Origin of the sequence: Bifidobacterium avesanii, assembly GCF_009299475.1 — a bacterium.
GTDB lineage: Bacteria > Actinomycetota > Actinomycetes > Actinomycetales > Bifidobacteriaceae > Bifidobacterium > Bifidobacterium avesanii.
On sequence record NZ_WBSN01000004.1, the window covers coordinates 57,112 to 113,710 of the forward strand.

Genomic DNA, 56,599 nt, shown 5'->3' on the forward strand with positions numbered 1-56,599 from the left:
ACATGTCCGCCCGCGCCCGCGTGATCGGCATCATGCAGGAGGGCAAGGGCTCCGTCCCGGCCGTCACCGGCCCGGCGTCCATCGAGGTGATCCTCGACCGCACCCCGTTCTACGCGGAGGCCGGCGGCCAGCTCGCCGACCAGGGCGAGATCCTGTCCGACGACGGCGCGGTGCTCGAGGTCGACGACGTGCAGAAGCCGATCAAGGACCTCATCGTCCACCAGTGCCGTCTGACCGAGGGCACGCTCGTCGTGGGCGCCGAGGTCAACGCGAACATCGACCTGGCCCGCCGCGGCGCCATCGCCCGCTCGCACACCGCCACCCACATGGTGCACAAGGCGCTGCGCGAGGAGCTCGGCCCGCAGGCCACCCAGCGCGGCTCCGAGGACGCCCCGAACCGCCTGCGCTTCGACTTCCAGTGGTCCAGCGCGCCGAGCAAGGACGCGATGAACGCCGTCGAGGCGCGCGTCAACGACCGCCTGCGCGACAACCTCGCCGTGACCACGAGGGAAATGAAGTTCGACGACGCCATCGCGCTCGGCGCCATGCACCTGTTCGGCGAGAAGTACGGCGACATCGTGCGCGTGGTCTCCATCGGCGAGGACGGCTGGAGCCGCGAGCTGTGCGGCGGCACCCACGTCGACCACGTCGGCAAGATCGGCGCGATCAACATCATGTCCGAGGCCTCCATCGGCTCCGGCGTGCGCCGCGTGGACGCCGTCGTGGGCCAGGGCGCCTACGAGTTCAACGCCCGCGAGCACGCGCTGGTCTCCCAGCTGTCCGACAAGCTCAACGCCCGCCCGGACGAGCTCGCCGAGCGCATCAGCACGCTGCTCGCCAAGCTCAAGGAGTCCGACCGCAAGCTCGCCGCCATGTACGAGGGCCAGCTCGCCGCGTCCGTCCCGCAGCTCGTGGCCGACGCCAAGGCCTCCGCGGCCCCGGTCAAGGTCGCCGCGAAGAACGTGGGCAACTTCGGCTCCTTCGACGCGCTCAAGAAGGCCGTCACCGACGTGCGCGCCCAGCTCGGGGACGAGTCCCCGGTCGTCGTGGCCCTCGCCGGCGTGAACGAGGACGGCAAGCCGATGGTCGTCGTGGCGACCAACGAGGCCGCCCGCAGGAACGGCGTCAAGGCGGGCGACCTCGTCCGCGGCGCGTCCAAGATCCTCGGCGGTGGCGGCGGCGGCAAGCCGGACTTCGCCCAGGGCGGCGGCCAGGACGCCGCGAAGATCGACCAGGCGCTCGACGCGCTGGCCAACGAGGCGCTGAAGGGCTGATCGCCGCGTGGGAGCGGTATGGCTCGGCGTAGACCTCGGTGACGCCCGGGTCGGACTCGCACTGTCCGACCCGGAGCTCACCTTGGCTCACCCCGCGGGCAACATTCAGGCCTGGGGGGATTCCTTTCACACGATCGACGAGGTGATCGACGTCATCGAGGACGAGGGCGTCTCGCACGTCGTGGTCGGACTGCCGCTGCAGCTCGACGGTACGGAGGGCAAAAGCGCGAAGAAGGCCCGCCGCTGGGCGGCCAATCTGGTCAGGCGCATGGCCTCGGACGACACGGAGAGGCGGTTCGTCGGCGCGACGCCGCCCACGGTATCATTGCAGGACGAACGATTGACGACCGTGGCCGCGCACCGGCAGCTCATGGAGGCCCGCATATCCTCCAGGTCTCATCGCCCGCGCGTGGACCAGCAGTCCGCGGTGAACATTCTGCAGTCGGCATTGGATCGACGCGCACCGAGTGAAGGAGTAGACGGTGTCTGATGATTTGCGCGATTTCTTTGCCGAAAACACGCAATGGGTGGATCAGGACGGCAATCCCGTGCCCGACGGGGATCCCGCAGCACCGTCGCAGGCCCGGCAGGCTCCGGCTCCGGCGTCCCACGCCCGCGGCGGGGCCCACGCCCATGCCGCGATGACGCCCCCCGCGCCGCCGAAGTCCCGCCGGGACATGCGCCGACGCCGGCAGGCCGCCAAGAGGCGCGGCACGGCGAAGATCGTCATCGTTGCGCTGGCCGTGGCCCTCGTGCTCGGCTGCACGTGGTCCGTGTTCTCGTTCGTGCGCTCCAGCGCCGGTCTGCTCGGCTCGGTCTCCTCGAGCCGCACCGTGATCGAGGACTACGCGGGCCCGGGCGAGGGCAGCGTGGAGTTCACCGTCACGCAGGGCGAGACGTCCGCGCAGATCGCGCAGAACCTCGTGGACGCCGGCGTGGTGAAGTCCGCCGCCGCGTTCACGCAGGCCGTCGCGAACGCCGGCACGCCCAACCTGTACCCCGGCACGTTCTCGCTGCAGTCGCGGATGAAGGCGGCCGACGTGGTGGCCATCCTGTCCGACAACTCCAAGGCCGGCGGCTTCCTCGAGGTCAAGGCGGGGGAGCGCGTCTCCGACGTGATCGCGAACGCGGCCACGCTCTCCGGCATCGACCAGGGCGAATTCCAGAAGATCGTCGATGCCAAGGGCGACGGCATCCTGCCCGCCGAGGCCGGCGGCAGCTTCGAGGGCTGGTTCGAGCCCGGCGCGTACAACGTGAAGAACCAGACCAGCGCCGCGGACATCCTCAAGGCCATGGTGGACAAGCGCATCGCCAAGCTCGACGCCCTGCAGGTGCCCACCGGCTCGGACCGCGAGCGCATCCTCATCATCGCGTCCATCGCCGAATCCGAGGTCAACAAGGCCGAATACTACGGCAAGGTGTCGCGCGTGATCCTCAACCGTCTGGACAAGGGCATGACCCTCGGCATGGACTCCACCGTGGCCTACGGCCTCGGCATCCAGTCCAGCCAGCTGACGAACGCGCAGCTCAACGACGCCTCGAACAAGTACAACACGCGCGTGAACCGCGGGCTCACGCCCACGCCGATCAGCAACCCCGGGGACAACGCCATCCAGGCGGCCATGAAGCCGGAGAACGGCGACTGGCTGTTCTTCGTGACCACGAACCTCACCACCGGCGAAACCAAGTTCACCACCGGTTCCGAGGCCGACCAGCGCGCGCAGTTCGAGCAGTACGTGCAGGAGTACAAGACGAGCAACCCCAACGCCAACTGACGTTTGCGGCCCGCGTCCCCGCCGGATGCGGGCCGCAAACGTCATCACACATACGCCAGCGCCACCGCGACGATCCCCGCGACCACGATGGCCGGGGCGAACGGCACGTCGCGGATCCCCATGCGACGGCCGACGGCGATCGTCGCCAATCCCAGCGCGCCCATGCCGAGCCACCAGTACAGCACGGCGAGCCATCCCACCGCGCCGACCGCGAGGCCGACCATGAACGTGGCCGTCACGTCCCCGAAGCCCAGCGAACCGGGCACGATGAGCCCCAGCAGCAGTTGGAGCAGCGCCGCCCCCACGGAGATCACGACGGCGATCATCACCGTGAACAGCTGGTTCGCGACCACGGCCCACACGACCAGCGCGAGGAGCTGCGCGAGCCATCCGGCGGCGATCCACGCGCGGGGCACGCGCCGCGACCTGACGTCGCTCACGCACACGGCGGCTCCACATAGCAGACTCGGCAGCAGCACCAGACAGGACATACGGGTATCATATGCCCAAGTTGTGTCAAGGAATCGGAGAGGAGTTCGCATGTTGCGCTGGCAGACGGCAGGAGAGTCCCATGGCGAGGCGCTCGTGGCCATGATCGAGGGGTTGCCCGCGGGCGTGAGCGTCACCACGCAGGAGATCGTGGACGCGCTGGCCCGCCGCCGACTGGGATACGGCCGCGGCGCGCGCATGAAGTTCGAGCAGGACAAGGTGCGCATGCTCACCGGCGTGCGCCACGGCAAGACGCTCGGTTCCCCGGTCGCCATCGAGATCGCGAACACCGAATGGCCCAAATGGACCGAGGTCATGTCCGCCGACCCGCTCGACCACGAGCTGCCCGCCGAGGGCCGCAACGCCCCGCTGAGCCGTCCGCGCCCGGGCCACGCCGACCTGACGGGCATGCGCAAGTACGGCTTCACCGACGCGCGCCCGGTCCTCGAGCGCTCGAGCGCCCGAGAGACCGCCTCCCGCGTGGCCCTGGGCGCCGTGGCGAAGAACTTCCTCGAGCAGGCGCTCGGCGTGCGCACGGTGGCCCATGTGGTCTCCATCGGCGGCGTCGGCGTGGACGAGGACGCCCCGCTGCCCACCCCGGACGATCTGGCCGCGCTGGACGCCTCCCCGGTGCGCACCCTCGACAAGCAGGCCGAGGCGCGCATGATGCAGCGCATCGACGAGGCCAAGGCCGCGGGCGACACGCTCGGCGGCGTCATCGAGGTCATCGCCTACAACGTGCCGGCGGGACTCGGCACCTACGTGGAGTCCGACCGCCGCCTCGACGCGGCGCTGGCCTCCGCGTTCATGGGCATTCAGGCCATCAAGGGCGTGGAGATCGGCGACGGCTTCCTCGAGGCCATGCGCCCCGGCTCGCAGGCGCAGGACGAGATCGTGGTGAACTCCGACGGGCGCATCAGCCGCCTGTCCAACCGCGCCGGCGGCCTCGAGGGCTCCATGTCCAACGGCCAGCCCATCCGCGTGCGCGCCGCCATGAAGCCCATCTCCTCGCTGCCGCGCGCGCTGAAGACCGTCGACGTGCTCACCGGCGAGGCCTCCACCGCCATCAACCAGCGCTCCGACGCCACCGCCGTTCCCGCGGCCGCCGTGGTGGGCGAGGCCATGATGCGTCTGGTGCTCGCGCAGTTCGCGCTCGAGAAGTTCGGCGGCGACTCCCTGGAGGAGACCCGCCGCAACGCCGCGGCCTACGTGGCCTCGTGGCCCGAGCACCTGCGCTGAGCGGAGCGGCATCCATGAACGTGAACCTGACAGCCACCGTCAACGGTGGCGTGCGCCCCCGGGCCGTGATCATCGGCATGCCGGGCGCCGGCAAGACGCGCATCGGCAAGGAGGCGTCGGGCATGCTCGACCTGCCGTTCGCCGATTCGGACATCGAAATCGAGCACGAGGCGGGCATGCGCATCCCGCAGTACTTCGAGGAGCACAGCGAGCGGGCGTTCCGCGAGCTGGAGTGCCGGGTGATCGGCGACCTCATCGACTCGTTCGGCGGCGTGCTGGCCCTCGGCGGCGGCGCGCCCATGTTCGAGGCGACCCACCGTCTGCTGGAGCGGTACATCGAGGACGGCGGCGAGGTGATCTACCTCGAGGCCGATCCGCGCGAGGCCATGGAGCGCGCCCGCCGCGCCGGGGGACGCCCCATGCTCGCCGGCGACTCCGACAGGCGCTGGATGGAGCTGTTCGAACAGCGCGACCCGGTGTTCGCCGCGTTGGCGACGAGCCGCGTGGCGACGCACGGATTCACCCCCGCCGGGGCGGCGAGAAAGCTGGTGGACATGATCAACGAACACAAGGTGCACGTGGACGGCAAGGGCATCGAACCGTACGACGTGACGATCGGCGAGGGCGCGATGAACCATCTCGCGGACGTGCTCGGCAGCAAGCCGGTGCGCGTGGCGCTCATCCACACCACGCCGGTGCAGCGCCATTCCGACCGCGCCCGCACGCTGCTGCGTCAGGCCGGCTACGAGGTGAGCGACATCGTCATCCCCGACGCCGAGCGCGGCAAGACCATCGAGGTCGCCAACGGCATCTGGCAGCGGCTCGGCGAGGAGGGCTTCACCCGCTCCGACGCGGTCGTGGGACTCGGCGGGGGAGCGGCGACCGACCTCGCCGGCTTCGTGGCCGCCACGTGGATGCGCGGCATCCGCTACGTCAACTGCCCCACGTCGCTGCTCGCCATGGTGGACGCCTCCACCGGCGGCAAGACCGGCATCAACACGCCGCAGGGCAAGAACCTCGTCGGCTCGTTCTACACGCCCGCCGGCGTGCTCGCGGACCTCAAGACCCTGGGCTCGCTGCCCAACGACATCTTCATCGAGGGCCTCGGCGAGGTGGCCAAGTCGGGCTTCATCAAGGATCAGGCCATCCTGAGCATCCTCGAGGCGCACGCGGACGAGCTGCGCGGCTTCGACGGCGCCTCCTTCGGCTCGGGTCCGTCCGATTCCGGCGCGGGCTCCTCCGGCGATCTGGAGGACATCGTCGCGCAGCTCATCGAGCGCACGGTCATGGTCAAGGCCTACCACGTCTCCGCCGACCTCAGGGAGGCCGGCCTGCGCGAGTTCCTCAACTACGGCCACACGCTGGGTCACGCGATCGAGAAGCTAGAGCACTTCCGCTGGCGCCACGGCAACGCGGTCGCGGTCGGCATGGTGTACGCGGCCGAGCTCGCGCACCTCGTGGGCTACATCGACCAGGATCTGGTCGACTACCACCGCGCGCTGCTGAGTTCGCTGGGCCTGCCCACCTCGTGGAACGGCGGCTCGTTCGAGGACGTGCTCGCGCTCATGCACCGCGACAAGAAGGCCCGCGGCAACACGCTGCGCTTCGTGGTCCTCAAGGGCATCGGGCAGCCGGTGCACCTCGACGACCCGCCCGCGGACGCCGTCGAGGAGGCGTTCCGCCGCATCAGCCGGTAGGACAGGGCGCCGGTGCCGGGCGCTGCCGTCCGCTGTCCGTTGTCCGTTGCGCTTTCGATCGTCGCACCGGTCGCCTGCGCAAGCGGTGCGTCACTTGGTGCGGAGGTGGGCGTGGCATACGTCTGACGCGCGGCACCTGCCGTCATGCGACCGGTGCGACGATGGCCGCGGAGCCGGTCGCCTCGGCGGCGACGGCGTGGCGCCCGTGCCGCCCGCCGTGCATCGATCGGTGGTCCATGACCGGCAATCGGCGCACGGTGGGCGCGGCCGTCCGACCGTCCCGTTTTCCCATCCCCCCATCCGTCATCTTCCTGTCCCATCCACTCCGATTCCGCCTTTCCCCATCCATCCAGCCAAGGAGCATCCATCATGACCAAAGTCATCGTCGTCAACGGTCCGAACCTCGGTCGCCTCGGCGTCCGCCAGCCCGACGTCTACGGCCGTCAGGACCTCGAAACCCTGCGTCGCCTGTGCGCCGAGTGGGGCGCCGCGCTCGGTCTGGACGTGGAGGTGCGCCAGACCGACGACGAGGCCGAGATGGTCCGCTGGATGCATCAGGCCGCCGACGAGAAAACGCCCGTCGTCATGAACCCCGCCGCGTTCACCCACTACTCGTACGCGCTGGCTGACGCCGCGCACATGGTCGGCGACGCGGGTCTGCCCCTCATCGAGGTGCACATCTCCAATCCGTCCGCGCGCGACGAGTTCCGCAAGCGCTCGGTCATCAGCCCCGTCGCCACCGGCACCATCACCGGCATGGGCTTCTACGGCTACAAGCTCGCCCTCGACGCCGTCGCCCACCTCATCGCGGCCTGATACGGCGCCGTTCCCGTCGTTCTCGCCGTCGGCCGACGGTAACCATGCCGACTGAATCGTCGACGCTGCCGGATGAAGTGCGTCGTCGGGCGACGTGCCCGATACCCGTCCCTCGATGGAATGCCTTTCGTATTCGGACTCCGCCTGCAACTTGAGAACGACGAACGGTCTCCGTATCCTTTCAACGTCCGCTGCGTATACGCGTATACGATGTAGACGCCGAAAATCGTCCCTCAAGGTATTTTTCGTATACGCGTATATGCGGAAGACCTCGAAAGACCGCGATAGGAGTCTGCCCCGTATACGCGTATACGGAAATGACGTATAGGCCGCTTCCGACATGCGCGGATGCGACACGGTATGCCGGGACGGGGATGACGGTATGCACGCTTTTTAAGCCGGCATGGAATCACAACCGTCGACAGTCATCTTATTGATCGGGGAATGCCGGCTTCGAGGAGCTTCTGGACGAGTCGTTCGGGATGCAGGATGTCCTCATATTCCAAACGGACGATGACGGTGACGCCTTGAGCACGCAGATGGTCCTCGCGTCTGCGCTCCGCGTGCACGGCGGCTTGGATGGTACGCCGGCTGGAACCCTGCTGCATGACGTATTTTTCCATGCCGTCGTATTCCGCGACGATCAGACCTTGCGACAAGTGCCATGAGAAGTCCGTTCGATATGGTCCCATGGGATTGTCCGGGTTGTTGAACGGTCGTTGCAGTTGCGGAATAAGAAAGCCGTTGGAGATGATGAGTGCGCGGATGGTTGATTCCCCGCCGTTTTCACTGAGCGGATCGGCGTAGTCGCATACGCGGGAGATTCGCCCCGAATCAAGACCGGATGCGGCGCCGTTCCTGCGTACGGCGTCAAGATCGACTCCCAGTCTGGCCGCGGCGTCGAAAATGGGCAGGGCGTCTTGGAATGAGTATCTGGCACCGCAGTCCATCAGCGTGCGCACGGGGTCGGTCACCCGCAAACCGTTGACTTGAACCGTAGGCACCTTGCGCATGGGAATGCGTATCAAATGACTGCAATCGCTGGATTGGGATGAACGCGGGCTGGCGATGTGGATGGCGCCGTCGGCGTGGAGGGCGTAGGAGTGGTCGTAGCCGTGGATGGCTGCGGCGGTCGGGCCGGCGAAGACCCAGCGGGGATGGAGGATCGCGAGGGCGCGGGCGGCGTGGAGCGTCCGTTCGATCGGGGTGAGCGCGTCCCAGCGGTCCCGGCGCGCGTATATGCCGCGATAGGGCATGACCAGCGCGTCGTTGCGGGCGCGCAGGGCGAGGCCGCGGCGGTCGGCGGGGTTGAGGCCGACCGCGCAATGCCCGTCGCGCTGGGATTCGTCCAGCAGCCGTTCGATTCGCGGATTGCTGCGCATGCGGCCCACGGTAGGCGCGGCGGCCGGGCCGGCGCCAGCGCGACGGCCCGGTGTGGTCGAACGTGGCCCCCGGTCGCGGGCGTTCGGGCGTGTCGGCGGGCGGTGAGTGGACAACGCCGTGGATGCAGGCATGCCGGTGGTCGAACGTGCGCCGCGGAACACGCCGCGTCATGTGCGGATGATAGGCTGAAGTTCCATGGCAAGACAACATGGAAATTCGCAAGAGCACGTCACCAAGCACATTTTCGTCACCGGCGGCGTGGTGTCGTCCCTTGGCAAGGGACTGACCGCCTCCTCCCTCGGACGACTCCTGCGCAGCCGCGGCATCCGCGTCCTGCAGCAGAAGCTCGACCCCTACATCAACGTCGATCCGGGCACGATGAACCCGTTCCAGCACGGTGAGGTCTACGTGACCGAGGACGGCGCGGAGACCGATCTGGACATCGGCCACTACGAGCGCTTCCTCGACGTCTTCCTCTCCCAGAAGGCCAACGTCACCACCGGCCAGATCTACCAGTCCGTGCTGCGCAAGGAGCGCGCCGGCGAGTACCTCGGCCAGTGCGTGCAGGTCATCCCGCACATCACCAACGAGATCAAGTCCCGCATGCGCGCGCAGGCGAGCGACGACGTGGACGTGATCATCACCGAGATCGGCGGCACGGTGGGCGACATCGAGTCCCAGCCGTTCCTGGAGGCCGCCCGCGAGGTGCGCCGCGACCTCGGCAGCGAGAACTGCATGTTCGTGCACGTCTCGCTGGTGCCGTACATCTCCGCCGCGCACGAGCTCAAGACCAAGCCGACCCAGCACTCCGTCATGATGCTGCGCCAGCTCGGCATCACCCCGGACGCGCTGGTGCTGCGCTCCGACCGTCCGCTCAACAAGGCCATCAAGGACAAGATCTCCCTGATGTGCGACGTGGACGAGGAGGGCGTGGTCAATTGCGTGGACGCCCCGAGCATCTACGACGTGCCGAAGATCCTGTTCAACGAGGGCCTCGACGCCTACGTGGTCCGCGAGCTGGGCCTGCCCTTCCACGACGTGGACTGGGACGAGTGGGCCGACCTGCTCGAGCGCGTGCACCACCCCAAGCACGAGGTGAACGTCGCGATCGTGGGCAAGTACATCGACCTGCCGGACGCCTACCTGTCCGTCACCGAGGCCATCAAGGCCGGCGGCTTCGCCAACTGGGCGAAGGTCAACGTCAAGTGGGTCGCGGCCGACCGCTGCGAGACCGAGGAGGGCGCGGCCGCCGCGCTCGACCAGGTCGACGGCATCGTGATCCCCGGCGGCTTCGGCATCCGCGGCATCGAGGGCAAGATCGGCGCCCTGAAGTTCGCCCGCGAGCACAAGCTGCCCGCCCTCGGCCTGTGCCTGGGCCTGCAGTCCATGGTCATCGAGTACTCCCGCCACGTGCTGGGCCTCGAGGACGCGAACTCCTCCGAGTTCGAGCCGGACTGCGCCAACCCGGTCATCGCCACCATGGAGGAGCAGAAGGACATCGTCGCCGGCAAGGGCGACATGGGCCACACCATGCGCCTCGGCTCCTACCCGGCCGAGCTCGAGGAGGGCTCGCTGGTCGCCGAGCTGTACGGCACCACGCACGTCACCGAGCGCCACCGCCACCGCTACGAGGTGAACGTGGCGTACAAGGACCGCCTGCGCGAGGCCGGCCTGCGCATCTCCGGCCAGAGCCCGGACGGCGAGCTCACCGAGTTCGTCGAGCTGCCGCAGGACGTGCACCCGTTCTACGTGGGCACCCAGGCGCACCCGGAGTTCAAGTCCCGCCCGACCAAGCCGCACCCGCTGTTCGCCGGGCTCGTCAAGGCCGCGCTGGACCATCAGGCCGCGCGCTGAACCGACGGGTGAACCGATAGAACGCACATGAAACTCCTTCCCCGAACGCATGCGCCCGGAGGCCATGTCAAGGGGAGGGAGTTTTTGCTATGCCCCGCCGGATCGCCGTCCCGCCGTTCGCGCGGTACCGTTACCTTGCTCACAGTTGCCCGCGGATTGGATTTGCCCACGGCAATATCGTGCGCGATCGGTGGCGCAGGGCCATGCGTTCTGTTAGGTTTGCGTAGGACCGTGAAAAGAAACTGGAGGCAAAACGCAGGTGAGTGACGAAACAACGCCAAACGCCGCGTCGGACGTGGAGATGAGCCAGTACGTGGCCGACCGCTCCCGCGTCAACGAGGAAAAGATCAAGAAGGATGACGAGATCATCCAGCAGTTCGGCGACTACAACTACGGCTGGCACGATTCCGACGCCGCCGGCGAGGCCGCCAAGAAGGGCATCGACGAGAACGTCGTGCGCGCCATCAGCGCCGACAAGCACGAGCCGCAGTGGATGCTTGACATGAGGCTGCGCGGCTACCGCGCCTTCCTCGACAAGCCCATGCCCAAGTGGGGCGTGGACCTGAGCGGCTTCAACGCCGACGACTTCAAGTACTACGTGAAGCCCGTGGACAAGCAGGCCAAGAGCTGGGACGAGCTGCCCGACGACATCCGCAAGACGTACGACAAGCTCGGCATCCCCGAGGCCGAGAAGAAGCGCCTCGTCTCCGGCGTGGCCGCGCAGTACGAGTCCGAGGTGATCTACAACTCCATCCAGGAGGATCTCGCCAAGCAGGGCGTGATCTTCGTGGACACCGACACCGCCGTGCGCGAGTACCCGGATCTGGTCCGCAAGTACTTCGGCACCGTGGTGAGCCCCGAGGACAACAAGTTCGGCGCCCTCAACACCGCCGCGTGGTCCGGCGGCTCGTTCGTGTACGTGCCGAAGGGCGTGCACGTGGACATCCCGCTGCAGGCGTACTTCCGCATCAACACGCCGAACATGGGCCAGTTCGAACGCACGCTGATCATCGCCGACGAGGGCTCCTACGTGCACTACGTGGAGGGCTGCACCGCCCCGATCTACTCCACCGACTCGCTGCACGCGGCCATCGTGGAGATCATCGTCGAGAAGCACGCCCGCGTGCGCTACACCACCGTGCAGAACTGGTCGAACAACGTGTACAACCTCGTCACCCAGCGCGCCTACGTGCGCGAGGGCGGCACCATGGAATGGGTGGACGGCAACATCGGCTCCAAGGCCACCATGAAGTACCCGGCCTGCATCCTCGCCGAGCCTTACGCCAAGGCCAGCACCATGTCCCTCGGCTTCGCCGGCAAGGGCCAGTACCAGGACACCGGCGCGAAGATGATCCACCTCGCCCCGCACACCAGCTCCACCATCGTCGCGAAGTCCATCTCCCGCGGCGGCGGCCGCTCCGCGTACCGCGGCCTCGTCAAGATCGTCAAGGGCGCGTACGGCTCCTCGAACTCCACGGTGTGCGACGCGCTGCTCGTGGACGACTACTCCCGCTCCGACACGTACCCGCATGTGGACGTGCGCGAGGACGACGTCTCCATGGCCCACGAGGCCACCGTCTCCAAGGTCTCCGAGGACCAGCTGTTCTACCTCATGAGCCGAGGGCTCACCGAGGAGGAGGCCATGGGCATGATCGTGCGCGGCTTCGTCGAGCCGATCTCGCGCGAGCTGCCGATGGAGTACGCGCTCGAATTGAACCGTTTGGTCGAATTGCAGATGGAAGGATCGGTGGGCTGATCCATGGCGGACAACAAGGAAATCAACATTCCGGTGGCGGATCCGAACGATCCGTACGCGGTGCCGGCGGCCATGCCGTCGAGCGCCGACCGCGCGCCGCGCTCCTTCGACGTGGCCGCGTTCCCCGAGCCGGCGAAGAACCAGGACGAGTGGCGCTACACGCCGCTTGAGCGCATCGACGAGTTCTTCGAGCCGTTCGCCCCGAGCGGCGAGACCGAGGTCTCCGTCGCCATGATCGACGGCTCCGCGCCGGCCGAGGGCGTCACCGTGCGCCGCGTCGCCAAGGGCGAGGCGCCCAGCGGTACCGTGTCCAAGCCGAACGACCGCGTCTCCGCCGTCGAATGGAACTCCGGCGAGGGCGCCACCGTCATCGAGCTGAACGGCGAGATCGCCGCCCCCGTGCTCGTCAAGGTGCACGGCAACGGCATGGACCTCGACTCCCTGCACCTCGTCGTCTCCGCCGCGGACAAGACGCACGCGGACGTGGTGATCGAGCACGACGGCTCCGCGCGCCTCGCCGAGGGCGTGGAGATCGTCACCGGCAGGGACAGCCACGTGTCCGTCACCTCCATCCAGGAATGGAACAAGGACGCCAAGCACGTGGGCAACCATCGCATCCACGTGGGCGAGGGCGCCTCGCTGCGCCACTCCGTCGTCACGCTCGGCGGCGACGTGGTGCGCATCCGCATGGACCAGGACTTCGGCGGCGAGCAGGGCGAGCTCAACATGCTCGGCATCTACTTCGTCGACCCCGGCGAGCACATCGAGCACCGCACGATGGTCGTCCACAACCACCCCGACTGCAAGTCCCGCGTGGTCTACAAGGGCGCGCTCGACGGCAAGGGCGCCCACTCCACGTGGGTGGGCAACGCGCTCATCGAGCCGACCGCCCCCGGCACCGACTCGTACGAGCTCAACCGCAACCTCGTGCTCACCCCGGGCGCCATCGCCGACTCCGAGCCGAACCTCGAGATCGAGAACGGCAACATCATCGGCGCCGGCCACGCCTCCTCCGTGGGCCGCTTCGACGACGAGGAGCTGTTCTACCTCGAATCCCGCGGCATCCCGGAGACCGAGGCCCGCAAGCTCGTGGTCCGCGGCTTCTTCGGCGAACTCGTCGAGGAGATCGGCATCCCCGCCATCTCCGAGCACCTCATGAACGTGATCGACCGCCGACTGGCCCGCGGTGAAAGCGACGCCATGGCGCAGGTCCTCGAAGACAAGTAAAAGGAGCATTCCACAATGGCAACACTCGAAATCAAGGACCTCCGCGCCCACGTCGAGACCAAGGAGGGCGTCAAGGAGATCCTCAAGGGCGTGAACCTCACCGTCCACTCCGGCGAGACCCACGCGATCATGGGTCCCAACGGCTCCGGCAAGTCCACGCTGGCCTACACGCTGGCCGGCCACCCCAAGTACATCGTCGACGGCGGCGAAGTGCTGCTCGACGGCGTGAACATCCTCAACCAGACGCCCGACGAGCGCGCCAAGGAGGGCCTGTTCCTCGCCATGCAGTACCCCGTCGAGGTGCCGGGCGTGTCCATGACCAACTTCCTGCGCACCGCCAAGACCGAGGTGGACGGCAAGGCCCCGTCCATCCGCACGTGGACCAAGGAGCTCACCGAGGCCATGAAGCGTCTCAAGATGGACCCGAAGTTCGCCACCCGCTCCGTGAACGAGGGCTTCTCCGGCGGCGAGAAGAAGCGCGCCGAGGTGCTCCAGCTCGAGCTGCTCAAGCCGAAGTTCGCCATCCTCGACGAAACCGACTCCGGCCTCGACGTGGACGCGCTGCGCATCGTCTCCGAGGGCGTCAACCGCGCCAAGGAGGCCAACCAGTTCGGCATCCTCATGGTCACGCACTACACGCGCATCCTCAAGTACATCAAGCCGGACATCGTGCACGTGTTCGCCGACGGCCACTTCGTCAAGACCGGCGGCCCGGAGCTGGCCGACGAGCTGGAGGAGAACGGGTACGACCAGTACCTGCCGGAAGGGTCCGATTCGGAGTCGGCGCTGGCGTAGCGCTGATCACTTCCGCGTCGGATCGGCATGCACGATGCCGGACACACTCGAGGCCGTTCGGTCAAGGCTACGGTCCGGCATCGTGCATGCCGATCCGACGCTCTGCGAAATACAAGCGGCGACGCGAAATGTCGGATGAAGCGATAGGGGATTGATGATGGTGGATTTTGATGCGATTCGGGCGCAGTTCCCGATTCTGGACCAGCAGGTGCACGGCCACCCGCTGGTGTACCTGGACTCGGCGGCCACGTCGCAGAAGCCGCAGTGCGTGATCGACGCGGAGTCGGAGTTCTACCGCACGATCAACGCCGGCGTGCACCGCGGCGCCCACGAGCTCGCCGCGCTGAGCACCGAGGCGTTCGAGGGCGCGCGCGCCAAGGTCGCGAGGCTCGTCGGCGCCAACGCCGAGGAGGGCAACGAGGAGATCGTCGTCACCGGCGGCGCCACCGCGGGCCTCAACCTGCTGGCCACCGCGTTCGGCAACGCGTCGCTGGGACGCGGGGGAGAGGCCGCCAGGCGCTTCGCCCTCAAGCCCGGCGACGAGATCGTCGTCTCCAAGGCCGAGCACCATTCCGTGCTGCTGCCGTTCCAGGAGCTCGCCTACCGCACCGGCGCCACGCTCAAGTGGTTCGACCTGACCGAGGACGGGCGCATCCGCTCCGACACCGCCGACGAGGTGATCACCGAGCGCACCAAGGTCGTCGCCGTCGCCCATGTGGCCAACGTGACCGGCGCGATCACCGATATCGCCCCGATCATCCGCCGCGCGCACGAGGTCGGCGCCGTGTTCGTGCTCGATGCCTGCCAGTCCGTGCCGCACTTGAAGATCGACTTCCACGCCCTCGACGTGGACTTTGCCGCGTGGAGCGCGCACAAGATGTACGGACCCACCGGCGTGGGCTTCCTGTACGGCAAGCGCGAGCTGCTCGAGGCGCTGCCGCCGGCCAACTTCGGCGGTTCCATGGTCGAGCTCGCGTGGATGGACCAGCCCGCCCAGTACATGGCCCCGCCCGCCCGCTTCGAGGCCGGCACGCAGCCGGTCGCGCAGGTGGTCGCCGCCGGGGTGGCCGCCGACTGGCTCATGAAGATCGGCATGGAGAACGTGGAGGCGCACGAGCGCACCATCGCCGCCGAACTGCTCAAGCTGGGCGACCTCGACGGCTTCCGCATCCTCGGGCCGCGCGAGAACGTGGACCGCATCGGCACCGTCGCGTTCGACGTAGCCGGCGTCCACCCGCACGACGTGGGCCAGTACATCGACGCGCAGGGCATCGCCATCCGCGTGGGCCACCACTGCGCGCAGCCGGTGCACCGCCACTTCGGCCTGTACGCCTCCAACCGAGCCTCCACCGGCGTGTACAACACCGTCGGGGACGCCCGTGCGCTCGTCGAAGCGGCCAAGGGCGTGCGCAAGTTCTTCGGCGTCGCGTGAGCCGGGACGGCGACGGCAGGACGCATCCAACGCAAGCATAACAGGAGCAACATGAGTGATTTTGGCATGAGCGGCGACGACCTCGAACAGATGTATCAGGAGGTCATCCTCGAAGCGGCCCGCGATCCGCACGGCAGGGAGCACTTCGCCCCCGACGCCGCCGTGGAGGGGTCCGCCGCGGCGGAGACCGCCGTCCGCGCGAGCCACGAGTACTGCACGCCGGGCGAGTCCCACCAGTTCAACCCCACCTGCGGCGATGAGGCGACCGTGCACGTCGAGGTCTCCGACGCCGAGCCGCACACCATCGAGCGGCTCGTGTGGGACGGCCACGGCTGCTCGATCTCGCAGGCCAGCCTGTCCGTCATGGTCGACCTCGTGGACGGCAAGACCGTGGACGAGGCCATGGAGCTGTTCCGCGACTTCCACGAACTCATGGAGTCGCGCGGCAACGGCCTGGACGACGACGCCAAGGAGGAGCGGCTCGGCGACGCCGTGGTGTTCCAGGGCGTCTCCAAGTACCCGATGCGCATCAAATGCGCGCTGCTCGGCTGGGAGGGCATGCGCGACTCGGTCGCCAAGGCCCTCGCGTCCAAGCGGTGACGCGGGTAATCTGATAGTGACGTTTGATCGACTGGAGCGAACATGAACGACAACCTCGTACCCGAACCCACCCCGTCCGTCTTCGACGCGGTCAACGGCGTCCTCAAGGATGAGGAGGCCGCCCGCCGCGTGATGGCCAACCCGAACCTCGCGGCCGGATTCCCCGGCGGCCACCCCGCGCCCGAAGCCAAGGCGGACGCGTCCGGCGACCACGCGTGCGGCTGCGGCGGCGACCACGGCAAGTGCGGATGCCAGGACGACGAATCCGATCCCGACATCCCGCTCAAGGCCGTGGACGACATCGGCCGCGCCACCGCGCAGGACGTCAAGGAGGCGCTGCATCAGGTCATCGATCCGGAGCTCGGCATCGACGTGATCGACCTCGGCCTCGTCTACGGCATCGAGATCGACGAGCTGGGCCGCGCCATCATCACCATGACGCTCACCACGCCCGCCTGCCCGCTCACCGACCTCATCGAGGACGAGTGCGCGAGCGTGCTGGCCGGTCTGGTCGAGGAGTTCTGCATCGACTGGACGTGGACGCCGCGCTGGACCATGGCGAAGATCACCCCGGAGGGCCGCGAGCAGCTCGCCGCGCTGGGCTTCAACTTCGACGCCATGCCGTACCAGCAGTGAGGCTTCGCCGCAGGATCTGAATGATCCGAACGGGCATGAAGAAGGCCGCCCCCGCAAATGTGCGGGAGCGGCCTTCTTCATGCCCTGACGGCTTCGGAGGACGTCAGTCCTCGACGATGGTGCCCTTCGGGACCACGGTGATGCCCTCGGGCGTGACCGTGAAGCCGCGCTCGATGTCGTGCTCGGTGTCGATGCCGACGGTCGAGTTCTCGGTGAGCACGACGTTCTTGTCCAGAATCGCCTTGTACACGCGGGCGCGGCGGTTGATCGTCACGTTGTCGAACAGGATCGAGTCGACGATCTGCGACCACGAGTGGATGCGCACGTTGGGGGAGAGCACCGAGTGGTGCACCTCGCCGCCGGAGACGATCACGCCGGGGGAGACGATCGAGTCGGTCGCGTGGCCCAGGCGGTCGCGGCCGGCGTGCACGAACTTGGCCGGCGGCAGGTTGCCGGACATGGTGTAGATCGGCCAGTCGAAGTTGTACAGGTTGAACTCCGGCACGTAGGCGATGAGGTCCATGTGCGCGTCGTAGAACTGCTTGATGGTGCCCACGTCGCGCCAGTAGGCGTGGTCGGTGGCGGTGGCGCCGGGAATCTCGTTGGTGGTGAAGTCGTAGACGCCGGCCTCGTGGCGGGCCGCGAAGTACGGGGCGATGTCGCCGCCCATGTCGTGCTTGGTGTCTTGCGCCTTCTCGTCCTTGGCGAGGGCGTCGAACAGGGCGTCCGTGTTGGCCACGTAGTTGCCCATGGAGGCGAGGATGGAGTTCGGGTCGTCCGGCAGGCCGACGGTGTGCTCCGGCTTCTCGTGGAAGTCCTTGATCATGTTCGGGTGGTCCGGGTCGACCTCGATCACGCCGAAGGACTTGGACGCCTCGATCGGCTGGCGGATGCCGGCCACGGTGAACTCGGCGCCGGAGTCGATGTGGGCCTGGACCATCTGCTGGAAGTCCATGCGGTAGACGTGGTCGGCGCCCACGATCACCACGATGTCCGGCTGCACGTCCTCGATGATGTTGATGGTCTGGTAGATGGCGTCGGCCGAGCCGAGGTACCAGTGCTTGCCGAGGCGCTGCTGCGCCGGCACGGGGGAGACGTAGTTGCCGAGCAGCGGGGAGAAGCGCCAGACCTGCGAGATGTGGCGGTCGAGCGAGTGGGACTTGTACTGCGTCAGCACGATGATGTGCTGGTAGCCCGAGTTCACGAGGTTGCTCAGCGGGAAGTCAACCAGACGGAACACGCCGCCGAACGGCACGGCCGGCTTTGCGCGGTCGCGGGTCAGCGGCATGAGGCGAGTGCCCTCGCCGCCGGCCAGAACGATGGATAGAACTTTCGGATTCTTAGCCATCAGATACCTTCCTTCGATTCAGTTGTGCATCGCATGCGCGACATGGTCACGGCCACCACCCCGTAGCATCCTTGCCTCGGGGTGCTGTTACCAACATCATTGCATGGATGATTGACCGAACCGCGGAACGTGTGTCTAATTTTTTCGGCGTGTCGCCCAGAAGGCCACGGCGCTGGAAGCGGCGACGTTCAGGCTGTCCACGTCGTGGCTCATGGGGATCTTGACCGTCAGATCGGCGTTCGCGATGGTGTGGCGGGATAAACCGTCGCCCTCGGTTCCGAAAATTAACGCAAGCTTTTCGATGTGGTCAGGCTCCGTTCGCCCGTTGTTCAGACGCCGCACGAGCTCGTCCATGGAGATCGAGTCGTCGGTGAGGGCCATGGCCACGGTCGTGAAGCCGAGCGCGCGCAGCTCCTCCAGCCCCCTCCACGGCCAGGCCCGCCGGTCCTCCCGGTCGCCGCCGCCGATGCGCGTCCACGGCACCTGGAACACCGTGCCCATCGACACGCGGGCCGCGCGGCGGTACAGCGGGTCGCCGCAGGAGGGGGTCACCAGCACGGCGTCCACGTCCAGCGCGGCGGCCGAGCGCATGAGCGCGCCCACGTTGGTGTGGTCCACGATGTTCTCCATGACCGCCACGCGCGAGGCCCCGCGGCACACCTCCTCCACGCTCGGCAGTGGCCAGCGGCGCATGGCGCTCAGCGCGCCGCGGTGCAGTCGGTACCCGGTCAGGCCCCGGAGCTGCTCGGGCGTGGCCACGTAGACCGGCACGTCCGGTCCCCAGTGCTCGTCGATGAAGGTGAACTCGTCGGCCATGCCGTGGATCCACGGCTCCTCGACGAGCAGCGAGATCGGCTCGCGCCCGGCGGCCAGCGCGCGGTCGATGACCTTGGGGGACTCGGCGATGAACAGGCCCTTGGCCGGTTCGAGCCGGTTGCGCAGCTGCATTTCCGTGAGGTTCGTGTAGGCGGCGACGCGTTCGTCGTCGATGGAGTCGATGGTGATGAAGCGCATGTTCCTGAAACTTTCGTGACCGGACTGTCGTGATAACTGTCGTGAATAACAAAAAAGACCCTTGGCGAACCAAGGGTCTTGTCTGTGCCCGAGACGGGACTTGAACCCGTACGGTCGTTAAAAAATAACCACTAGCACCTCAAGCTAGCGCGTCTACCATTCCGCCACCCGGGCAGGTGTCGTTTGGACAACGAGATGTAACTTTAACACGGGAGCCGTCTCGCGCAACCTCGGCGTGTCGTGGTGGCGACGCCGCCGCGCCGTGTAGCCTTGGGACCATGACGAATGCCCTGTTTCTCTTCGATCCGGCGGCCGAGGGCGTGCCGGTGAACGCCGACGAGCTCCACACCGGATGGACGCTCACCCTGCCCGCGGACGTGCGACGCCACGCCCTCAAGTCCATGCGCATCGGCGTGGGGGAGGAGCTCCAGCTCTCCGACGGCCGCGGCCTGCGCCTGGGCGCGGTGGTGGACGACGCGGAGGCCGGCGTGGTGCACGTCACCTCCGTGGGCCGCGAGCCGGAGCCGGTCACGCGGCTGGCGCTCGTGCAGGCGCTCGCCAAGCAGGGGCGCGACGAGGAGGCGGTCGACGCGTCCACGCAGATCGGCGTGGACGAGGTGGTCCCGTGGCAGGCCGACCGGTCGATCGTCAAGTGGAAGGACGGCAAGGCCGACCGCAAGTGGGCCGCGGTGATCGACGCCGCCACCGAGCAGTCCCGCCGCGCGTGGCGTCCCGTGCTCGCCGAGCGGGTGAACAGCAAGGGCGTCGTGGCGATCTGCCGCCGGGCCTGCGTGCACGGGGACGTGGTGGTGGTGCTCCACCAGGACGCCAACGAGACGTGGGACGGCGTGGAGGAGGCCGTGCGGGCGCTGTCCGACCGGTGCCTCGAAGACGGCCGGCCGCGCACGGTGTACGTGGTCGTGGGGCCGGAGGGCGGCATCAGCGAGGACGAGGTGGCCGCGTTCAAGGCGGCGGGCGCGCTGGTGTGCGTGCTCGGGCGCAACATCCTCAGGGCCGCGACGGCCGGTCCGGTCGCCCTGTCCCTGCTCTCCCGCGCGCTGGGGCGGTTCTAGCCCTCGGCCTAGCATGGGAGGCGAGAACGTCATGCCAATCATCGAAGGAGCGTCATGAGCGAAGCCAACGACTGCCTGTTCTGCAAGATCATCGCCGGGGACATCCCGAGCGCCAAGGTGTACGAGGACGAGACCACCTACGCCTTCAAGGACATCAACCCCAAGGCGAAGGTCCACGTGCTCGTCGTCCCCAAGACGCACTACGCGAACGTGGCGGAGCTCGCCAAGGCGGATCCGGCCGAGCTGGCGCACATCGCCGAGGTGGCCCAGTCCATCGCGTCCGACCAGTACAACGGCTCGTTCCGCCTGGTGTTCAACACCGGCCTCGACGCGGGGCAGACCGTGTTCCACGTGCACGCCCACGTGCTCACCGGCGAGACGCTCGACGAGTAGGGCGCTTCGTGGCCACGACGACACGCACCATCACCCTGCCGCCGGAGCTTGACCCGGTGGCCGTGCTCGGCCCGGTGGATCAGGTGATCCGCGAGGTCGAGCGGGCGTTCCCGGACCTGACGATCATCGTGCGCGGCAACCGCATCGCGATCATGAGCCACTCCAAGGCCACCGAGGCGCAGGCCTCGCAGGCCGAGGACGTGGTCGAGACGATCATCCAGGCCGCCTACGACGCGCCCATGGACGCCGACACCGTCCGCCGCATGATCGACAAGAACGCGCTGCGCAACGGCCAGCACGCCCGCGCCGCGCAGTCCCGCGGCCCGCGGTTCCACACCGTGGGGGACGGGCGGGCCCCCGACGCTGCCCATGCGTCCGACGCCGCGCGGATCTCGCAGAAGGAGCCGGACGGACGCCGCCGCCCGCAGGTGCCCGGCGTGATCACCTACGCGCTCGGCGTGCCCGTGCGCGCCAAGACCGCCGGCCAGATCGCCTACCTCAACGCCATCGAACGGCACACCATCACGTTCGCGATCGGCCCCGCCGGCACCGGCAAGACGTACCTCGCCGTCGCCAAGGCCGTCGCCGCGTTCCAGGACCGCCGCATCCGCCGCATCATCCTGACGCGCCCCGCCGTGGAGGCCGGCGAGAACCTCGGCTTCCTGCCCGGCACGCTCAACGAGAAGGTGGACCCGTACCTGCGCCCGCTGTACGACGCGCTGTCCGACATGCTCGGCGCCGACCAGCTGCGCCGCTTCATGGACGACGGGACCATCGAGGTCGCCCCGCTCGCGTACATGCGCGGCCGCACCCTCAACGACGCCTTCGTCATCCTCGACGAGGCGCAGAACACCACCGAGCAGCAGATGAAGATGTTCCTCACCCGCCTCGGGTTCAACACCAAGATGGTCATCACCGGCGACGTCTCGCAGGTCGACCTCACCGTCACGCGCTCCGGGCTGGCCACCATCGAGGGCATCCTCGGCGGCATCGACGACATCGCGTTCGCCCACCTCGGCGCGGACGACGTGGTGCGCCACCGTCTCGTCGGCGAGATCGTCGAGGCGTACGACCGGCACGTCGCGATCGCGGGGGACCACAGCCGCGAGGCCGCGCGCGGGCGCCGCCGGACGGGCCGCGAGGGCCGTGGCGGCGACGGGCAAGAATGACGGACAAGACAGCCAAGACAGCAGACAGCCAAGACACACCTGACACCTATGACACACGGGAGGACGAACGCCGATGAGCGTTGACGTGACCAACGAGACCGCCTGGAGCATCGATCCCAAGACGTTCTCCGATCTGGGCATCTGGGTCATGGACCAGATGCGCGTGAGCACCCAGTCGGACCTGACGATCATCTTCAGCGACCCCGAGCCGATCGCCGAGCTGCACATGCGCTGGATGAGCCTCGAGGGGCCCACCGACGTGATGAGCTTCCCCATGGACGAGCTGCGCCCCGGCGACGGCAAGACCGTCATGGAGGGTGTGCTCGGCGACATCGTCATCTGCCCGTACGTGGCGGCGCAGCAGGCCGCGGCGGCCGGGCACTCCACCATGGAGGAGATGATGCTCCTGACCATCCACGGCATCCTGCACCTGCTCGGCTATGACCACGTCACCCCGGAGCAGGAGCGCCAGATGTTCGGCCTGCAGCGCCAGCTGCTGCTCACCTTCCTCGCCCTGCGCTCCGGCCCGCTGCCGCAGGCCCTCCTGCCCGCCGGCAACCCGGACCTCATGGCGCAATATGACAAGAGCGGCCGGTAGTCTGGTGCCCAGCCGGACTTCGATCCGGCCGACGAATCACGCATTTTGGAGTTGACGAACCACTTGATAGACATAGACCCCTCGTTTCTGGTCCTGATCGCCGCGCTGGCGGTCGTCGCCGCGCTGCTGGTGTGGCTGTCCCTGTCCATGGCGTCGGCGGAGGGCGCCGTCTCGCGCGTCACGCGGGCGAGCCTCAACAACCTCACGCTCGAGCTGCAGACCGACTCCGAGCTCTCGCAGTTCAACCGCATGAAGAAGATCGACGCGATCCACCACGTGCAGCGCTACATCGTGGACCGTTCCGCCACGGCCGGCTCGTGCGCGTTCTTCCGCATCGTGTGCAACGTGATGGACGGCGTGCTCGTCGCCTGCATCGCCGCGCTGCTGGACGCGCCGCTGTGGGCGCAGGTGCTCGCCGGATTCGTGTTCGCGCTCGTCGTGGGCGTGCTGTCCGTGCTGCTGCGGCCGCGCATGAGCGGGTCGTTCAAGCCGCTGGACGCCATGCTGCGCCACCACCGCATCGTGGGCGTGGCCGTGGCCCTGACGCCGTTCGCCCGCATCGGCTCGGACGCCGTGAACAAGCGCGTGGCCCGCGAAGCCGAGCTGTCCGACGACGAGGAGCTCGAGAAGCTCCAGCGTGAGCAGGGGCGCGCGACCATCGACCGCCTGGCCGAAAGCGGCGAGGTGGACCCCGAGGTCTCCGAGATGCTGCGCAACGTGCTCACCCTGTCCGAGACGCTCACGCGCGAGATCATGGTGCCGCGCACGGACATGATCTGCATCGAGAAGGGCCAGTCCCTCGGCGCCATGCTCAAGCTGTGCTCGCGCTCCGGGTTCTCCCGCGTGCCGGTCATCGGCGACGACGTGGACGACCTCATCGGCATCGCCTACCTCAAGGACGCGGTGCGCGCCACGGCGTTCAACACCTCCGCCCTGACCCGCCCGGTCGACTCGATCGTGCGCGAGCCGCTGCTCGTGCCCGAGTCCAAGCCGGTGGACGACCTGTTCCACCAGATGCAGAAGCAGCGCCAGCACGTCGCCGTCGTCGTGGACGAATACGGCGGCATCGCGGGCCTCGTCACCATCGAGGACACCATCGAGCAGATCGTGGGCGAACTCGAGGACGAGCATGACCGCACCCAGCACGCCGAGCCCGTGAAGGTCGGCGACCGCAAGTGGAAGCTGCCCGCGCGCACGCCCATCGCGGACCTCGAGGAGATGTTCGAGATCGACATGGACGAGGACGACGTGGACACCGTCTACGGCCTGCTCACCAAGGCGCTCGGCCGCGTGCCGATCGTCGGCGCCTCGGCCGTCACCCGCGGGCTCAAGCTCACCGCCGTGGACTCGGCCGGCCGCCGCAAGAAGGTCTCGACCATCCTCGTCGAGCCCGCCGGGTTGAATGATGAATCCGAAACCGAGCGAGACGCCCGCCATGACTCCCATCACGACGCGGACGACGACGAGACGCCAAAGGAGAACCATGACCGCTGAGACCGCCGACGAGACCCCGTACCGTTCCGGATTCGTGGCCGTGGTGGGCCGCCCGAACGTGGGCAAGTCCACGCTCATCAACGCGCTGATCGGCACGCAGATCGCCATCGCGTCGTCCCGTCCGGAGACCACGCGCAAGGCCATCCGCGGCATCCTCACCACCGAGCACGCCCAGCTCGTGCTCGTGGACACCCCCGGCATCCACCGCCCGCGCACCCTGCTCGGCCAGCGCCTCAACGACGTGGTCGACGAGTCCCTCGCGGACGTGGACGAGGTGGCGTTCCTACTGCCCGGCGACCAGAAGATCGGCCCCGGCGACAAGCGCATCCTGTCCCGCCTGCGCTCCGACTTCGCCACCAAGAACGAGGACGGCACGTGGAAGTGGAAGGTCCCGCTGGTCGCCATCGTCACCAAGATCGACACGCTGGGCCGCGACGAGCTGGTCGCCAAGCTCATCGAGGTCAACGAGTTCGCCGACTTCGCGGACATCGTGCCCGTCAGCGCCCTCAAGGACGACAACCTCGCCGAGGTGCGCAACGTGCTCATCGAGCACACGCCGGAGGGCCCGCAGATGTACCCCGACGACCAGGTCAGCGAGGAGCGCCCGGAGGACACCATCGCCGAGCTCATCCGCGGCGCGTTCCTCGAGACGCTGGACGACGAGCTGCCGCACTCCCTCGCCGTGGTGGTGGACTCCATCGACTACCCGTCCGACAACGAGACCGGTGCGGCGTACGACGGCAAGGCGCTGGTGAGCGTGTCCATCTACGTGGAGCGCGACTCGCAGAAGCCCATCATCATCGGCAAGGGCGCCTCGAACCTCGTGGCCGTCAAGAAGAAGCTGCGCACGCCGGTCAACCGCATCGTCGGCTGCAAGGCCAAGCTCGACCTGCACGTCAAGGTCGCCAAGGGCTGGCAGTCCGACCCCAAGCAGCTCGAAAAGCTCGGGTTCTAGCACCGCTTCGGCTGTCTGCCCGGTCGGAACGGACGTTTTCGACGCGGAAATCGTCCGTTTCAACCGGGCCAAACGCCGAGGCGCCGCCTGATGCCCTCATCCATCGGCACCCGGTACTCGTCCAGCAGACGCAGCAGCTCGCCCGTTTCGTTGAGGTTGCCGTAAAACAGGCGGAACACGTCGATGCCCTGCGATCCGAGGCATTCGGCGCGTCGGCGTTCCTCCGCGACCACTTGGCGCACGTCCCGGTTTCCGATCATCGCCGGGTCGACGTATTTGCGCGTGCCGTCGAACTCGCAGGCCACATATGATCCATCGTCGCGGGTCCACAGCATGTCCGGCCGGTGCGTCCGTCCCGGAACGTCGACGCACGGCACGGGGACCTGCAACCGCGGTCTGGCGCAGCCGCACTCGTACAGGGCGCCGCGGCATTGCGACTCGCCGCCGTTCTCGCTCGCCCCGTCCGCCAGCAGCAGCACCTGTTCCGCCTTGTCCCACCGTGCTTCGCGGCGCTGACCGCGGCAGAATCGCAGCAGCCGCGGGGCGTCGGTCCTGCCCAGACGGATCGCCGAATCCGCGAATCCCAGCGAGTAGCTGGGCAGGAACCGGATGACGCAGTCGAACACGGTGCTTTCCACGCTGGTGACGTTGATGCCGTCGACGCGCACGACGTCGGGGCGCGTGCGGCACAGGTCAACGAGGCCGCTTCGTTTGGGCGGATTCCACGCGTCGGGGGATATCACCCGGCAGATGGCGCGGGAAAGCGGATAGGGGCAGTCGAGCCCGTGCACCAGTGCCGCGGAGGGCCCGCCGAAGATCCAATGGGGATGCAGCGACGACAGCGTGCGGATGATGTGCAGGGCGCGTTCGTTGGGATTGAGCGAACGCCAGTGTGAGGCCTCGGCGTACATGCCGCGAAACGGTCTGACGACGGTTCCAGCGGACAGACGGCGGCCGAAAGCCTTGCGCGTCGCCTCATCGGCGGGAACGGCGCACCGGCCGCATGACCGTGCCTCGGCGAGCAGGGATTGAGCCTCATGATGAACGGGCATGACGGGACCTTTCAAACAGCATCCCTCGAACACCCATCGTAGCAAACGAAATTACCCGGTCGAAACGGACGAATTCGACACCGAAAACGTCCGTTCCGACCGAGCAAACCGGGGAACGCGCAGGCGCGCTACTTGCGCTTGGTGTACATCTGCGTGTTGAGCAGCTGCGTGTAGCGGGCGATCACCTTGGGGCGGATCACCTTCATGGACGCGGTCATGAGCCCGTTCTCCTGCGTGAACTCCTCGGGCAGGATGATGAACTTGCGCACGGACTCGGCGCGGGAGACGCCCTCGTTCGCCATGTCCACGAACTTCTGCACCTCGGCGCGCACGGCGGCGTTGGTGGCGGCCTCCTCCATGGACATGTTGCGGTCGAGCCCCTTGGCCTCGAGCCACGGGCGCAGTGTCTCCTCGTCCAGCGTGATGAGCGCGGAGATGAACGGGCGCTTGTCGCCGAGCACCAGCGCCTGGGAGACGAACTCGCAGCGCTGGATGACCTCCTCGATGGGGCCGGGGGAGACGTTCTTGCCGCCGGCGGTGATGATGAGGTCCTTCTTGCGGCCGGTGATGAACAGGAATCCGTCGTCGTCCAGGCGGCCCAGATCGCCGGTGGCGTACCAGCCGTCAGGGGTGAAGGAGCCCTCGGTGGCCTCCTCGTTCTTGTGGTAGCGCGGGAAGACGGCGGTGCCCTTGACCTGGATCTCGCCGTCCTCGGCCACGCGCAGCTTGAAGCCGGGGAACGCGATGCCCACGGAGCCCTGATGGTACGGCACGCCGAGCGGGTTGAACGCGCACGGGGCGGTGGTCTCCGTGAGTCCGTAGCCCTCGTAGACGGGGATGTTCGCGCCGCGGAAGAACGCCATGAGCTCCGGGTCGAGCGGGGCGCCGCCGCACACGATCCACTTGGCGCGGCCGCCGAGCGCCTGACGCAGCGACTGGTAGACGATCGGGTCGAAGGCGGCGCGGCGGGCCTTGAGCGCGAGGCTGGCCCTGCCCCTCTCGCTGATCTCCGCCATGTAGTCCTGCGCGGTGACCGCGGCCGCCGCGAACGCGAGGCCCTTGGCGCCGTGGCCGGCTTTCTGCGAGGCGGCGTTGTACACCTTCTCGAGCACGCGGGGCACCACGATCATGACCGTGGGCTTGGCCACCTGCATGTCCGCGATGAGCGTCTTGATGCCCGAGGCGATGAACACGTGCAGCTCGGAGGCGACCACGATGTAGTTGATCGCACGGGCGAACGAATGCGCCTGCGGCAGGAAGAGCAGCACCGAATGGTCCTTGTTGTGCAGGAGCTCGGGCATGTACTCGGGCAGGTTGAGCGCGGTGGTGCAATAGTGCTCGTGGGTCATCTCCACGCCCTTGGGGGTGGAGGTGGAGCCGGAGGTGTAGACGATCGAGCACAGGTCGGTCTTCCTGACCGAGTCGATGCGCTCGTCCAGCTCGGCGTCGCCCACGGACCTGCCGTAGGCCGCGAGCTCCTCGAGGCCGCCGGTCTCCAGGCAGATGATGTGCTCGAGCGAGACGCAGTCCTCGATGGCGCCGTCGGCCTTGTCGCGCATGTCGGTGGTCTGCACGATCAGCAGGCGGGCGTCCGAGTTGTTCACGATGTTGCGGATCTGCTCGGCGGAGTCGGTGTCGTAGATGGTGGCGAGCACGCCGCCGCACGCCATGACCGCCGCATCCGTCACGTCCCACTCGTAGGAGGTGCGGCACATGAACGCCACGCCGTCGCCCTTCTTGAGCCCGTAGTGCAGCAGGCCCTTGGCGACCGCGCGGATGTCCGCGAGCGTCTCGTTGCCGGTCTTGGTGACCCAGCGCTCGCCCTCCTTGTAGGTGTAGAGCGGGTCGTCGCCCATGCGCGCGGCGCGGTCGGCGTAGATGTCGTAGATGGACATGCCGTCGTCGATCGGGGGGATGCCGACCGTCTCGGTGGTGAGCAGGCCGGTTTCCGGGTCGATGAACGTGTTGGTCGGGTGACCGGGGCCCCAGTCGTCGCTGTGGGGGAGGGTGACGCCCTCCTCGCGGGCGCTTTCCTCGGCCTGCGCCGCATAGTCGTCGCGCTCGGAGGAGTCGTCGCCCCCGGGAACGTAGTTGCCCCCCAGATCGCGGGCCCTGCGGGCGAGCTCGGCGGCCTGTTCCCTGAGCGAATTCATGAATGACACGACTGAATCTCCTTCATCTGGCGATGCCTCTTCGTGGCGTGCGCGCGGCACGCGTCTGGTACGGAGTGTAGTCGTTCGGCCCCGGCTCGTCACCTTACGGTTGCGTAAGGTCGGCGCCGCGCCGCCCCGCTTGTCCCGGGTAGGGCTATAATGAATTGCTGTTGCTTTGGCGAGGGCATCGCGCGGCGAGAGCCGCACGGTTCCGTAATCGACTCGGCGCATGTTGTCCCCTCCTTGGGGTGCGTTCTGCGGCGCGTCGTGGCGTCAAATGACAGAACGACAAGTAACACTCAAGGAGAGTCAATCATGGCACACACCATCGTGCTCGAGGGCGAAGTCCGCAACGAGTTCGGCAAGGGCGCTGCCCGCCGCATGCGCGTCGCCAACCAGATCCCGGCCACCATCTACGCCGGCGGCGCCGAGCCCGCCTTCATCAAGCTGCCGCTCAAGGAGACCACCTACCAGCTGCGCAACCGCAACGCCCTGTTCAACATCAAGTTCGCCGACCAGAGCAAGATGGCCATCGTCAAGGACGTGCAGATCCACCCGGTCAAGCGCATCATCGAGCACATCGACTTCTACGAGGTCCGCGCCGGCGAGAAGGTCAACGTGACCGTGCCGGTGTTCGTCGAGGGCCTGCCGAAGGGCGCCGCCGTCGCGTTCGTGGACATGCAGCACCTCGAGGTCAACGCCGACGTGGCCAACCTGCCGGAGAAGATCGTCATCGACGTCAACGGCCTGGCCGACGGCGACAAGGTTCTCGCCAAGGACGTCAAGCTGCCCGAGGGCGCCGAGCTCGTCATCGACGACCCGGAGACCTCCGTCGTGTCCGTCGAGGTTCCGGAGGACGCCGCCCCGGAGACCCCGGCCGCCGCTCCGGCCGCCGACGCCGCCGCTGCCGCTCCGGCCGCGGACGCCAAGGCCTGATCGGCCCGTTCCGACGCCTTTCACGGGGAGTCCCGCCGCTGCGCGGGCTCCCCGTTTTCGTATGCGCGCCGTGGCCGCGTCCGATGGCCGGCCATGGGTTTTCATAATGTGAACCGCGTCACGCCGGCGTCGTCCGGATGTGCCATAGTGCGACCTAGGCCACGCGCCACAAGCGCAAGGCATTCAGACCATTCCGGCGCCGGAGTCGCGGGATCTCCCCGGTCGGCGCCCGTACAAGAAGTAAAGAAACCATGACTGAAGCATCTCATCACGATCCGGCGGCGCTCGACAAGCTCACCGAAGCGTTCACCGTTCTGCCCAACGACAACCCGGCCTCCGACGCCAAGCGCCAGGAGCTCATCGACAAGCCGGCGTTCGGACAGGTCTTCTCCGACAACATGACCCACATGACCTGGACCAAGGGCGAGGGCTGGTCCGACCGCCGCATCGAGCCGTACGCGCCGCTCAAGCTCGACCCGGGCGCCTCCGTGCTGCACTACGCGCAGGAGGTCTTCGAGGGCCTCAAGGCCTACCGTCACGCCGACGGCTCCACGTGGCTGTTCCGCCCGGACGCGAACGCCGAGCGCTTCCAGAACTCCGCCAAGCGCCTGTACCTGCCCGAGCTGTCCGTGGACGACTTCCTCGGCTCCGTGGCCGCGCTGGTCAAGCGCGACGCCGCCTGGGTGCCGTCCCGCCGCGAGTACACGCTGTACATGCGCCCGTTCATGTTCGCCTCCGAGCCGTTCCTCGGCGTGCGCGCCCCGCAGGAGGTCGACTACTGCGTGATCGCCTCCCCGTCCGGCCCGTACTTCCCCGGCGGCGTCAAGCCGGTGAGCATCTGGGTTGAGGACAAGTGGTTCCGCACCGGCCCCGGCGGCACCGGCTTCGCCAAGTGCGGCGGCAACTACGCCGCCTCCCTGCTCGGCGAGTACACGGGCATCGACAACGGCTGCCAGCAGGTGTGCTTCGTGGACGCCGCCACCAAGACCTACCTCGAGGAGCTCGGCGGCATGAACATGATGGTCGTGCACAAGGACGGCCACGTGGAGACCCCGTCCCTGACCGGCAACATCCTGCCGGGCGTCACCCGCCGCTCCCTGATCCAGCTCATGCAGGACCGCGGCATCGACGTGGTCGAGACCATGATCCCGCTCAAGCAGCTGCTCGAGGACATCAAGTCCGGCGAAGTCACCGAGGTGTTCGCCTGCGGCACCGCCGCCATCATCACCCCGATCGGCCGCTTCAAGTCCAAGGACTTCGACGTGACCGTGGCCGACGGCGAATCCGGCAAGCTCACCGTGGATCTGCGCAACGAGCTGCTGGGCATCCAGCTCGGCGAGCGCGAGGATCCGCATAACTGGATGTGGAAGGTCTGCTGACAAATTGCCAGCAGTCGTTGGCTGACGATTCAGCCTCCGAAGTCCCTTGCAATCATTGGAATTGCAGGGGACTTCGCTGTTTTGCGAGATGTTTCGCCGTTGGGGCAGGAGCATCTGCGCACTATGCGGATGCTTGTTTGTGATGGACGCCGATGCGAACGCGCGTTGGGGCGTGGCGCGGACGGAACGTGCGACGGCCAGGGGAGCGGCTATGCTGGCACCCGGCGGCGGGGCGGTTCGACCGTTCCGCCGCGGCAACGGCATCGCAACGGGAACGAGATCGCAAAGGGGATCGCCGGCATGGAAGTGGCCTTGGAGACGAACGCCGTGTTCGTGGGCATCGAATACCTCGCCATCTTCGTGTGGGGGCTGTCCGGCGGGCTGTCCGCCGTGCGCAAGCGCTACGACCTGTTCTCCATCCTCACCTGCGCGTGGATGACCGCCCTCGGCGGCGGTCTGGTGCGCGACACCCTGCTCGGAGACCTGCCGCCGGTGGGCATCACGGACAAGGGCTACATCCTCACCTGCCTCGCCTCCGGACTCGTGGTGGCCGTGGCGCATCCGGAGATCATGCGCCTCAAGTGGACGATGGTGGCGATCGACGCGCTGGGCCTCGGCCTGTTCGCCGTCAACGGCACCGCGAAGGCGCTCGCGTTCGGCAGCTCGGGCATGACGGCCGTGTTCCTCGGCATGGCCACGGCGCTCGCCGGCGGTTTGTTCCGCGACCTCATGGTGGGGGAGGTGCCGATGATCATCCGGGACAAGCACCTGTACGCCGTGCCGTCGCTCATCGGGTGCATCCTCACGGTGATCGTCTACAAGATCGTGCGCGCGGGCACGGTGGGCATGCAGTGGGAGATGGCGCTCGACGTGGTGATCGTGGCCGTGGTGTTCGTGCTGCGCATGGTGTCCGTGGCGTGCAACCTCACGTTCCCCGGGGCGGTGGATCGCGGGGGCGGGGCGTCATCCGGCGAGCGGTCGGACGGCGAGCGGTCGAACGGCGCCGGGGACAAATAAGGAATCAATAGGACTGATGGGGGACGAGTGCGCGGGGAGACGGGCGGCGGTCGCCCTGCGCGTACCGCGCGTAATCCACCGTCCGGCCAATGGCGGCCGTGCGCCTGCGAACCGTCTCGAAAAACAGTAATCCCGCAGACCCTTGCGGGAGCTGCGGGATTACTCGAAGGTCGATTCCGAACGGATCGAAATCAGAGCGCGTTGATCGCCACGGCGAGGCCGGACTTGCGGTTCGCGGCCTGGTTCTTGTGGATCACGCCGGCGCTGGCGGCCTTGTCCAGACGACGGGCGGCCACCTGGTAGGCGGTCTCGGCGGCGGCCTTGTCACCGGAGGCGATGGCCTCGCGGGTGGCGCGGACGGCGGTCTTGATGGCGGACTTGACCTGGACGTTGCGCTGGTGCGCCTTCTCGTTGGTCAGCACGCGCTTCTTCTGCGACTTGATGTTAGCCACTATCTACTCCAAACGACGTAAACGTGTATTACAAGGACATACAAACGGACATGATAACACATGCGTGGACCAAGCCGCGCCGAATTTCGCGCGTCGGCGGGGAAAATTCGGGTGACTGCGCGGTCAGCGGCATATGGAGCGCCACGTCGCCCGGCAAATTCCCGAAACATGCGCGCGCAATCCCGAAATTCACGCGATAATGGTGGGCAGGCCAAGCCGAAAGGACCAACAATGAAGTTCTCCAACGCCATCATCGCCATCGCGGCCACGGACGACCGCATCGACCTCGCCACCGACGGCGGGCGCCTGCGCATCTACCTCATGGACGACGACGTGATCCGATTCCGCTGCACGTTCGACGACGAGTTCGCGCCCGACCACTCGTACGCGCTCGTGAAAACCGCGTGGCCCGACGAACTCGACGGCCTGCTCGCCGCCGAGCGCACGCGCGTCGCGCCCATCACGCCTAAGCTCGAGGACCGCGGCGACCACTGGCGCACCGGCACCGCGAAGCTGACCGTGATCCTGTACAAGGAGCCCTTCGGCGTGGAGATCCGCGACGCCGCCACCGGAGCCGTGCTCCACCGCGACCTGAGGGAGCGCTCGTTCATGGAGGACTCCAACGGCCGCCGCATGCACTACTCGGTGATCGGCGAGCACGACCACTGCTACGGCTTCGGCGAGAAGACCGGCCCGCTCAACAAGCTCCACCGCCGCATGCGCATGCACAACGTGGACGCCTGCGGCTACGACGCCGAGCTGTCCGACCCGCTGTACAAGCACATCCCGTTCTACATCCGCTTCAACGACGAGACCCGCCGCGCGTGCGGCATGTTCTACGACAACCCGCACGACGCGACCTTCGACATGGGCCGCGAGCGCAGCGGCTACTGGGAGCGCTACTGCCTGTACGAGGTGGACGGCGGCGACGTGGACTGGTTCTTCATCAACGGCCCGACCATCCCGGACGTGGTGCGCCGCTACACCGACCTGACGGGCAAGAGCGCGCTGCCGCCGATCGGGGACACGGGCTACGGGCACACCACCATGTACTACACGGAGCTCGAGCGGGACGCCGACGACGCGATCGTGGCGTTCGCGGAGCGCTGCCGGCGCGAGGGCATCCCGCTCGACGCGTTCGCGCTCGCCTCCGGGTACACGTGCATGCCGAACGGCAAGCGCTACCAGTTCCATTGGAACGAGGCGAAGTTCAAGGACCCGGCCGGGTTCGTCGCGCGCATGAAGGAACTCGGCGTGGCGGTGACGCCGAACGTGAAGCCGGGCATCCTCACCACGCATCCCGACTACGACGAGTACGACCGATCCGGCGCGTTCGTGCGCGCGGCGGACGGCGAGCGCACGCAGCGGCAGCGCTATTGGGGCGGATTCGCCGGCTTCCCGGACTTCACGAGCGCCGCGGCGCGCGAAATCTGGGAGCGGCACATGACCGAGGCGCTGCTGGACAACGGCATCGACGGCATCTGGGACGACAACTGCGAGTTCGAGATCGACGACGCGGACGCGCGCGTGGACGCCGACGGCTCGCCGCGCGCGGTGGGCGGCATGCGCCCGGCCCTGACCAACATGATGGCGTTCACGTCCACCGAGGCGCTCCTGCGGCACAATCCGGACCGCCGCCCGTACGTGATCTCGCGCGCCGGATACGCGGGCATCCAGCGGTACGCGCAGACGTGGGCCGGCGACAACGCAACGAGCTGGAAGACCCTCAGGTGGAACATCGCCACGATCCTCGGCATGGGGCTGTCCGGGGCGGCGAACCACGGCGCGGACATCGGCGGCTGGTTCGGCCCCCGCCCGGAGCCGGAGCTGCTGGTGCGCTGGTTCCAGGAGGGCGCGTTCATGCCGCGCTTCATGACGAACTCGTCCAACACGGACAACACCGTGACCGAGCCGTTCATGTACCCGTCGTACACGCCGTACATCGCCGACGCGGTGCGGCTGCGCTACCGGCTGGCGGCGGCCATGTACTCGCTGCTGCGGCTCGCGTCCGTCGAGGGCGACCCGGTCATGCGCCCGCTGGTCTACGAGTTCCCGGACGACCCGCGCTGCTGGGACGAGGGGTGCGAGTTCATGTTCGGCGCCGACCTGCTTGTGGCGAACGTGCTCGAGCCGGGCGCGACCGAATGGCCGGTGTACCTGCCCGCGGGCTGCGACTGGTACGAGTGGGGCACCAGGCGGCGCCACGCCGGCGGCCAGACCGTCACCGTGCCGGTGGATCTGGGCACGATCCCCATGTTCCTGCGCGCCGGCGCGGTCCTGCCGCTGAGCCCGGACGTGACGAACCTGCACACGCAGCCGATCGAGCGTCTGGAGGTCCTCGTCGAGCCGTCGCGCGCCAACGCGTTCGCGCTGTACGAGGACGACGGCGCGAGCAACGCGTACCGTCACGGCAATTACCTGCTCACGACGCTCGCCGTGACGCCCGCGGGCGGGTCCGGCTCAGCGGACGGCGGCGTGGCGGTGATCGAGGCGCGGCGCGAGGGCCGGTACGCCTCGAAGGTGCGTTCGGTCACGCTCGACGTGTTCGCCGACGCCGTCAAGCCGTTCGCCTTCGACCTCGAGACGGGCGCGGACGGGGCCGGGGACGCGAACGGCAGGCGCAGGCTGGCCGAGTTCGTCGACCCCGAGGCGTGGGCCGCGGCGGGCGAGGGCTGGATCTACGACGCCGAGACGACGACCGCGCGCGTGAAGTTCGCCAATCCGGCCGGCGACTGGCGCGTGCTGGCCGACTACGGCGTCAACGACCTGGTCAAGATGTAGGGCAGGCCAGCCGCTAGACTTGGGATGTTTGGAACATGACGGCAGTCGAGGAGCAAGGAGCCGAAACAGGTGGTTGAGCAGAAGAACAAGCCCGGGTATACCGATCAGTCGCTGATCCGCAACTTCTGCATCATCGCGCACATCGACCACGGCAAGTCCACCGTGGCCGACCGCATCCTGCAGCTGAGCGGCATCGTGCCCGAGCGCGAGATGCGCGACCGGTTCCTCGACCGCATGGACATCGAGCAGGAGCGCGGCATCACCATCAAGTCGCAGGCCGTGCGCGTGCCGTGGACGTTCGACGGCACCGAGTACACGCTCGGCATGATCGACACCCCCGGCCACGTGGACTTCACCTACGAGGTCTCCCGCGCGCTGGCCGCGTGCGAGGGTGCGGTGCTGCTCGTGGACGCCACGCAGGGCATCGAGGCGCAGACGCTGTCGAACCTGTACATGGCCATCGACCACGACCTGACCATCATCCCGGTGCTCAACAAGATCGACCTGCCCTCCGCCGAGCCGGACAAGCACGCCGAGGAGATCGCCGGCCTCATCGGCTGCGAACCGAGCGACGTGCTGCGCGTGTCCGGCAAGACCGGCGAGGGCGTGGCCGAACTGCTCGACCGCATCGTCATGGAGGTGCCCGAGCCGCACGGCGATCCCAAGGCCCCGGCCCGCGCGCTCATCTTCGACTCCGTGTACGACTCGTACCGCGGCATCGTCACCTACATCCGCATGGAGGACGGCGAGCTCAAGAGCCGCGAGAAGGTGCACATGATGGGCATCGGCATGACGCACGAGCCCATCGAGATCGGCGTGATCAGCCCGGACATGACGCCCACCAAGGCGCTCGGCGCCGGCGAGGTCGGCTACATCATCACCGGCGCGAAGGACGTGAGCCAGTCCAAGGTGGGCGACACCCTGACCTCCGCCGCGCGCCCGGCCAGCGAGCCGCTGCCCGGCTACCGCGACCCGAAGCCCATGGTCTACTCCGGCCTGTTCCCGATCGACAACGCGCAGTTCCCCGACCTGCGCGACGCGCTCGACAAGCTCAAGCTCAACGACGCGGCCCTGATCTACGAGCCGGAGACGTCCGTGGCGCTGGGCTTCGGCTTCCGCTGCGGCTTCCTGGGCCTGCTGCACATGGAGATCGTCTCCGAGCGCCTCGAGCGCGAATTCGGGCTCGACCTCATCTCCACCGCGCCGAACGTGCCGTACGACGTGACCGCGGAGGACAACACCGTGCACCACGTGACCAACCCGAGCGAGTTCCCGGACGGCAAGATCAAGAAGATCGTCGAGCCGATGGTCGCGGCGGACATCATCACCCCGAAGGAGTTCATCGGCGCGGTGATGGACCTGTGCCAGGACCACCGCGGCATCATGGGCACCATGGAGTACATCTCCACCGACCGCGTGGAGATGCACTACCGCATCCCGCTCGCGGAGATCGTGTTCGACTTCTTCGACCAGTTGAAGTCCCGCACCAAGGGCTACGCGTCGCTCGACTACCACGAGGACGGCGAGCAGGCGGCCGATCTGGTGAAGGTGGACATCCTCATCCAGGGCGAGAAGGTGGACGCGTTCAGCGCGATCGTGCACCGCGACAAGGCGTACAGCTACGGCGTGATGATGACCAAGAAGCTGCGCGAGCTTATTCCGCGCCAGCAGTTCGAGATCCCGATCCAGGCGGCCATCGGCTCGCGCATCATCGCGCGCGAGAACATCCGCGCCCTGAGGAAGGACGTGCTCGCCAAGTGCTACGGCGGCGACATCACCCGCAAGCGCAAGCTGCTCGAAAAGCAGAAGGCCGGCAAGAAGCGCATGAAGATGCTCGGCCACGTGGAGGTGCCGCAGGAGGCGTTCATCGCCGCGCTGTCCACCGGCGAGGCCGGCAACGACCGCGACACCAAGGACAAGATCCGCGCCGCGCAGAAGACGGAAGGCTGATGTCTTTCGAGATCTATGTCCACGTGCCGTTCTGCCTGAGGCGCTGCGGCTACTGCGACTTCAACACGTACACGGCCGTGGACCTGGGCGCGGGCGCCTCGCGCGGCAACTACGCGAACATGGTGATCCGCGAAATGCGGCTCGTGCGCGACTGGCAGCTCGCCCACGGCGTCGAGGAGCCGCCCGCGTCCACCGTGTTCTTCGGCGGCGGCACGCCCACCATCCTGCCCGCGCGCGACCTCGTGGCCATGCTGGACGCCGTGCGCGCGACGTGGGGGCTGGAACCCGGCGCGGAGGTCACCACCGAGGCGAATCCGGACACCGTGGACGCCGACTACATCCGCGAGCTTGCGGACGGCGGCTTCACGCGCGTCTCCTTCGGCATGCAGTCCGCCATGCCGCATGTGCTGCGCACGCTGGACCGCACACACACGCCGGCGAACGTGGAGGCCGGCGTGCGCGCGGCGGACGCGGCCGGGCTCAGAAGCAGCGTGGACCTCATCTACGGCGCTCCGGGGGAGAGCCTCGACGATTGGCGCACATCGGTGCGCGCGGCCATTGATCTGGGCGTCAACCACATCTCCGCCTACGCCCTGACCGTGGAGCCCACCACCAAAATGGGCCGGCGAATCGCCGCCGGCACCCTGCCCAAGCCGGATGACGACGACGAGGCTCTGAAATACGAGATCGTGGACGACATGCTCGCCGACGCCGGGCTTGAATGGTATGAGGTCTCCAACTGGGCGCGTACCGGGTATGAGAGCCGGCACAACCTCGGCTACTGGCGCAATGTCGACTGGGCGGGATTGGGCCCCGGCGCGCATTCGCACGTCAACGCGGGCGCGATTGCGGACGCCGGTCCGGACGACGGCCCGCGCCCGGCGCTGCGCGCATGGGACATCGCGCATCCGCGCTTGTGGGGCGCCGCCATCAACGAGGACCGCATCCCGTGGGGCGGCAGCGAAACCATCACGCCGGGGGAGAACCTCGAGGAGCTCATCATGCTGGGCCTGCGCATCCGCGAGGGACTCGACCTCGCGCGCCTCAACGAGGAGATCGCTTCCGCGCGCGAATCGGACGGCTCCCTGCCCCTGCGACCCATCGATGTTGCGCAACTGCGGCCGATGGTCGATGAGGGGCTCATCACCGTCGTGCGCGATGCCGCGAACCATAGCCGCATCGTCCCCACCCGCAGGGGACGGCTGCTCAACGACGCGGTGATCGAGCGGTTCTTCGAGCTCGCGGGGGTGTGAACGGCCTTACTACGCCGCTACATGCCGCCGTGCGGAGCATATTTCCGATTTGTGCGGTCGAATTCGGCGGTTCCGCCATATAGCCGCTACGCCATTCCGGTGTTTTTCCAAGGGCCTATCCGGGCGAATGCCCGAAAACGACCGCACAAATCGGAAATATGCCGGTCAGGGGTTTGACGAAGATGCCGGTGAAGTACGTTGCCACGTTGTTTTGCGCGGTTTCGGAGAGTGATGCGGTACAGGTACGTTGCCAAGCCGGCCAAGGCTGCCGCGGCGAGTGCGGTCGTCGTCCCTGTGCGCCTTGGCGCGCCCTTATTCCAGCCCGCCCAGCAACGCGTGCGCATAGGCGTGCAGCTGCTCGCGGGTGAGTGCATGGCCGCGCAGGTACGCCCAGTCGAGGACGAGCATCAGCGTGTTCGCGTAATGGTCGGCGATGAGGTCGGCCGGCAGACCGAAGCGATCCCGGTCCACGCAGGCGCCCATGATTTCGCGCGCCCGCCCCTCGATGAACATGTGCAGGCTGGAGAACAGGGGACCTTCGGGCGGGTTGTGCTCCAGCACCGTGCGCAGCAGCCCCTCGTTGGATTCCAGCAGATCGGCCATCGCGTCGAGTGCGGTGTCCACGCGGTGCGCCGGCTCGGACGAGGCCAGGTCGGTGAGATTGGCCCGCGCGGACAAAACGGTCCAGCAGTAGCCGAGCAGGTCGTCGCGGTCCTCGAAGTAGTTGTAGAACGTGGCGCGCGGGTAGCCGGCGCGTTCGCACAGTTCGTTGACGCTGATGTCGGCGAACGATTTGTCCTGCAGCAGATCGGTCATCGCGCCGAAGAACGCGTCGAGCGTGCGTTGCGCGCCGCGCGTGAGCTTGGCGTTGAGGTCCTTCTTCATGCGGTTTCGCTCCTTGTGCGTTTGGTTGCGCCGCGCCGTTCGGGCTCATGCGGATTGGTCGTGGGGCTTGGCGGCGTGCCGCCCGTCCGGGTTCCGGTGCGCATGCAAGCCCGCATCCCCAGCATAGTCTACCGTCCATAATTTTGCAGATGTCTAAAAATATGCTAATTTAGACAACTGTAAAAATATGGACATTTGGAAAGTTGGTAGCCATGGCATACGAGACGAACGGAATGACGGCGACGGCGCTCGCCGAACCGCTGACCCTGCCCTGCGGCGCGACGGTGAAGAACCGGTTCTACAAATCCGCGATGAACGAGGCGCTCGCCGGCCGCGACTGCGCGCCGACCGAGGAGCACGTGCGCCTCTACCGCACGTGGGCGCGGGGCGGTGCGGGCGTGCTCGTCACCGGCAACGTGATGGTCGACCGCACGCAGCTCGGCGAGCCGGGCAACGTGGCCGTCGAAGACGAGCGCGACCTCAACATGCTGCGCCGCTGGGCCGCGGCCGGCACCACGAACGGCGCGCACTGCTGGATGCAGATCAACCACCCCGGCCGCCAGTCGCCCATCACCGTCAACCCGCATCCGCTCGCGCCGAGCGCCGGCGCGGTTGACGGCGACTACGGCAGATTCTTCGCCGAGCCGACCGAACTGACGCGCGAGCAGATCCAAGACATCATCCGCCGATTCGCCAACACGGCGCGCATCGCCAAAAAGGCCGACTTCACCGGCGTGGAGATCCACGCGGCGCACGGCTACCTCATCAACCAGTTCCTCTCGCCGCTCGACAACCGCCGCACCGACGAATACGGCGGCGGCCTCGAAAACCGCGCCCGCTTCCTGTTCGAAGTGCTCGACGCGGTGCGCGGGGCGGTCGGCCCCGACTTCCCGGTCGCGGTGAAGCTCAACTCAAGCGACGTGCCGATCGCCGTCAAGGTCAACGAAAAGGACGGCGCTCCGGGCGGGTTCAGCGAGGAGGAATCCATCTGGGTCATGAAGCAGCTCGAAGCCCGCGGCGTGGACCTCATCGACATCTCCGGCGGCACCTACGCCAAGCCGGTCATCCAGACCAACGCCGGCGCGGCCGAGGACCGCCGGCGCGGCGTCTACTTCACCGACTTCGCGCGGCGCGTCAAGGGCGAGCTGAGCGTGCCGGTGGCGCTGACCGGCGGCTTCCGCAACGCCGGGGACATGGAGCGGGCGCTCGACGAAGGCATCACGCAGATGATCGGCGTCGCGCGTCCCCTGGCGCTCGTGCCCGACCTGCCGAACCGCATCATCCGCGACGGCTGGCGGGGCTCCGTCGACCTGCCGCGCGTCACGACCGGCGTCAAGGCGCTCGACAAGGCGTTCGGCGGCATTCTGGTGATCAGCTGGTTCGAGGTGCAGATGAACCGCATCGGGCATGGCAAACGCCCCGATCCGCGCATCGGCGGCCTGCGCGCGCTCCTGTTCGCCGTCGGGCAGCACGGTCCCGCCGCGCTCGCCCCGCGCCGCCGCAAGGGCCGTCAGTGAATCAGCAACCACATCGGAAGCCACACGAATCGAAGGAGCCGTCGAATGAACGGGATTCAAACCAGAACCATCGCCATAGTCACCGGTGCGTCGTCGGGCCTCGGCGCGGCGTTCCTCGAGGCGATCGTCGCGCGTTACCGCAATCTCGATGAGATATGGATCGTCGCCCGGCGCGAGCGGCGGCTGCGTGCGCTCGCTGGGAAGTACGGCAACTCGCATACGCGCATCCGCACCATTCCGCTGGATCTGACCGGTCCTGACGCATATGGGACGCTGACGGGCATGCTGGAGGACGAACGGCCGAACATCCGAGTGCTGATCAACAACGCCGGATACGAGCGCGAGGGCGTGCTGCGAGACATGAGCCCCGCAGACATCCGCGCCATGATCGATCTCAACGTGACGGCCATGACGATGGTCAGCCGCGTCTGCCTGCCGTACATGGGCAGGGGAAGCTTCGCGGTGATCACCGGATCGGTGTCGCCCTTCGCTCCGATCCCTTGGCAGGCCGTGTACGCCGCAAGCAAGGCGTACGTGCGGTTCCTCTCCCGCGCGCTGCATGAGGAGGAGCGCGAGCGGGGTGTAAACGTGCTGCTGTTCAGCCCCGGCAATATGGACACCGAGATGAACGTGCGCGGCGCCGTGTCCGGCAAGCTTGCCCGTCTGCCGTATCTCGATCTGAGGAGGGAGGCCGTGCGGACGCTGGCCCGTGCGGAACGCGGATGCGCCACGTATACGCCGCTGGCCTTCTACCGACTGTACCGGATATTCGCCAAATTGGCGCCCTCCGCGCTTGCCGTCCGCGTGACCAGTCTGAAGTCGGGCGGAGCCGCGGCTCCGCCTCGGAACGGCGCCGTCACCGCGGCATCCACAGCGCAAGCATGACCACGCCGGCGATGAAGTCCACGACGCTGGCTGCGGCGAACGAGACGAGCACGATCATGCGGCCATGGTCCTTCCGCATGTATGCGTGGGACGGCTCGAACGGGTCGTACAGGACGGTCGCCTTGTCGCCCACGTGGAATTTGCTCGGGTGCGACCAAATGCCCGACTTCAGCTCGTAGTTATGACCCCCGACCGTGTAGGAAAACACGGGCGACCACAACGTGCCGTCGTTGTCGTGGCGTTCGCGCAGTTCGCTCACGGTGCCGGTCGTTTCGGCCGTGCAGCGCTGTCGGGAATCCCTCGTCTTGCGTATGAGCCGCAGGCAGACGCCGAAGACGACGAGCGAGACGGCGATCATGACGAGCGACACGATGAGCACCGGTGTTTCGTGCCACGAACCGGTGGAGGTGCTTTCGACTGCCTCGATCATAAGTTCGATTATCCCCGCGCCGCCCGTGTGCCGTGCGCGGCGAACATGAACTCGGCGTGAATTATCCCTTCGTTCCTTCCAGCCAATCCTCCAGACGGTCGGCGTCGGCGCGGCGGATGGCGTGGAAATTGAGGGCGTTGGTGCCGTTGAGCACGAACAGGGGCATGTCGACGCGCTCCACGCCGTGCGGTTCGCGCCACAGCGTGGTCGCGCGCGCGAAGCTCTGCACGCGGGGCCGGCGGGTGACGAGCGTGATGAGGGTGAGCCGTTCGGCGCAGGTGGACACGATGCGGTGGGGAAGCGCCTCGGGAGCGTCCCCAGGGATCGCGAAACCGTCGACGCGCCATTTCAGCGCCCGTGTGGCCAGCCACCACAGCATGGCGGCCGGCACCGCGACGGCCATGAGCATCACGGGCAGCGGCATGCGCGGGGCGGACCGGAACCATGCGAACGCCGCCGCCGTAAGTGCGCCCGAGGCGAGGAACGCTACGGTCGGAACCATCAGATAGTAGCGGCCCAGCCCGCGCCCGGTCCTGCGCGTGCTGACCGGGGCCAGTCCCCATTCCGGCAGGATCCGCGCCATGACGCCGTACACCTGCGCCGCGCCCACCACCGGCAGCAGCGTCGAGGCGGATTGGTCGTCGTCGCGGTCGTCGTCATCCCCGTTTCCGCCGACCGTGCCGGACGCGCTCAACCCCACGCGCACCGAGCGCAGGCCCAGCAGCCGTCGCAGCACGTTGCGGCGTATCTCCACGCTCTGGATGCGGCTGACCGGCAGCGTGGTCACCCGACGCGTGACCAGTCCGCGCGAAATGACCAGATCGTCGCCGCGACGCCAGATCGCAAAACCGTGGAAGCGCAGGAACGCGCTCACGACCGACACCATGAGCAGCACGATCACGACGAACAGCGCGGCCAGCGCGATCGCCAGCGCGCCGCGGGTCATGACGCCCATGACGGAGCCGGCGGTCGCCCGCGCCACGCGTTCGGGCAGCACGTCGCTGATCTTCTGCCAGAAGCCCCACAGCACCAGCGCGGAGGCGAGGAGCGTCACGTCGCTCAGCGCATAGAGCAGGATGTCCCGCCCGGTGGCGCGGAAGACCGGCTCGCAGTCCGGCACTGCGTCGGGCTTGGAGGGTGCCTTCATCTCCGGCTGCCCCGCGTGTCGAACATGTTCGGCACCGTTGTTGCGCCCGCTGCCGGCATTGTTCTCGAACATGTTCGATTCCGTGCCCGCGTTGGCTTCCGCATCCTCCCGGAACGCCGCAGCCCTGAGCCGCTCCAATTCGAGCTGCACGTTCTCGCCCACGGCGTCCAGCGTGATGTCCGCCTCACCGCCGCCCGCGGACACCGTGACCGTCACCACGTGGAACGGCTGCAAATACCACGGTGACGCGCTGCCGATCGCGTGGATGCGGTCGTAGGCAAGCGACCGGCGCCTGCGGAAGAACAGTCCGCTCGTCCACGCGAGCTCCCGCGCGCCCAGCGCATACCGCGTGGTCATCCATCGCATGACCGGCGGCCCCAGCGCGATCGCGCAGCCAATGCCCACCGCGGCGGCGATCAGGATCACGGTCCCGGAGGACATTCCGGCGAGTGCGTCGGCATCCGAGTCGGTGTGCGACAGCCCGCGCGCCGCGATGATCACGACCGTGGCGATCACGCCCACGCACGCCTTGGCCGACCGCGCCAAAGCGACCACGAGCCCCGCGGGATGCAGTCGACGCCACCGGGGCTCCTCGCGCCCATCCGCCGCCGACATTACAGGTCCTCCCGCGAACGCGCCACGCGATTGGTGATGAGATCCGTCACGCGCTCCGCCTCGGCGGTTTCCAGCGCCTCGATCGTGTGCGCATCCACCGCCGTGTGCACGGTGACGGCCGTCAGCCCGTAATGCCGCAGCACCGGGTTCTGCCTGGCGTCCACGTGTTGGATGCGGTTGAACGGCACGACGGTGGTGGAGCGGAACAGCCATCCTTTGCGGATGCGCAGGTCGCGCTCTCCGATCGAAAACCGGCTGAACGCGTACGCGTAACGGTTCTGCAGCGGCTGCGCGGCCAATCCCGCCACACCGTACGCCACCACCAGCCCCAACGCGACCGCCGGCCACGGCCACACGCCCCACCAGTCGTACGCCATGCCGATCGCGGCGACCGCCCCGCACACGGCCCAGACGATCAGGGACTCAATGACGGCGTTGACCGTCCACACCCGCGTGACCCGATGCGGCAATGCATGCCACGCGGCGTCCCCGTGCCGCCCGCCGCCGTCGCGTTCCGTTGTCGTCGTCGCCGTTGCTGCTATCCCGCCCGCATCCGCGGCGGACGGTCCATATTCGTTGCCCATGCCTCCCACCATACCGGCGGTGCCATGCCCCTCCGCCCATCGGTACACGCCCGTGGACAGACCGGGCGCAATACTGGACGCGGGGCGCAAAGCACGGTTGCATGGGAATCGACGGCAACCTGATCGGAAGCGACCTGCGAAGGAGCGATCATGAACAATCCCAATCCCAACCCATACGTGGCGTACAGCCCCGACGATCCGCGGTCGACGGAGGGCGGCGCGCCCGCGTTGGACGACCCGTACTACGGCATCGGGTTCGGCGCGGCGGTGGCGCGGTTCTGGCGCAAGACCTTCGTGTACCGCGGCCGGGCGTCGCGCGGCGAATACTGGTGGGGCGTGCTGTTCTGCTTCGCGACGACGCTCATATGCAGCGTGGTGGCGGCCGCGGCGGACACGCTGGTGCTGAACGTGCCCCTCGACGACGAGGGGCCGATCCATTCGTGGGCCACGCTGATCCTCACCGTTGCGCTGTTCGTGCCGTTCCTGGCGGCGTCCGTGCGCCGGCTGCACGACGAGAACCTGCGCGGCTGGTGGGTGCTGCTGCCGCTGGCGCTTGAGATCGGGTACCTCGGCGCGGCGGGGACGACCATGTTCGCCGCCAGCGCGTCCGGTGCGGCGATGGGCACGCTCACCACCGTGCTGCTGGTCGTGGCGTATCTGCTGAGCCAGGTGGCGCTGTTCATCCTGCCGCCGAACCCGGCCGGCGCTCGGTTCGATGCCCCGCGCACGCCCGGCAGGTGAACGGGATGGGCGGAACGGACGAGATGGGCGGAACGGGCGGCGCGCCCCCGCGATGGCGTCGCTGGTGGCGCGAACCGCATTTCCTCGAACGCACGCGCATGCTGGGCGTGGCGCTGTGGGTGTGCGCGCTGCTGGTCGTCCAGCCGCATTCCGCGTTGGACGCCGCGGCTGTGCTGGTCATGCTCGCGGTGATCGTGCTGCTGCCCGCCGCGCCGCGCGTGATGGCGCCGGTGGGGCTGGCGGCCGCGCTGGCGGCGTGCTTCGCGCCGGGCGGCGGAACGACGTTGGCGGTGACGATCGCCCTGTTCGCCGTGTTCCTCACGGCCGGATACGTTTGCTCGGCCCGCGCCTGCGTGCCCATGGTGGCCGGATACGCCGTGGCCGAGGTGACGTGCGGCGTGCTGTGGGGCGCGTCGAGTGCGGCGGTCGAGGGGCTGACCGGGTTCGTGGACGGGTTCGCCGCGGAGACGGGCGGCTCGTTCGCCGGCGCGGGCGGCGTTTCGCCGTGGCTTGTCTGGCCGTTCGCCGTCGCGCTGTCCTGTCTGGTGAGCGGCTTTCTGGCGTTGTTCGGGCACTCGTTCCGGCGCAACGCCGTGGCGGGGGAGCGGCTCGCCCGCAGCGAGGCCATGGTCGGCCGGCTCACGCGCGAGCAGCAGTTGGCGCACCTGATCCACGATTCGGTGGCCAATGACATGTCCGTCATCGCCATGCTCGCTTGGCGCGCCAAGACGGGGCCGGGCATGGGAGGCGGGAACGACGCGTCCGCGGCCGATGGGGACGCCGGCTCGGGTGCGGATCTGGACGCCGCGCTGGACGCGATCTACGAACGCTCCCACCATGTGCTCGACCGCGTGCACGAGGTGATCGACGTGCTGGATGGCAAGCGCGCGCTCGCCGATCTGGACGGCTCCGACGGTTCCGGCGGTTCCGACGCCGGCATGCAGGCCGAAAACGGGTCGACCGAAGTCTCAGAGCCGGTCGGGCTGGCCGGGTTCGTCGCCGAACTCGAACGGTACTTAGAGGACCAGGATCGCGTCATGGCCATGGTCGGCATGTCCGGCGTCTCGCGCGTGACGGTCGAAGGCGACGGCCCCGACCGCCCGGTCCCGCCCCCGCAGGTGCGCCGGGCCGTCCTCGGGTTCGTGGAGGAGGTCTATGCCAACGTGGTGCGTCATGCGGCGTGGGAGGACGCGCCAGACGGGCGTGACGGCGGCTCGGGGAACACCTACAGTCTGTTCGTCACCGTGGAGCCGCATCGCGTCCGCATCGCCGAGGTCAACGCGATCGGCGACGGCGCGTCGGCCGCCGTCCGCGGCACCCGGCACGGCAGGGGACTGGCGTTGCAGCGCGAAACGATCGCATCGCTCGGCGGCACGCTCAACGCCGCCGCGCAGGACGGTACGTGGACCGTCGCCGCGGAGATCCCGATCCGCTGATCCCATTCCCGCACCGCCGTTCCTCTCCCATTCGATCCAACCTACGCCCCACACGGCGCACGTTGGACCGATCACGCAATAATCCGCCTCCGATCGGCCCGTTTTTTCGCATGATCGGTCCAAGCTGCACTTTCCGAGATGCAGGTTGGACCGAATGGGACAAGTCGCACGCTAATAGTCAGCGGATTCTGGGCACGCCAGCACGATCGAGCTTGAACCGCACCGTGGCCGGTTCTCGCTCGCATTCGAGAAAGGTGGTCCGCACGAATCTGATGCCGTCGTGGAGTCTAATGTTGTCCTCGCGCTCCTTTTCCGCCAGCAGCGCGTCCACGCCGTCCCCATCGCCGAGCATGACCGGATTGGCGTATTTTTCACGTCCGTCCAATTCAAGCACGATCATGTCGCCGTTCGGCAGAATCCAAAGGAAATCTACCCGGTAGCGTCTGCCCCGGACCGGATCGGTAATCCACTGCTGCAATAGGGGAACCGCATAGCCCCACTCGATCAGCAGTGCGCGCACGATCGATTCGCCGCCGTTGTCACTGCGCGCGTCCATGTAGCGGGCGACCTTTCGCGCGTTCGTGATGCCTTTGAACCCACGGTGATCGTCAAGGAAGGAACCGAACTCGTCGTCGGTAAGCCGGTGCAATCGCATTGCCGCGTCGCCTATCGCCAGCGCCTGCGGGAAAGACATCATGCGAGCGCAGTCGAACACGGTCTGCACAAGCGTCGTGATCCGAAGTCCGTCGCGGACCGCAACGGTCAGCCCAGGCACATGATGGAACGTGAAGTAGCCGTGATCGCGGCTGTGGCTGCGCAGATCGGTCGCGAAATGGACCCGGTCGTGCAACCGGTACGTCTCGCTCAGTCCCCAGACCGCCGCCGCGCTGACTTGCGCCAAGACACGATCAGGATGGGCGGCGGCCACCGTGCGCAGGATGTGCAAAATCCGTTCCGCGTACGGCAAGGCGGACCAATATGCTGGTCGGGCGAACAAATCCGGTCTCACAGCGATCAATTGGCGGCGTTCGGCACGATATCGCAGCACGCGCCTGCCGTCGGCGTTGCGCGCCCGCAGGCACATGCCGGCGCGCTCGGCCTGTTCCAGAAGTTCGTTCAGTCGTTGGTCGTGGTTCATGCGGAAACGGTAGGCATGCCGGCACTGTTTTGTGAAGCCGGATCGGGGCATGTGCGCGAACGTGACCCCCGCTTCGCGCATTCTCGCGTGTCGCGCCCGCCCCCTGTGCATAAGTCTGTGTATCCGTTCGTGTACCCGTCTGCCCGCGCATCTTTTCTACCCTCGGTTTTGCTCATACGGTCCAATCTGCATCCTGCTCGAAGCGAATTGGACCGATCGTGCGAAAAACCGGACAGATCAGGGGCGGATTATCGCGCAATCGGTCCAAGCTGTGATTTCCGGTGTACAGGTTGGACCGAACGGGGAACCGGAGGACGGGAAGACGGGAAGAACGGGAGAACGGCGCGGGTTCAGCGGCTCAGGTAGATGGCGATGGCGTGGGCGAGCGACTTGGCGCCGAGCTTGTCCACGGCGCGGTGGGCATGCGTGCGCACGGTGGCCGGCGCGATGCCCCACCGCGCGGCGATCTGCTCGTAGCTCAGGCCTTGCGCGAGCAGCCGCAGTGTCTCGGTCTCCTTGGCCCCCAGCTTCACCCGCCCGCCGCCCGCATCGGAGGAGAGTCCCGCGGCGGCGTCCTCCAACCGCCGATGCGCCGGCCCGGCGGTCTCGAACGGAGCTGCCATGCCGGTCGGCGCGAACGTTCCGCCCGCCGTCACCGCGCGCATCGCCGCGGCCATCGCCGGCACGTCCGCCTTGGAGACGATGCCCTGCGCGCCGGCCTCCGCCGCCCGGTCCGCGTACGTGTCCACGGAAAACGCGGTGACGGCGAGCAGGAGCACCCGGTCCGTGCGGCGGCGGATCCGACGGCACACGCCCACGCCCGTGCCGTCGTCCAGCGACATGTCCACCAGCAGCAGCCGCGGACGCGTGTCCGGGGCGAGGGCCAGCCGCACGGCCTCGCCGGCCTCCGACGCGCCCCACAGCCATCGCGCGCCCGGCAGCAGCTGCGGCAGGATCCCGCGCATCGCCATCAGCGCCATCCGGTCGTTGTCCAGCGCGGCCACCGGAACCGCCGTCGTATGCCCGTTCACTTGCGACGGCTCACTTGTGGTACAGGCTCACGCGCTCGTACTTCGGCTCGCAGCACACGTTGATGCCGAGCCTGCGGTACAGCGCCTCGTCGGCCGCGGAGATGATCACCGAGAAGAACGCGTCGCACCCGCGCAGCCGTTCGAGCCCGCCGATCACACGCGCGGCCGTCGGGTCGGTGGCGGAGCTGATGGACAGCGCGATCAGCGTCTCGTCGGAGTGCAGGCGGCGGTTCGCGCTGTTGAGATGCTCGGTCTTCAGCCGGCAGATCGGCTCGATGGCCGCGTCGTCGATCACCGTGAGCGCGTCGTCCACGCCGGTGACGGCCTTGAGCGCGTTCATGAGCAGAGCGCTCGCCGCACCCAGCAGCTTGCCGGTCTTGCCGGTGACCACGCGCCCGTCGGGCAGCACCATCGCGCCCGCGGGGCCGCCGGTCGCCTCCTCCTTGCGCAGGGCCGCGGCCCGGGCGGGGGAGAGGTCCTCGTCCACGCCGGCCTTGCGCATGATCGAGCGCAGACGCTCCAGCTGGTCCTCGTCGGCCCCGGTGCGGCGGAAGCGGACCGCCGCGGTGAAGAAGCGGCGCACGATCTCCATGCGCGCGGCCTCGCGGCACGCCTCGTCGTCCGTGATCGCGAAGCCCACCATGTTCACGCCCATGTCCGTGGGGCTCTGGTAGGGGCTCTCGCCCATGATCCGCTCCATCATGGCCTTGAGCACGGGGAACGCCTCGACGTCGCGGTTGTAGTTGACCGTCGTCTCGCCGTGCGCCTCCAAGTGGAACGGGTCGATGATGTTCGCGTCGTCCAGGTCCGCGGTGGCGGCCTCGTAGGCGATGTTCACCGGATGGTTGAGCGGCAGGTTCCACACGGGGAACGTCTCGTACTTGGCGTATCCGGCCTCGACGCCGCGGCGGTGCTCGTGGTAGAGCTGCGACAGGCACGTGGCGAGCTTGCCGGAGCCGGGGCCCGGGGCCGTGACCACCACGAGCGGGCGCGTGGTCTTGATGTAGTCGTTGCGCCCGTAGCCCTCGTCCGAGACGATGCGCGCGATGTCGTGCGGATAGCCGGCGATGGGGTAGTGCAGATAGCAGGTGATGCCCAGCTGCTTCAGGCGCCTGCGATAGGCGTCCGCGGCCGGCTGGGCCGCGTACTGGGTGAGCACGACCGATCCGACGAGGAACCCGTGCGCGCGGAACACGTCGATCAGCCGCAGCGCGTCCTCGTCGTACGTGATGCCCAGATCGCCGCGCATCTTGGCCTTCTCGATGTGGTTCGCGTTGATCGCCACCACGATCTCCACGTCGTCCGCGAGGCTCTGCAGCATGCGGAACTTGGCGTCCGGCGCGAAGCCGGGCAGCACGCGCGAGGCGTGGTGGTCGTCGAACAGCTTGCCGCCGAACTCCAAATACAGCTTGCCGCCGAACCGCGCGATGCGCTCGCGGATCCTGGCGGCCTGCAGCTCGATGTACCTGTCGTTGTCGAATCCCTGTCGCATGCGGTGGCGATCCCCTTTCAAGCGCGATGTCGTCGTGGCGTGACGATTGTGACGATTATAACGGAGCGGGCCGGGGGCGGGGCAATGGACAACCGCGGTGTCCTAGAAAAGGATCAGACGACGGACGATTTCGTACCTTATCGCATACATAGCTCGTATGGCGTGTCTGAGAGGCGTGACGCATATAATGAAAATGCTAATTCTCAATAAGAGCGGACAAGTTAGCCGCTTTGATTGCTAGCAGTTTTCTGCAGGGACGGGTTTTCCCGTCCCGTTTTTTGTAACGATGTATACTTAATGGCATATCGGGGAGAATCTTCGAGGAAGAGGATATACATGTCCGCGAAGCGGTATCGCATTGGCATCGATGTGGGATTGAATTCGGTTGGTCTTGCGGCGGTGGAAGTCGATTCAGACGGCATGCCGACTCGGCTTTTGAACGCGCAGTCCGTCATCCACGATGGGGGAGTGGACCCAACAAAAAACAAAGAAGCGATCACGCGTAAGAATCTATCCGGCATTGGCCGGCGCGCTCGTCGTATGGTGAGACGCAAGCGTCGGCGGCTCGCGGATCTGGATGCGCTTCTGCAGCGGCAGAAATATCCCATTGTTGATCCGGGCGAATTCTCGTCTTCGATCGAGCCGTGGGTGGCGCGCGCCGATCTCGCGGACCATTTCGTCATTGACAATACAGAGAGAAAACGGAAGCTCTCCATTGCTCTGCGCCACATCGCCAGACATCGCGGATGGCGCAATCCCTATCATCGCGTCGATTCTTTGTTGATCGACAATGAGTATTCCGACCAATACGAGGAATTGCGCTCTCGTGTGGAAAAGCATGTACAGCGGACGGTACCAGACGGTTTGACTCCGGCTCAGTTGGTGATGCGGGCGGTTGCGCTGGGCGGAGCAACACAGCGTCTGCGAACGAGCACCACAAGAGGGGTGGGAATACTGCCCGAAAAACTCATGCAGGAGGACAACGCCAATGAACTAAAGCGGATTTTTACGATGCAGAGGATTCCCCGAGAACAATGGGAGCCGCTGTTCCGGTTGGTGTTCGCAGCCGTTTCCCCGAGAGGCTCTGCGGAGGAACGAGTGGGGAAAGACCCTCTTGATCCCACGCAGCAGCGGGCGTTGAAAGCCTCGTTGGCGTTCCAGCGGTATCGCATCGTCAACATGATCACGAACCTGCGTATCGCCGAAAATGATCGACAGCGACCGCTGACCATCGCCGAGAAGAATGATGTGTTCGACATGCTGTCCGCCGATTCCATGCAAGACCTCAACTGGGTGGACGTGGCGGATCTGCTGGGTGTTCGAAGAAGCCAGCTCCGGGGCGTTGGCTCCATGACGGAGGATGGGGAGGAGCGAGTGACGAACACGCCTCCGCGTTTGGTGTCGGTGCAGCGTCTTCACGAGGCGGATCGGAAAATTGCCAAACCGCTGATTGCATGGTGGCGATCCGCATCGGACGATGCCAAGGAGGCAATGATCCGGTTGCTGTCGAATACGGTGGACGTGGACAAGGTCAGCGAGGATCCCCGTTATATGGAAGTGATCGCGTTCTTCGACACCCTCGACGAGGACGGCTTGGCCAAGCTTGATTCGGTTGATCTTCCTTCCGGACGTGCGGCTTACAGTGTGAAAACACTAGAGTGCCTGACCCGTCGCATGCTGACCACCGACGATGATCTGCATGCAGCCCGAAAAGCGATCTTCCACGTATCAGATTACTGGCATCCTCCAGTCGATCCCATTGCCGCGCCGTTGGGTAACCCCTCAGTTGACAGAGTCGCCAAGATCGTTGGTCGATGGTTGAAGAATTGCGAGGACCGCTGGGGCATGCCAAAGAGCGTGCAAATCGAGCATGTACGTTCCGGTTTTGATTCCGTGGCAACTGCTCGGCAGTATGAGCGCCGAACCGGAAGCCGTAGTGAGTACCGTCGCGCTGCAGCTGATCGTTTGCACAACGAGGAACATTTGGATCGAATCCGCGATTCCGACATCCGTCGTTTGGAGGCCATTCAACGTCAGAATGGGGAATGCCTCTACTGTGGCAGAGCAATCGCATTTCGCGCGTGCGAAATGGACCATATCGTGCCCAGGAAAGGCGTGGGATCCACCAATACGCGGACGAATCTCGCCGCGGTGTGCATCACCTGTAATCGGGCGAAATCCAAGTTGCCGTTTGCGGTGTGGGCCGCAACCGATGCAGCGCAAGCACTGGGAGTGTCCATGAAGGACACATTGGAGAGAGTCCGCTATTTCAACCGGGATGCGAGGCTGTATGATGCCTCCAGCTGGCGAGGATTCAAGCAAGCCGTGATAACCAGACTGAAGCAGACCGAAGAGGATGACCCCATCGACAGTCGTTCCATTGAATCCGTGGCATGGATGGCCGATGAGCTTCATCAGCGCATCGACTGGCATTACAACGCGACACGGTATCAATCGGATGACCGGAATCTACCCGCCGACAGGAAAGTCAGCGTTTGCGTCTTTCGGGGACGTGTGACGGCCGCCGCCCGTAGGGCGAGTGGCATTGAGGGAGCAGTCCGGTTCTTTGGCCCTCACATGAAGACACGTCTGGATCGCCGACATCATGCCGTGGATGCCGCGGTGATTGCGATGATGCAGACCGGAGTGGCGCAAATCCTGATGGAGCGAGAATCACTGCGCGAGTCCCAGCGTCTCATCGGCAGGCTCGCTCCCGACGAACGTCCATGGCGTGAGTATCCCTATGAGAAGACGGCGTCGTATGACACATTCATGCATTGGCATGACATCATGGTGAGATTGCTGGATCTGCTCAACGACGCACTCGATCATGATCGTATTGTGGTGCGGCAGCCCATGCGGCTTTCCTTGGGTAATTCCATTGCCCATGATGCGACGGTAAAGTCCTTGGTCAAAGTACGTGTAGGCAATGCCTTGGACGCAGATGTGATCCGTCGCGCATCCACGCCAGCATTGTGGTGTGCACTAACGCGTCTTCCTGATTACGATGAAAAGACGGGTCTCCCGGAAGACGATGCACGTGTCATCATGGTGCATGGCATAAGATATGGATCCAATGACGAGATCGAGGTCTTCGCCGGCCAATCCGCTCAGATAGCCGTTCGCGGCGGGTCCTCCGACATTGGCTCGGCCATGCACCATGCCCGTATATACAGGTGCTGGAAGGCGAATGCCAAGGGTGAACGCAAGTATTGGTACGGCATGATACGCGTGTTCCAGACTGATCTTCTACGTGCGCGGTATGACGATCTGTTCACGGTGCCGTTGCCTCCTCAATCGATTTCCATGCGCTATGGCGAGCCTCGAACGGTGGCTGCGGTCCAGTCAGGCAAGGCCGAATATCTGGGATGGCTGTGCGTCGGCGACGAAATACGTATTGATGTCGGTAGAGTGCCGGGTAAGGGCCAGATCGGAGAGTTCGCCAAATGGTGCGCCGGGTTGGATCAGCGTAATGCAGCCGTGGAATCGTGGGTGGTTGACGGACTGTTTGCGCCGGCCAAGCTCCGACTGCATCCTCGTATTATTGCTGCGGAGGGCTTGTCAAAGATTGAGGACATAAGTGCTGTTCCTGATGGAGCGGGAAAAGTTATCGGAGGTGCGGGATGGCTGCCTTCCATCGATTCGCTTGCTGGCACTCATCCTGTGGTCATTCGACGCAATACCATAGGCGAACAGCGGTGGCATTCGAAGTCTGGATTGCCGTGTTCATGGCGTTGGACGAACTGAGGGATCGATCATGCAGAGTCAGTGGCGTGTCATCGATTGCACGGAACTGGAAGGCAGTATCTCCTACATACGCGGCACTATGCGCGTGAAGCGCGATGCTGACTCCAGCGCGACTGATGTGCCACTGGCTCAGACGGCCGTGGTCTTGATTGGCCTGCGTGCGCGCTGCTCTGCTGCGGTGCTGCATGAAATGGCGCGGTACGGCGTGTCCGTCATGCTGTGTGATTGGCGGGGCGTTCCCGATGCGGCTCTCCATGCTTGGACCGACCAACCCACGACGGTGGCCGCGCGGCAATTGGCGCAGGCTGATTTGTCATTGCCTCGACGAAAGAACGCCTGGGGACGAATTGTTCAGGCAAAGATCCGTGGACAGGCGGCCTGCCTTGACGCATTGGGACTTGACGGAGGGGGCATTCTGCGCGGCATTGCAGCCATGGTGCGATCGGGGGATCCGGCGAATCGCGAGGGATACGCTGCTTGTGAATATTGGAGGAGGATCTTTCCTAATGACCCGGAGTTCAGACGAGTTCCCGGTAGTGGCGCCGGACGGAATGCGCAGTTGGATTACAGCTATACCGTGCTGCGCGGGTTCACCATCAAGGCAGTAATCTCCGCCGGCTTGATTCCGTCTTTGGGCGTCCACCATCGTCACCGTGGGAACTATTTCTGTCTTGCGGACGATTTGCTGGAACCATATCGTCCGGCCATTGATCGTCAGGTGGCCAAACTGAAAGCGTCCGACTCCCTTGAAGATCGTTCGGTAAAGCGGCGATTGGTTGAGGCAGTCAACCAGCAGTTCAATGAAGACGGTCTGACCATCCCCAGTTCACTCAATGACTTCACAAGACAATATGGTCTCTACTGCGAAGGCAAAATCGACCGTCTTCCCGTACCGGAGTATGCGGGGACATTATGAAAACGGACGAGGACAGTGGCGGCATGTGGTGCTTGGTGATGTTCGATTTGCCGGTTAAGACGAAAAAGCAGCGTCACCGTGCCACGGAATTCCGCAATCTGCTGATCGATATGGGATATGCCATGGTGCAGTATTCCGTATACGTGAGATACACGCCTACGCAAGCGGGCAATCGTTCCACTGTTCAGACCATCAAGGAGCACCTTCCTCCGGATGGTCTTGTTCGCGTGGTGCATTTGAGTGACCATCAGTGGTCGTCGTCACTGCGTTTTTCCAGTTTGAAACAAGAGAGTGAAAGCGAAACTCCGGAACTGTTCACGCTTTTCTGAATGTGGAATCAGCTAGAAACGGCGAAAAATAGCCCCTCTTGAGGAGATAACAAGCTTATCAAGAGGGGAAGATGCTAATTCTCAACGACGAGTCGGTCACGTCGGATGACACGGCAAGCTTATCAAGAGGGGGAGATGCTAATTCTCAACTGCTTGGCGAAACCCTGATACGCCCATTCAAGCTTATCAAGAGGGGGAGATGCTAATTCTCAACCATGTGGGCGTGGGAAATGCGCGAATGGCAAGCTTATCAAGAGGGGGAGATGCTAATTCTCAACGGTGCCGCGGGCGGCCGGCGTCGCGCCGCAAGCTTATCAAGAGGGGGAGATGCTAATTCTCAACTACGCGCATGGTCTCATATCGTGCGAGGCAAGCTTATCAAGAGGGGGAGATGCTAATTCTCAACCGCATTCCTCGCACACGATGACGTGTCCCAAGCTTATCAAGAGGGGGAGATGCTAATTCTCAACGAAATCCGCGACATCCGCCACGGTCTTCCAAGCTTATCAAGAGGGGAAGATGCTAATTCTCAACCCTCATTTTCCTTGTGAGGCGTACTAAAATTCACCATGCCTCAGAATTTGGTTTGATCACTTACTTTTGAAGCACGCGGCTAGGTGTTGGTAGTGCCTAGCCGCATTCTTTTAATCGGGGTATCCGTCCGTCAGATCCGACGGATGGCAATTAAGTATGCGGGACAATCTCAATGCCGTGGTAAGCGTCATGTTGCCGACATCTCTACGGCCGGTTTCATAGGCGCTTATTTCGGTTTGGGACATGCCCGCCCGCTTGGCTAACTGGACTTGGGTTAGTCCAGTGGCCTTGCGTAGTTCCTTAAGTCCCATTGGCTCACCTACTTTCGGTTTAGGTGAGTCCGATAATACTAGCGAATTGTAATATTCGCATGTATGGGGATGCACTCTGAAGTTCTCAAACTGCGATTGTCGTTGCCCGATCGGGCTTGATGATTATTAGCATACGCTAATATCCGTGGGTAATCAAATCGGCGTGTCGAAAACCGGCACGCCGATTAAATGCCAGCAAGGCATAAAGTTTACTTATCGTCAGCCAACGCAGCATATCGGGCAACCAGAAGATTTATCTCCGTATCCAGAGACGTTCCGGCACGCCGCGCACCCTTTCGAGCTTTACGCCACAGCAGACGCTCGGCATACCCCTTAGCGTCCCAACTCCCTTCGGGAATCCAGAACGGGGTAGGCTTCCACACATAATCCGTCACAATACACCGCCTTCCTTAGCAACAAAAGCCATAGTCAAGCCGCCACCATGTCCGAACGCACACGCTCGGGCGCTATATCAATATCACCCGGCCACGTGGGCACACCAAACACAAGACGAACCATATTGAACCGCTCAGGCGTATTAACCTCACGAAACATGCCACGCGTCACATACTTGGACATGTCAAACACGCCACGGCTCCCGTCCGAGCACGCCACACGAAGCCTAAACCCCGGCAACGGCTCACACTCGGTAACCTTAACCATGTAATCAACCATCATGCACCCCCTTGTATTATCGCAACGGATCGATCCTAAACGGACGCTCAAGATTAACGGCAAGCTCCCAATCAGCCTCCAATTCGTCCACGTGCAACTCTATCCAAGCCTGCACAAGACGTCTTTGCTTCCGCGGGAAATCACCGTCCAACACCTCGCCGTCAAACGTAAACGCAGCCTCGTGACCTTGATACCG

Annotated in this window: 50 protein-coding genes, 1 tRNA gene and 1 CRISPR repeat array (2 of these 52 running past the window's edge); of the genes, 32 read left to right on the plus strand and 19 right to left on the minus strand. The window is 66.2% G+C overall.

Features of this window, described 5'->3' with window-relative positions:
- The 3 genes in view from alaS to mltG are tightly spaced (at most 7 nt apart) and all read left to right on the plus strand, a layout consistent with a single transcriptional unit that may run on beyond the window.
- A protein-coding gene (gene alaS, locus DSM100685_RS03370; protein WP_152349945.1) for an alanine--tRNA ligase crosses the window boundary here: on the plus strand, positions 1-1,274 show its final stretch. It extends 1,405 nt beyond the left edge of the window; 1,274 of the gene's 2,679 nt are visible here — the last part of the coding sequence; its start codon lies beyond the left edge, outside the window; its stop codon occupies positions 1,272-1,274.
- Between the two features lie 7 nt (positions 1,275-1,281).
- Positions 1,282-1,764 (plus strand): Holliday junction resolvase RuvX, encoded by a 483-nt coding sequence (gene ruvX, locus DSM100685_RS03375; protein ID WP_152349946.1) that lies wholly within the window; start codon positions 1,282-1,284, stop codon positions 1,762-1,764.
- Positions 1,757-3,049, plus strand: a complete 1,293-nt coding sequence (gene mltG / locus DSM100685_RS03380) for an endolytic transglycosylase MltG (RefSeq protein ID WP_240811879.1) — start codon at positions 1,757-1,759, stop codon at positions 3,047-3,049. The genes ruvX and mltG overlap by 8 nt, the downstream gene beginning before the upstream one ends.
- Before the next feature lie 44 nt (positions 3,050-3,093).
- Here mltG and DSM100685_RS03385 read toward each other — a convergent pair whose 3' ends face one another.
- Complete coding sequence (locus DSM100685_RS03385) at positions 3,094-3,540, minus strand: peptidase A24 (protein WP_152349947.1); 447 nt, start codon at positions 3,538-3,540, stop codon at positions 3,094-3,096.
- A 49-nt stretch (positions 3,541-3,589) separates the two neighbouring features.
- On the opposite strand from DSM100685_RS03385, the gene aroC reads away from it, so the two are divergent.
- On the plus strand, positions 3,590-4,777 hold the full coding sequence (gene aroC, locus DSM100685_RS03390; protein WP_152349948.1) for a chorismate synthase: 1,188 nt from the start codon (positions 3,590-3,592) through the stop codon (positions 4,775-4,777).
- Positions 4,778-4,791: 14 nt separating this feature from the next.
- Complete coding sequence (locus tag DSM100685_RS03395; RefSeq protein WP_152349949.1) at positions 4,792-6,474, plus strand: bifunctional shikimate kinase/3-dehydroquinate synthase; 1,683 nt, start codon at positions 4,792-4,794, stop codon at positions 6,472-6,474.
- Between the two features lie 142 nt (positions 6,475-6,616).
- On the opposite strand, the gene DSM100685_RS10680 is transcribed toward DSM100685_RS03395, so the two are convergent.
- Entirely contained in the window at positions 6,617-6,766 is a 150-nt protein-coding gene (locus DSM100685_RS10680; protein WP_170284983.1) for a hypothetical protein, read from the minus strand.
- A 77-nt stretch (positions 6,767-6,843) separates the two neighbouring features.
- Here DSM100685_RS10680 and aroQ point away from each other — a divergent pair, with 77 nt between their 5' ends.
- A complete protein-coding gene (aroQ, locus tag DSM100685_RS03400; protein ID WP_152349950.1) occupies positions 6,844-7,290 on the plus strand; it encodes a type II 3-dehydroquinate dehydratase in 447 nt (148 codons plus the stop codon).
- A gap of 425 nt (positions 7,291-7,715) precedes the next feature.
- Here aroQ and DSM100685_RS03405 read toward each other — a convergent pair whose 3' ends face one another.
- Positions 7,716-8,672 (minus strand): hypothetical protein, encoded by a 957-nt coding sequence (locus DSM100685_RS03405; protein ID WP_152349951.1) that lies wholly within the window; start codon positions 8,670-8,672, stop codon positions 7,716-7,718.
- 196 nt (positions 8,673-8,868) lie between these two features.
- Between DSM100685_RS03405 and DSM100685_RS03410 the strand changes: the two genes are divergently transcribed.
- The 7 genes from DSM100685_RS03410 to DSM100685_RS03440 all read left to right on the plus strand — a co-directional run bounded on the left by DSM100685_RS03410 (position 8,869) and on the right by DSM100685_RS03440 (position 16,973).
- Entirely contained in the window at positions 8,869-10,527 is a 1,659-nt protein-coding gene (locus DSM100685_RS03410) for a CTP synthase (RefSeq protein ID WP_152349952.1), read from the plus strand.
- A gap of 301 nt (positions 10,528-10,828) precedes the next feature.
- Positions 10,829-12,283 carry a Fe-S cluster assembly protein SufB gene (sufB, locus tag DSM100685_RS03415; protein ID WP_204314260.1) on the plus strand — a complete coding sequence of 485 codons (1,455 nt, stop codon included), beginning with the start codon at positions 10,829-10,831 and terminating at the stop codon, positions 12,281-12,283.
- A 3-nt stretch (positions 12,284-12,286) separates the two neighbouring features.
- Positions 12,287-13,510 carry a Fe-S cluster assembly protein SufD gene (gene sufD, locus DSM100685_RS03420; RefSeq protein ID WP_152349954.1) on the plus strand — a complete coding sequence of 408 codons (1,224 nt, stop codon included), beginning with the start codon at positions 12,287-12,289 and terminating at the stop codon, positions 13,508-13,510.
- A 15-nt stretch (positions 13,511-13,525) separates the two neighbouring features.
- Positions 13,526-14,305: a Fe-S cluster assembly ATPase SufC gene (gene sufC / locus DSM100685_RS03425; RefSeq protein WP_152349955.1), complete on the plus strand. Its 780-nt coding sequence runs from the start codon at positions 13,526-13,528 to the stop codon at positions 14,303-14,305.
- 157 nt (positions 14,306-14,462) lie between these two features.
- Entirely contained in the window at positions 14,463-15,737 is a 1,275-nt protein-coding gene (locus tag DSM100685_RS03430) for a SufS family cysteine desulfurase (RefSeq protein WP_152350041.1), read from the plus strand.
- A gap of 51 nt (positions 15,738-15,788) precedes the next feature.
- A complete protein-coding gene (gene sufU, locus DSM100685_RS03435) occupies positions 15,789-16,337 on the plus strand; it encodes a Fe-S cluster assembly sulfur transfer protein SufU (protein WP_152349956.1) in 549 nt (182 codons plus the stop codon).
- A 42-nt stretch (positions 16,338-16,379) separates the two neighbouring features.
- Positions 16,380-16,973: a metal-sulfur cluster assembly factor gene (locus DSM100685_RS03440; protein WP_152349957.1), complete on the plus strand. Its 594-nt coding sequence runs from the start codon at positions 16,380-16,382 to the stop codon at positions 16,971-16,973.
- 103 nt (positions 16,974-17,076) lie between these two features.
- Here the strand turns inward: DSM100685_RS03440 and glgC are convergent, their stop codons facing one another.
- The 3 genes from glgC to DSM100685_RS03455 all read right to left on the minus strand — a co-directional run bounded on the left by glgC (position 17,077) and on the right by DSM100685_RS03455 (position 19,509).
- Positions 17,077-18,321 (minus strand): glucose-1-phosphate adenylyltransferase, encoded by a 1,245-nt coding sequence (gene glgC / locus DSM100685_RS03445; protein WP_152349958.1) that lies wholly within the window; start codon positions 18,319-18,321, stop codon positions 17,077-17,079.
- Between the two features lie 135 nt (positions 18,322-18,456).
- Positions 18,457-19,335, minus strand: a complete 879-nt coding sequence (locus tag DSM100685_RS03450) for a TrmH family RNA methyltransferase (protein ID WP_152349959.1) — start codon at positions 19,333-19,335, stop codon at positions 18,457-18,459.
- An 85-nt stretch (positions 19,336-19,420) separates the two neighbouring features.
- Positions 19,421-19,509, minus strand: a tRNA-Leu gene (locus DSM100685_RS03455).
- A gap of 104 nt (positions 19,510-19,613) precedes the next feature.
- On the opposite strand from DSM100685_RS03455, the gene DSM100685_RS03460 reads away from it, so the two are divergent.
- From DSM100685_RS03460 to era, 6 genes are all read left to right on the plus strand, one after another.
- Entirely contained in the window at positions 19,614-20,408 is a 795-nt protein-coding gene (locus tag DSM100685_RS03460) for a 16S rRNA (uracil(1498)-N(3))-methyltransferase (protein ID WP_152349960.1), read from the plus strand.
- Between the two features lie 54 nt (positions 20,409-20,462).
- On the plus strand, positions 20,463-20,801 hold the full coding sequence (locus DSM100685_RS03465) for a histidine triad nucleotide-binding protein (RefSeq protein WP_152349961.1): 339 nt from the start codon (positions 20,463-20,465) through the stop codon (positions 20,799-20,801).
- An 8-nt stretch (positions 20,802-20,809) separates the two neighbouring features.
- Positions 20,810-21,970 (plus strand): PhoH family protein, encoded by a 1,161-nt coding sequence (locus DSM100685_RS03470; RefSeq protein WP_152349962.1) that lies wholly within the window; start codon positions 20,810-20,812, stop codon positions 21,968-21,970.
- Positions 21,971-22,043: 73 nt separating this feature from the next.
- Positions 22,044-22,568: an rRNA maturation RNase YbeY gene (ybeY, locus tag DSM100685_RS03475; protein WP_152349963.1), complete on the plus strand. Its 525-nt coding sequence runs from the start codon at positions 22,044-22,046 to the stop codon at positions 22,566-22,568.
- 72 nt (positions 22,569-22,640) lie between these two features.
- A complete protein-coding gene (locus tag DSM100685_RS03480) occupies positions 22,641-24,062 on the plus strand; it encodes a hemolysin family protein (RefSeq protein WP_240811881.1) in 1,422 nt (473 codons plus the stop codon).
- Complete coding sequence (gene era / locus DSM100685_RS03485) at positions 24,052-25,017, plus strand: GTPase Era (RefSeq protein ID WP_239512630.1); 966 nt, start codon at positions 24,052-24,054, stop codon at positions 25,015-25,017. The genes DSM100685_RS03480 and era overlap by 11 nt, the downstream gene beginning before the upstream one ends.
- Positions 25,018-25,076: 59 nt before the next feature.
- Here era and DSM100685_RS03490 read toward each other — a convergent pair whose 3' ends face one another.
- The gene (locus DSM100685_RS03490; RefSeq protein ID WP_163200892.1) at positions 25,077-26,069 is read right to left on the minus strand and encodes a CTP synthase; all 993 of its coding nucleotides are present in this window, start codon (positions 26,067-26,069) and stop codon (positions 25,077-25,079) included.
- A 128-nt stretch (positions 26,070-26,197) separates the two neighbouring features.
- Positions 26,198-28,222: an AMP-dependent synthetase/ligase gene (locus DSM100685_RS03495; RefSeq protein ID WP_204314258.1), complete on the minus strand. Its 2,025-nt coding sequence runs from the start codon at positions 28,220-28,222 to the stop codon at positions 26,198-26,200.
- A 315-nt stretch (positions 28,223-28,537) separates the two neighbouring features.
- Here DSM100685_RS03495 and DSM100685_RS03500 point away from each other — a divergent pair, with 315 nt between their 5' ends.
- From DSM100685_RS03500 to DSM100685_RS03510, 3 genes are all read left to right on the plus strand, one after another.
- Entirely contained in the window at positions 28,538-29,158 is a 621-nt protein-coding gene (locus DSM100685_RS03500) for a 50S ribosomal protein L25/general stress protein Ctc (RefSeq protein ID WP_152349967.1), read from the plus strand.
- 251 nt (positions 29,159-29,409) lie between these two features.
- A complete protein-coding gene (locus DSM100685_RS03505; RefSeq protein WP_152349968.1) occupies positions 29,410-30,537 on the plus strand; it encodes a branched-chain amino acid aminotransferase in 1,128 nt (375 codons plus the stop codon).
- Between the two features lie 300 nt (positions 30,538-30,837).
- On the plus strand, positions 30,838-31,554 hold the full coding sequence (locus tag DSM100685_RS03510) for a trimeric intracellular cation channel family protein (RefSeq protein WP_152349969.1): 717 nt from the start codon (positions 30,838-30,840) through the stop codon (positions 31,552-31,554).
- A 191-nt stretch (positions 31,555-31,745) separates the two neighbouring features.
- Here the strand turns inward: DSM100685_RS03510 and rpsT are convergent, their stop codons facing one another.
- Positions 31,746-32,006: a 30S ribosomal protein S20 gene (gene rpsT / locus DSM100685_RS03515; protein WP_152349970.1), complete on the minus strand. Its 261-nt coding sequence runs from the start codon at positions 32,004-32,006 to the stop codon at positions 31,746-31,748.
- Between the two features lie 231 nt (positions 32,007-32,237).
- On the opposite strand from rpsT, the gene DSM100685_RS03520 reads away from it, so the two are divergent.
- The 3 genes from DSM100685_RS03520 to hemW all read left to right on the plus strand — a co-directional run bounded on the left by DSM100685_RS03520 (position 32,238) and on the right by hemW (position 37,990).
- The gene (locus tag DSM100685_RS03520; RefSeq protein ID WP_152349971.1) at positions 32,238-34,787 is read left to right on the plus strand and encodes a glycoside hydrolase family 31 protein; all 2,550 of its coding nucleotides are present in this window, start codon (positions 32,238-32,240) and stop codon (positions 34,785-34,787) included.
- Between the two features lie 69 nt (positions 34,788-34,856).
- The gene (lepA, locus tag DSM100685_RS03525) at positions 34,857-36,737 is read left to right on the plus strand and encodes a translation elongation factor 4 (RefSeq protein WP_152349972.1); all 1,881 of its coding nucleotides are present in this window, start codon (positions 34,857-34,859) and stop codon (positions 36,735-36,737) included.
- Positions 36,737-37,990 (plus strand): radical SAM family heme chaperone HemW, encoded by a 1,254-nt coding sequence (gene hemW, locus DSM100685_RS03530; protein ID WP_152349973.1) that lies wholly within the window; start codon positions 36,737-36,739, stop codon positions 37,988-37,990. Before lepA ends, hemW begins: the two co-directional genes overlap by 1 nt.
- Positions 37,991-38,302: 312 nt before the next feature.
- On the opposite strand, the gene DSM100685_RS03535 is transcribed toward hemW, so the two are convergent.
- Entirely contained in the window at positions 38,303-38,875 is a 573-nt protein-coding gene (locus tag DSM100685_RS03535) for a TetR/AcrR family transcriptional regulator (protein ID WP_152349974.1), read from the minus strand.
- A 212-nt stretch (positions 38,876-39,087) separates the two neighbouring features.
- Here DSM100685_RS03535 and DSM100685_RS03540 point away from each other — a divergent pair, with 212 nt between their 5' ends.
- Complete coding sequence (locus tag DSM100685_RS03540; RefSeq protein WP_204314250.1) at positions 39,088-40,392, plus strand: NADH:flavin oxidoreductase/NADH oxidase family protein; 1,305 nt, start codon at positions 39,088-39,090, stop codon at positions 40,390-40,392.
- Positions 40,393-40,437: 45 nt separating this feature from the next.
- A complete protein-coding gene (locus DSM100685_RS03545) occupies positions 40,438-41,277 on the plus strand; it encodes an SDR family NAD(P)-dependent oxidoreductase (protein ID WP_152349975.1) in 840 nt (279 codons plus the stop codon).
- Here DSM100685_RS03545 and DSM100685_RS03550 read toward each other — a convergent pair.
- The 3 genes from DSM100685_RS03550 to DSM100685_RS03560 form a co-directional block, all read right to left on the minus strand.
- A complete protein-coding gene (locus tag DSM100685_RS03550) occupies positions 41,249-41,707 on the minus strand; it encodes a DUF3592 domain-containing protein (protein WP_152349976.1) in 459 nt (152 codons plus the stop codon). The two genes, DSM100685_RS03545 and DSM100685_RS03550, sit on opposite strands and share 29 nt — an antisense overlap.
- A gap of 61 nt (positions 41,708-41,768) precedes the next feature.
- The gene (locus tag DSM100685_RS03555; protein ID WP_152349977.1) at positions 41,769-43,469 is read right to left on the minus strand and encodes a PH domain-containing protein; all 1,701 of its coding nucleotides are present in this window, start codon (positions 43,467-43,469) and stop codon (positions 41,769-41,771) included.
- A complete protein-coding gene (locus tag DSM100685_RS03560; RefSeq protein ID WP_163200890.1) occupies positions 43,469-44,053 on the minus strand; it encodes a PH domain-containing protein in 585 nt (194 codons plus the stop codon). Before DSM100685_RS03560 ends, DSM100685_RS03555 begins: the two co-directional genes overlap by 1 nt.
- Before the next feature lie 150 nt (positions 44,054-44,203).
- On the opposite strand from DSM100685_RS03560, the gene DSM100685_RS03565 reads away from it, so the two are divergent.
- On the plus strand, positions 44,204-44,794 hold the full coding sequence (locus DSM100685_RS03565) for a DUF805 domain-containing protein (protein WP_152349979.1): 591 nt from the start codon (positions 44,204-44,206) through the stop codon (positions 44,792-44,794).
- A 5-nt stretch (positions 44,795-44,799) separates the two neighbouring features.
- A complete protein-coding gene (locus DSM100685_RS03570) occupies positions 44,800-46,230 on the plus strand; it encodes a sensor histidine kinase (protein ID WP_152349980.1) in 1,431 nt (476 codons plus the stop codon).
- 178 nt (positions 46,231-46,408) lie between these two features.
- On the opposite strand, the gene DSM100685_RS03575 is transcribed toward DSM100685_RS03570, so the two are convergent.
- The 3 genes from DSM100685_RS03575 to DSM100685_RS03585 all read right to left on the minus strand — a co-directional run bounded on the left by DSM100685_RS03575 (position 46,409) and on the right by DSM100685_RS03585 (position 49,891).
- On the minus strand, positions 46,409-47,368 hold the full coding sequence (locus tag DSM100685_RS03575; protein WP_152349981.1) for a hypothetical protein: 960 nt from the start codon (positions 47,366-47,368) through the stop codon (positions 46,409-46,411).
- Positions 47,369-47,718: 350 nt separating this feature from the next.
- A complete protein-coding gene (locus tag DSM100685_RS03580; RefSeq protein ID WP_152349982.1) occupies positions 47,719-48,399 on the minus strand; it encodes a helix-turn-helix transcriptional regulator in 681 nt (226 codons plus the stop codon).
- A gap of 10 nt (positions 48,400-48,409) precedes the next feature.
- Complete coding sequence (locus tag DSM100685_RS03585) at positions 48,410-49,891, minus strand: DUF1846 domain-containing protein (RefSeq protein ID WP_152349983.1); 1,482 nt, start codon at positions 49,889-49,891, stop codon at positions 48,410-48,412.
- Between the two features lie 336 nt (positions 49,892-50,227).
- Here DSM100685_RS03585 and cas9 point away from each other — a divergent pair, with 336 nt between their 5' ends.
- From cas9 to cas2, 3 genes are read left to right on the plus strand one after another with little or no spacing between them, the layout of a single operon-like run.
- The gene (cas9, locus tag DSM100685_RS03590; RefSeq protein ID WP_204314249.1) at positions 50,228-53,638 is read left to right on the plus strand and encodes a type II CRISPR RNA-guided endonuclease Cas9; all 3,411 of its coding nucleotides are present in this window, start codon (positions 50,228-50,230) and stop codon (positions 53,636-53,638) included.
- A gap of 10 nt (positions 53,639-53,648) precedes the next feature.
- Positions 53,649-54,554, plus strand: a complete 906-nt coding sequence (gene cas1 / locus DSM100685_RS03595; RefSeq protein ID WP_152349984.1) for a type II CRISPR-associated endonuclease Cas1 — start codon at positions 53,649-53,651, stop codon at positions 54,552-54,554.
- Complete coding sequence (cas2, locus tag DSM100685_RS03600; protein ID WP_152349985.1) at positions 54,551-54,883, plus strand: CRISPR-associated endonuclease Cas2; 333 nt, start codon at positions 54,551-54,553, stop codon at positions 54,881-54,883. Before cas1 ends, cas2 begins: the two co-directional genes overlap by 4 nt.
- Before the next feature lie 50 nt (positions 54,884-54,933).
- Positions 54,934-55,417: direct repeats of the CRISPR family, unit length 36 nt; unit sequence CAAGCTTATCAAGAGGGGGAGATGCTAATTCTCAAC.
- 110 nt (positions 55,418-55,527) lie between these two features.
- Here cas2 and DSM100685_RS03605 read toward each other — a convergent pair.
- The 3 genes from DSM100685_RS03605 to DSM100685_RS03615 form a co-directional block, all read right to left on the minus strand.
- Positions 55,528-55,728, minus strand: a complete 201-nt coding sequence (locus DSM100685_RS03605) for a helix-turn-helix transcriptional regulator (RefSeq protein ID WP_152349986.1) — start codon at positions 55,726-55,728, stop codon at positions 55,528-55,530.
- A 429-nt stretch (positions 55,729-56,157) separates the two neighbouring features.
- Entirely contained in the window at positions 56,158-56,406 is a 249-nt protein-coding gene (locus DSM100685_RS03610; RefSeq protein ID WP_152349987.1) for a DUF2442 domain-containing protein, read from the minus strand.
- Between the two features lie 13 nt (positions 56,407-56,419).
- Positions 56,420-56,599, minus strand: partial view of a DUF4160 domain-containing protein gene (locus DSM100685_RS03615; RefSeq protein WP_152349988.1) — the 3' portion only. It continues 78 nt past the right edge of the window; only the last 180 of its 258 coding nucleotides appear in the window; the start codon falls outside the window, past its right edge; the stop codon is at positions 56,420-56,422.

What these genes read in the sequence shown, in the direction of transcription:
- cas2 (WP_152349985.1), top strand. Translation starts at nt 54,551, where the DNA reads ATGAAAACGGACGAGGACAGTGGCGGCATGTGGTGCTTGGTGATGTTC.
- DSM100685_RS03605 (WP_152349986.1), bottom strand. Translation starts at nt 55,728, where the DNA reads ATGGGACTTAAGGAACTACGCAAGGCCACTGGACTAACCCAAGTCCAG.
- DSM100685_RS03495 (WP_204314258.1), bottom strand. Translation starts at nt 28,222, where the DNA reads ATGAATTCGCTCAGGGAACAGGCCGCCGAGCTCGCCCGCAGGGCCCGC.
- DSM100685_RS03560 (WP_163200890.1), bottom strand. Translation starts at nt 44,053, where the DNA reads ATGGGCAACGAATATGGACCGTCCGCCGCGGATGCGGGCGGGATAGCA.
- era (WP_239512630.1), top strand. Translation starts at nt 24,052, where the DNA reads ATGACCGCTGAGACCGCCGACGAGACCCCGTACCGTTCCGGATTCGTG.
- sufC (WP_152349955.1), top strand. Translation starts at nt 13,526, where the DNA reads ATGGCAACACTCGAAATCAAGGACCTCCGCGCCCACGTCGAGACCAAG.
- DSM100685_RS03535 (WP_152349974.1), bottom strand. Translation starts at nt 38,875, where the DNA reads ATGAAGAAGGACCTCAACGCCAAGCTCACGCGCGGCGCGCAACGCACG.
- DSM100685_RS03430 (WP_152350041.1), top strand. Translation starts at nt 14,463, where the DNA reads ATGGTGGATTTTGATGCGATTCGGGCGCAGTTCCCGATTCTGGACCAG.
- DSM100685_RS03585 (WP_152349983.1), bottom strand. Translation starts at nt 49,891, where the DNA reads ATGCGACAGGGATTCGACAACGACAGGTACATCGAGCTGCAGGCCGCC.
- DSM100685_RS03570 (WP_152349980.1), top strand. Translation starts at nt 44,800, where the DNA reads ATGGGCGGAACGGACGAGATGGGCGGAACGGGCGGCGCGCCCCCGCGA.
- DSM100685_RS10680 (WP_170284983.1), bottom strand. Translation starts at nt 6,766, where the DNA reads ATGGGAAAACGGGACGGTCGGACGGCCGCGCCCACCGTGCGCCGATTG.
- sufB (WP_204314260.1), top strand. Translation starts at nt 10,829, where the DNA reads ATGAGCCAGTACGTGGCCGACCGCTCCCGCGTCAACGAGGAAAAGATC.
- hemW (WP_152349973.1), top strand. Translation starts at nt 36,737, where the DNA reads ATGTCTTTCGAGATCTATGTCCACGTGCCGTTCTGCCTGAGGCGCTGC.
- DSM100685_RS03450 (WP_152349959.1), bottom strand. Translation starts at nt 19,335, where the DNA reads ATGCGCTTCATCACCATCGACTCCATCGACGACGAACGCGTCGCCGCC.
- aroQ (WP_152349950.1), top strand. Translation starts at nt 6,844, where the DNA reads ATGACCAAAGTCATCGTCGTCAACGGTCCGAACCTCGGTCGCCTCGGC.
- DSM100685_RS03500 (WP_152349967.1), top strand. Translation starts at nt 28,538, where the DNA reads ATGGCACACACCATCGTGCTCGAGGGCGAAGTCCGCAACGAGTTCGGC.
- cas1 (WP_152349984.1), top strand. Translation starts at nt 53,649, where the DNA reads ATGCAGAGTCAGTGGCGTGTCATCGATTGCACGGAACTGGAAGGCAGT.
- DSM100685_RS03385 (WP_152349947.1), bottom strand. Translation starts at nt 3,540, where the DNA reads ATGTCCTGTCTGGTGCTGCTGCCGAGTCTGCTATGTGGAGCCGCCGTG.
- DSM100685_RS03545 (WP_152349975.1), top strand. Translation starts at nt 40,438, where the DNA reads ATGAACGGGATTCAAACCAGAACCATCGCCATAGTCACCGGTGCGTCG.
- DSM100685_RS03395 (WP_152349949.1), top strand. Translation starts at nt 4,792, where the DNA reads ATGAACGTGAACCTGACAGCCACCGTCAACGGTGGCGTGCGCCCCCGG.
- cas9 (WP_204314249.1), top strand. Translation starts at nt 50,228, where the DNA reads ATGTCCGCGAAGCGGTATCGCATTGGCATCGATGTGGGATTGAATTCG.
- sufD (WP_152349954.1), top strand. Translation starts at nt 12,287, where the DNA reads ATGGCGGACAACAAGGAAATCAACATTCCGGTGGCGGATCCGAACGAT.
- DSM100685_RS03405 (WP_152349951.1), bottom strand. Translation starts at nt 8,672, where the DNA reads ATGCGCAGCAATCCGCGAATCGAACGGCTGCTGGACGAATCCCAGCGC.
- DSM100685_RS03550 (WP_152349976.1), bottom strand. Translation starts at nt 41,707, where the DNA reads ATGATCGAGGCAGTCGAAAGCACCTCCACCGGTTCGTGGCACGAAACA.
- DSM100685_RS03490 (WP_163200892.1), bottom strand. Translation starts at nt 26,069, where the DNA reads ATGCCCGTTCATCATGAGGCTCAATCCCTGCTCGCCGAGGCACGGTCA.
- DSM100685_RS03540 (WP_204314250.1), top strand. Translation starts at nt 39,088, where the DNA reads ATGGCATACGAGACGAACGGAATGACGGCGACGGCGCTCGCCGAACCG.
- DSM100685_RS03460 (WP_152349960.1), top strand. Translation starts at nt 19,614, where the DNA reads ATGACGAATGCCCTGTTTCTCTTCGATCCGGCGGCCGAGGGCGTGCCG.
- DSM100685_RS03565 (WP_152349979.1), top strand. Translation starts at nt 44,204, where the DNA reads ATGAACAATCCCAATCCCAACCCATACGTGGCGTACAGCCCCGACGAT.
- glgC (WP_152349958.1), bottom strand. Translation starts at nt 18,321, where the DNA reads ATGGCTAAGAATCCGAAAGTTCTATCCATCGTTCTGGCCGGCGGCGAG.
- ybeY (WP_152349963.1), top strand. Translation starts at nt 22,044, where the DNA reads ATGAGCGTTGACGTGACCAACGAGACCGCCTGGAGCATCGATCCCAAG.
- DSM100685_RS03465 (WP_152349961.1), top strand. Translation starts at nt 20,463, where the DNA reads ATGAGCGAAGCCAACGACTGCCTGTTCTGCAAGATCATCGCCGGGGAC.
- DSM100685_RS03575 (WP_152349981.1), bottom strand. Translation starts at nt 47,368, where the DNA reads ATGAACCACGACCAACGACTGAACGAACTTCTGGAACAGGCCGAGCGC.
- DSM100685_RS03610 (WP_152349987.1), bottom strand. Translation starts at nt 56,406, where the DNA reads ATGATGGTTGATTACATGGTTAAGGTTACCGAGTGTGAGCCGTTGCCG.
- sufU (WP_152349956.1), top strand. Translation starts at nt 15,789, where the DNA reads ATGAGTGATTTTGGCATGAGCGGCGACGACCTCGAACAGATGTATCAG.
- aroC (WP_152349948.1), top strand. Translation starts at nt 3,590, where the DNA reads ATGTTGCGCTGGCAGACGGCAGGAGAGTCCCATGGCGAGGCGCTCGTG.
- DSM100685_RS03410 (WP_152349952.1), top strand. Translation starts at nt 8,869, where the DNA reads ATGGCAAGACAACATGGAAATTCGCAAGAGCACGTCACCAAGCACATT.
- DSM100685_RS03505 (WP_152349968.1), top strand. Translation starts at nt 29,410, where the DNA reads ATGACTGAAGCATCTCATCACGATCCGGCGGCGCTCGACAAGCTCACC.
- DSM100685_RS03520 (WP_152349971.1), top strand. Translation starts at nt 32,238, where the DNA reads ATGAAGTTCTCCAACGCCATCATCGCCATCGCGGCCACGGACGACCGC.
- DSM100685_RS03510 (WP_152349969.1), top strand. Translation starts at nt 30,838, where the DNA reads ATGGAAGTGGCCTTGGAGACGAACGCCGTGTTCGTGGGCATCGAATAC.
- DSM100685_RS03440 (WP_152349957.1), top strand. Translation starts at nt 16,380, where the DNA reads ATGAACGACAACCTCGTACCCGAACCCACCCCGTCCGTCTTCGACGCG.
- DSM100685_RS03555 (WP_152349977.1), bottom strand. Translation starts at nt 43,469, where the DNA reads ATGTCGGCGGCGGATGGGCGCGAGGAGCCCCGGTGGCGTCGACTGCAT.